General features: G+C 65.0%; 58 protein-coding genes, 1 tRNA gene and 1 pseudogene (1 of these 60 only partly in view). 30 read left to right on the forward strand and 30 right to left on the reverse strand.

All coding sequences use genetic code 11. The annotated features are described in order from the left end of the window. The 6 genes and pseudogenes from JHC99_RS00005 to JHC99_RS00030 all read right to left on the reverse strand — a co-directional run. Nucleotides 1-340: hypothetical protein (locus JHC99_RS00005; protein ID WP_292151415.1), on the reverse strand; the 340-nt coding region annotated here is incomplete at its 3' end. Between the two features lie 43 nt (nt 341-383). After that, nucleotides 384-986, reverse strand: a complete 603-nt coding sequence (locus JHC99_RS00010; protein ID WP_292151416.1) for an SOS response-associated peptidase family protein — start codon at nt 984-986, stop codon at nt 384-386. Between the two features lie 3 nt (nt 987-989). Beyond that, nucleotides 990-1,595, reverse strand: a complete 606-nt coding sequence (gene pth / locus JHC99_RS00015) for an aminoacyl-tRNA hydrolase (RefSeq protein ID WP_292151417.1) — start codon at nt 1,593-1,595, stop codon at nt 990-992. A gap of 164 nt (nt 1,596-1,759) precedes the next feature. Next, nucleotides 1,760-2,362: pseudogene (locus JHC99_RS00020) on the reverse strand (50S ribosomal protein L25/general stress protein Ctc); the annotation flags it as partial. 134 nt (nt 2,363-2,496) lie between these two features. Further along, nucleotides 2,497-3,537, reverse strand: coding sequence for a hypothetical protein (locus tag JHC99_RS00025; RefSeq protein ID WP_292151419.1), 1,041 nt, complete (start codon nt 3,535-3,537; stop codon nt 2,497-2,499). A 98-nt stretch (nt 3,538-3,635) separates the two neighbouring features. Continuing rightward, nucleotides 3,636-4,568: a ribose-phosphate pyrophosphokinase gene (locus JHC99_RS00030; RefSeq protein ID WP_292151420.1), complete on the reverse strand. Its 933-nt coding sequence runs from the start codon at nt 4,566-4,568 to the stop codon at nt 3,636-3,638. Between the two features lie 207 nt (nt 4,569-4,775). Between JHC99_RS00030 and JHC99_RS00035 the strand changes: the two genes are divergently transcribed. Next, nucleotides 4,776-5,657 (forward strand): outer membrane protein assembly factor BamD, encoded by an 882-nt coding sequence (locus JHC99_RS00035; RefSeq protein ID WP_271147135.1) that lies wholly within the window; start codon nt 4,776-4,778, stop codon nt 5,655-5,657. 78 nt (nt 5,658-5,735) lie between these two features. Continuing rightward, nucleotides 5,736-7,475, forward strand: coding sequence for a DNA repair protein RecN (gene recN, locus JHC99_RS00040; protein ID WP_292151421.1), 1,740 nt, complete (start codon nt 5,736-5,738; stop codon nt 7,473-7,475). Here the strand turns inward: recN and JHC99_RS00045 are convergent, their stop codons facing one another. Then, complete coding sequence (locus tag JHC99_RS00045; RefSeq protein WP_292151422.1) at nt 7,476-8,204, reverse strand: hypothetical protein; 729 nt, start codon at nt 8,202-8,204, stop codon at nt 7,476-7,478. 106 nt (nt 8,205-8,310) lie between these two features. On the opposite strand from JHC99_RS00045, the gene JHC99_RS00050 reads away from it, so the two are divergent. From JHC99_RS00050 to JHC99_RS00065, 4 genes are all read left to right on the forward strand, one after another. Next, on the forward strand, nt 8,311-9,894 hold the full coding sequence (locus JHC99_RS00050) for an ATP-binding protein (RefSeq protein WP_292151423.1): 1,584 nt from the start codon (nt 8,311-8,313) through the stop codon (nt 9,892-9,894). Then, entirely contained in the window at nt 9,891-10,316 is a 426-nt protein-coding gene (locus JHC99_RS00055; RefSeq protein ID WP_271147088.1) for a response regulator, read from the forward strand. Before JHC99_RS00050 ends, JHC99_RS00055 begins: the two co-directional genes overlap by 4 nt. Continuing rightward, nucleotides 10,313-11,353 (forward strand): response regulator, encoded by a 1,041-nt coding sequence (locus JHC99_RS00060; protein ID WP_292151424.1) that lies wholly within the window; start codon nt 10,313-10,315, stop codon nt 11,351-11,353. Before JHC99_RS00055 ends, JHC99_RS00060 begins: the two co-directional genes overlap by 4 nt. A gap of 99 nt (nt 11,354-11,452) precedes the next feature. Then, nucleotides 11,453-11,641, forward strand: coding sequence for a CsbD family protein (locus JHC99_RS00065; RefSeq protein WP_292151425.1), 189 nt, complete (start codon nt 11,453-11,455; stop codon nt 11,639-11,641). Nucleotides 11,642-11,702: 61 nt separating this feature from the next. Here the strand turns inward: JHC99_RS00065 and JHC99_RS00070 are convergent, their stop codons facing one another. From JHC99_RS00070 to JHC99_RS00095, 6 genes are all read right to left on the reverse strand, one after another. Continuing rightward, nucleotides 11,703-12,206: a hypothetical protein gene (locus JHC99_RS00070; RefSeq protein ID WP_292151426.1), complete on the reverse strand. Its 504-nt coding sequence runs from the start codon at nt 12,204-12,206 to the stop codon at nt 11,703-11,705. Between the two features lie 80 nt (nt 12,207-12,286). After that, the gene (locus JHC99_RS00075) at nt 12,287-13,117 is read right to left on the reverse strand and encodes a hypothetical protein (RefSeq protein ID WP_292151427.1); all 831 of its coding nucleotides are present in this window, start codon (nt 13,115-13,117) and stop codon (nt 12,287-12,289) included. Nucleotides 13,118-13,190: 73 nt separating this feature from the next. Beyond that, on the reverse strand, nt 13,191-14,369 hold the full coding sequence (locus tag JHC99_RS00080; protein WP_292151428.1) for a VWA domain-containing protein: 1,179 nt from the start codon (nt 14,367-14,369) through the stop codon (nt 13,191-13,193). After that, complete coding sequence (locus JHC99_RS00085; protein ID WP_292151429.1) at nt 14,369-14,659, reverse strand: HepT-like ribonuclease domain-containing protein; 291 nt, start codon at nt 14,657-14,659, stop codon at nt 14,369-14,371. The genes JHC99_RS00080 and JHC99_RS00085 overlap by 1 nt, the downstream gene beginning before the upstream one ends. A 40-nt stretch (nt 14,660-14,699) precedes the next feature. Further along, on the reverse strand, nt 14,700-14,987 hold the full coding sequence (locus JHC99_RS00090) for a nucleotidyltransferase family protein (protein WP_292151430.1): 288 nt from the start codon (nt 14,985-14,987) through the stop codon (nt 14,700-14,702). Nucleotides 14,988-15,001: 14 nt separating this feature from the next. Continuing rightward, nucleotides 15,002-15,547, reverse strand: a complete 546-nt coding sequence (locus JHC99_RS00095; RefSeq protein ID WP_292151431.1) for a GNAT family N-acetyltransferase — start codon at nt 15,545-15,547, stop codon at nt 15,002-15,004. A gap of 77 nt (nt 15,548-15,624) precedes the next feature. On the opposite strand from JHC99_RS00095, the gene JHC99_RS00100 reads away from it, so the two are divergent. The 9 genes from JHC99_RS00100 (at nt 15,625) to JHC99_RS00140 (ending at nt 24,886) form a co-directional block, all read left to right on the forward strand. Continuing rightward, entirely contained in the window at nt 15,625-16,542 is a 918-nt protein-coding gene (locus tag JHC99_RS00100) for a histone deacetylase family protein (protein WP_292151432.1), read from the forward strand. A 41-nt stretch (nt 16,543-16,583) separates the two neighbouring features. Beyond that, entirely contained in the window at nt 16,584-17,207 is a 624-nt protein-coding gene (locus JHC99_RS00105) for a histidine phosphatase family protein (protein ID WP_292151433.1), read from the forward strand. Between the two features lie 63 nt (nt 17,208-17,270). Next, on the forward strand, nt 17,271-17,519 hold the full coding sequence (locus tag JHC99_RS00110; protein WP_292151434.1) for an exodeoxyribonuclease VII small subunit: 249 nt from the start codon (nt 17,271-17,273) through the stop codon (nt 17,517-17,519). Continuing rightward, a complete protein-coding gene (locus JHC99_RS00115; RefSeq protein WP_292151435.1) occupies nt 17,519-17,884 on the forward strand; it encodes a tRNA-binding protein in 366 nt (121 codons plus the stop codon). The genes JHC99_RS00110 and JHC99_RS00115 overlap by 1 nt, the downstream gene beginning before the upstream one ends. Continuing rightward, a complete protein-coding gene (locus JHC99_RS00120; protein ID WP_292151436.1) occupies nt 17,881-18,804 on the forward strand; it encodes a polyprenyl synthetase family protein in 924 nt (307 codons plus the stop codon). Before JHC99_RS00115 ends, JHC99_RS00120 begins: the two co-directional genes overlap by 4 nt. A 61-nt stretch (nt 18,805-18,865) precedes the next feature. Next, nucleotides 18,866-20,776, forward strand: coding sequence for a 1-deoxy-D-xylulose-5-phosphate synthase (gene dxs / locus JHC99_RS00125; RefSeq protein WP_292151437.1), 1,911 nt, complete (start codon nt 18,866-18,868; stop codon nt 20,774-20,776). Nucleotides 20,777-21,945: 1,169 nt separating this feature from the next. Then, the gene (gene lon / locus JHC99_RS00130; protein ID WP_292151438.1) at nt 21,946-24,342 is read left to right on the forward strand and encodes an endopeptidase La; all 2,397 of its coding nucleotides are present in this window, start codon (nt 21,946-21,948) and stop codon (nt 24,340-24,342) included. A 156-nt stretch (nt 24,343-24,498) separates the two neighbouring features. Next, nucleotides 24,499-24,774, forward strand: coding sequence for an HU family DNA-binding protein (locus JHC99_RS00135; protein WP_292151439.1), 276 nt, complete (start codon nt 24,499-24,501; stop codon nt 24,772-24,774). Nucleotides 24,775-24,809: 35 nt separating this feature from the next. Then, nucleotides 24,810-24,886, forward strand: a tRNA-Val gene (locus JHC99_RS00140). Nucleotides 24,887-25,262: 376 nt separating this feature from the next. Here JHC99_RS00140 and JHC99_RS00145 read toward each other — a convergent pair. The 4 genes from JHC99_RS00145 to JHC99_RS00160 all read right to left on the reverse strand — a co-directional run bounded on the left by JHC99_RS00145 (nt 25,263) and on the right by JHC99_RS00160 (nt 29,625). After that, the gene (locus tag JHC99_RS00145; RefSeq protein ID WP_292151440.1) at nt 25,263-26,378 is read right to left on the reverse strand and encodes an NAD-dependent epimerase/dehydratase family protein; all 1,116 of its coding nucleotides are present in this window, start codon (nt 26,376-26,378) and stop codon (nt 25,263-25,265) included. 109 nt (nt 26,379-26,487) lie between these two features. Then, on the reverse strand, nt 26,488-27,990 hold the full coding sequence (locus JHC99_RS00150) for a CoA-acylating methylmalonate-semialdehyde dehydrogenase (RefSeq protein ID WP_292151441.1): 1,503 nt from the start codon (nt 27,988-27,990) through the stop codon (nt 26,488-26,490). A gap of 155 nt (nt 27,991-28,145) precedes the next feature. Continuing rightward, nucleotides 28,146-29,405, reverse strand: coding sequence for an MFS transporter (locus JHC99_RS00155; RefSeq protein ID WP_292151442.1), 1,260 nt, complete (start codon nt 29,403-29,405; stop codon nt 28,146-28,148). 40 nt (nt 29,406-29,445) lie between these two features. Continuing rightward, nucleotides 29,446-29,625 carry a hypothetical protein gene (locus JHC99_RS00160; protein WP_292151443.1) on the reverse strand — a complete coding sequence of 60 codons (180 nt, stop codon included), beginning with the start codon at nt 29,623-29,625 and terminating at the stop codon, nt 29,446-29,448. A gap of 370 nt (nt 29,626-29,995) precedes the next feature. Here JHC99_RS00160 and JHC99_RS00165 point away from each other — a divergent pair, with 370 nt between their 5' ends. From JHC99_RS00165 to JHC99_RS00175, 3 genes are all read left to right on the forward strand, one after another. Continuing rightward, complete coding sequence (locus tag JHC99_RS00165) at nt 29,996-30,313, forward strand: 2Fe-2S iron-sulfur cluster-binding protein (protein WP_292151444.1); 318 nt, start codon at nt 29,996-29,998, stop codon at nt 30,311-30,313. Nucleotides 30,314-30,325: 12 nt separating this feature from the next. Continuing rightward, a complete protein-coding gene (locus JHC99_RS00170) occupies nt 30,326-31,600 on the forward strand; it encodes an FAD-dependent oxidoreductase (protein WP_292151445.1) in 1,275 nt (424 codons plus the stop codon). Nucleotides 31,601-31,704: 104 nt separating this feature from the next. Continuing rightward, nucleotides 31,705-32,457: a TetR/AcrR family transcriptional regulator gene (locus tag JHC99_RS00175; RefSeq protein ID WP_292151446.1), complete on the forward strand. Its 753-nt coding sequence runs from the start codon at nt 31,705-31,707 to the stop codon at nt 32,455-32,457. A 36-nt stretch (nt 32,458-32,493) separates the two neighbouring features. On the opposite strand, the gene JHC99_RS00180 is transcribed toward JHC99_RS00175, so the two are convergent. Continuing rightward, complete coding sequence (locus JHC99_RS00180) at nt 32,494-33,297, reverse strand: enoyl-CoA hydratase/isomerase family protein (protein ID WP_292151447.1); 804 nt, start codon at nt 33,295-33,297, stop codon at nt 32,494-32,496. Further along, entirely contained in the window at nt 33,294-33,500 is a 207-nt protein-coding gene (locus JHC99_RS00185; RefSeq protein WP_292151448.1) for a ferredoxin, read from the reverse strand. Before JHC99_RS00185 ends, JHC99_RS00180 begins: the two co-directional genes overlap by 4 nt. Before the next feature lie 283 nt (nt 33,501-33,783). Here JHC99_RS00185 and JHC99_RS00190 point away from each other — a divergent pair, with 283 nt between their 5' ends. The 10 genes from JHC99_RS00190 to JHC99_RS00235 all read left to right on the forward strand — a co-directional run bounded on the left by JHC99_RS00190 (nt 33,784) and on the right by JHC99_RS00235 (nt 41,936). Further along, nucleotides 33,784-34,971 carry a cytochrome P450 gene (locus JHC99_RS00190; RefSeq protein ID WP_292151449.1) on the forward strand — a complete coding sequence of 396 codons (1,188 nt, stop codon included), beginning with the start codon at nt 33,784-33,786 and terminating at the stop codon, nt 34,969-34,971. A 2-nt stretch (nt 34,972-34,973) separates the two neighbouring features. After that, the gene (locus tag JHC99_RS18705) at nt 34,974-35,375 is read left to right on the forward strand and encodes an OB-fold domain-containing protein (protein ID WP_366927692.1); all 402 of its coding nucleotides are present in this window, start codon (nt 34,974-34,976) and stop codon (nt 35,373-35,375) included. Between the two features lie 2 nt (nt 35,376-35,377). After that, nucleotides 35,378-36,538 (forward strand): thiolase family protein, encoded by a 1,161-nt coding sequence (locus tag JHC99_RS00200; protein ID WP_292151450.1) that lies wholly within the window; start codon nt 35,378-35,380, stop codon nt 36,536-36,538. A gap of 1 nt (nt 36,539) precedes the next feature. Continuing rightward, a complete protein-coding gene (locus tag JHC99_RS00205) occupies nt 36,540-37,289 on the forward strand; it encodes a DUF2889 domain-containing protein (protein ID WP_292151451.1) in 750 nt (249 codons plus the stop codon). A gap of 229 nt (nt 37,290-37,518) precedes the next feature. Then, the gene (locus JHC99_RS00210) at nt 37,519-38,319 is read left to right on the forward strand and encodes a helix-turn-helix domain-containing protein (RefSeq protein WP_292151452.1); all 801 of its coding nucleotides are present in this window, start codon (nt 37,519-37,521) and stop codon (nt 38,317-38,319) included. A 78-nt stretch (nt 38,320-38,397) separates the two neighbouring features. Further along, nucleotides 38,398-39,108, forward strand: a complete 711-nt coding sequence (locus JHC99_RS00215) for a 2-oxo acid dehydrogenase subunit E2 (protein ID WP_292151453.1) — start codon at nt 38,398-38,400, stop codon at nt 39,106-39,108. A gap of 15 nt (nt 39,109-39,123) precedes the next feature. After that, complete coding sequence (locus tag JHC99_RS00220) at nt 39,124-39,942, forward strand: SDR family NAD(P)-dependent oxidoreductase (RefSeq protein WP_292151454.1); 819 nt, start codon at nt 39,124-39,126, stop codon at nt 39,940-39,942. 37 nt (nt 39,943-39,979) lie between these two features. Continuing rightward, nucleotides 39,980-40,822, forward strand: a complete 843-nt coding sequence (locus JHC99_RS00225) for an SDR family oxidoreductase (protein WP_292151455.1) — start codon at nt 39,980-39,982, stop codon at nt 40,820-40,822. Then, entirely contained in the window at nt 40,822-41,709 is an 888-nt protein-coding gene (locus JHC99_RS00230) for an SGNH/GDSL hydrolase family protein (RefSeq protein ID WP_292151456.1), read from the forward strand. Before JHC99_RS00225 ends, JHC99_RS00230 begins: the two co-directional genes overlap by 1 nt. Next, nucleotides 41,709-41,936, forward strand: a complete 228-nt coding sequence (locus JHC99_RS00235; RefSeq protein ID WP_292151457.1) for a hypothetical protein — start codon at nt 41,709-41,711, stop codon at nt 41,934-41,936. Before JHC99_RS00230 ends, JHC99_RS00235 begins: the two co-directional genes overlap by 1 nt. 35 nt (nt 41,937-41,971) lie before the next feature. On the opposite strand, the gene JHC99_RS00240 is transcribed toward JHC99_RS00235, so the two are convergent. The 8 genes from JHC99_RS00240 to JHC99_RS00275 all read right to left on the reverse strand — a co-directional run bounded on the left by JHC99_RS00240 (nt 41,972) and on the right by JHC99_RS00275 (nt 49,784). Continuing rightward, complete coding sequence (locus tag JHC99_RS00240) at nt 41,972-42,526, reverse strand: enoyl-CoA hydratase-related protein (RefSeq protein WP_292151458.1); 555 nt, start codon at nt 42,524-42,526, stop codon at nt 41,972-41,974. A 5-nt stretch (nt 42,527-42,531) separates the two neighbouring features. Further along, nucleotides 42,532-43,392, reverse strand: coding sequence for an enoyl-CoA hydratase (locus JHC99_RS00245; protein ID WP_292151459.1), 861 nt, complete (start codon nt 43,390-43,392; stop codon nt 42,532-42,534). Continuing rightward, nucleotides 43,389-45,041 carry an AMP-binding protein gene (locus JHC99_RS00250; RefSeq protein ID WP_292151460.1) on the reverse strand — a complete coding sequence of 551 codons (1,653 nt, stop codon included), beginning with the start codon at nt 45,039-45,041 and terminating at the stop codon, nt 43,389-43,391. The genes JHC99_RS00245 and JHC99_RS00250 overlap by 4 nt, the downstream gene beginning before the upstream one ends. Continuing rightward, entirely contained in the window at nt 45,038-45,730 is a 693-nt protein-coding gene (locus tag JHC99_RS00255; protein ID WP_292151461.1) for a hypothetical protein, read from the reverse strand. Before JHC99_RS00255 ends, JHC99_RS00250 begins: the two co-directional genes overlap by 4 nt. 11 nt (nt 45,731-45,741) lie before the next feature. Continuing rightward, a complete protein-coding gene (locus JHC99_RS00260) occupies nt 45,742-46,920 on the reverse strand; it encodes an acyl-CoA dehydrogenase family protein (RefSeq protein WP_292151462.1) in 1,179 nt (392 codons plus the stop codon). A gap of 3 nt (nt 46,921-46,923) precedes the next feature. Beyond that, entirely contained in the window at nt 46,924-47,889 is a 966-nt protein-coding gene (locus JHC99_RS00265) for an acyl-CoA dehydrogenase (protein ID WP_292151463.1), read from the reverse strand. Between the two features lie 159 nt (nt 47,890-48,048). Then, nucleotides 48,049-48,930 (reverse strand): SMP-30/gluconolactonase/LRE family protein, encoded by an 882-nt coding sequence (locus JHC99_RS00270; RefSeq protein ID WP_292151464.1) that lies wholly within the window; start codon nt 48,928-48,930, stop codon nt 48,049-48,051. After that, nucleotides 48,927-49,784 (reverse strand): NAD(P)-dependent oxidoreductase, encoded by an 858-nt coding sequence (locus JHC99_RS00275; RefSeq protein WP_366927693.1) that lies wholly within the window; start codon nt 49,782-49,784, stop codon nt 48,927-48,929. The genes JHC99_RS00270 and JHC99_RS00275 overlap by 4 nt, the downstream gene beginning before the upstream one ends. 83 nt (nt 49,785-49,867) lie before the next feature. On the opposite strand from JHC99_RS00275, the gene JHC99_RS00280 reads away from it, so the two are divergent. Continuing rightward, the gene (locus JHC99_RS00280; RefSeq protein WP_292151466.1) at nt 49,868-51,481 is read left to right on the forward strand and encodes a GMC family oxidoreductase N-terminal domain-containing protein; all 1,614 of its coding nucleotides are present in this window, start codon (nt 49,868-49,870) and stop codon (nt 51,479-51,481) included. A gap of 51 nt (nt 51,482-51,532) precedes the next feature. Then, nucleotides 51,533-53,197, forward strand: coding sequence for an MFS transporter (locus JHC99_RS00285; protein ID WP_292151467.1), 1,665 nt, complete (start codon nt 51,533-51,535; stop codon nt 53,195-53,197). 41 nt (nt 53,198-53,238) lie between these two features. Here JHC99_RS00285 and JHC99_RS00290 read toward each other — a convergent pair whose 3' ends face one another. The 3 genes from JHC99_RS00290 to JHC99_RS00300 form a co-directional block, all read right to left on the reverse strand. Further along, complete coding sequence (locus JHC99_RS00290; RefSeq protein ID WP_292151468.1) at nt 53,239-53,652, reverse strand: nuclear transport factor 2 family protein; 414 nt, start codon at nt 53,650-53,652, stop codon at nt 53,239-53,241. Next, nucleotides 53,616-54,848, reverse strand: a complete 1,233-nt coding sequence (locus JHC99_RS00295; protein WP_292151469.1) for a cytochrome P450 — start codon at nt 54,846-54,848, stop codon at nt 53,616-53,618. The genes JHC99_RS00290 and JHC99_RS00295 overlap by 37 nt, the downstream gene beginning before the upstream one ends. A 132-nt stretch (nt 54,849-54,980) precedes the next feature. Next, nucleotides 54,981-56,022, reverse strand: partial view of an MFS transporter gene (locus tag JHC99_RS00300; protein WP_292151470.1) — the 3' portion only. It continues 248 nt past the right edge of the window; only the last 1,042 of its 1,290 coding nucleotides appear in the window; its start codon lies off the right edge, out of view; it ends in the stop codon at nt 54,981-54,983.

The raw sequence follows: 56,022 nt of genomic DNA on the forward strand, positions 1-56,022 counted from the left end.
GGCGGGGCCGATCGTTGATGGCCACGAAGACCTGGGCCGGGCGGGTGATTCCCGCCGACAGGGGGGCCACGACAGGCGCGTCAGGCAGGGCGGCCGGCGTGACCAGCAGACAGGCGGCGCATTTGACCCCGGCCAGTCCCTTGGACCCACCGTGCTCGCCGTCCATGCCGACGGCGATGGTGTGTACGCCCTCCGCCGAGCAGAAGACGATGGGCTGGCCCGGGACCGCCGCCGCCAGGGCCGCGAAAGGCATCAGGCTGGCGAACGTGATCGCGAACGTCGCGGCCAGGAAGGCCAGCGAGCGCATGATCGACCAGTTGTCGGCCTGGGAGCGGGTCACGCGGCGGCCATAGCCGCGCCCGCCTGAAATGGGAAGCGTGACACTATGCCTTGGACGGCCGTGGCGCGGCCTCGACCTTGAGCGTCCCAGCCGGGGGCGGCACCAACAGTTCCGCCGCGGGCCGCCGTGCGAACAGCCAGTCAGCCCAGTCGGCCGGCGCGAGCGGCAGTACGCCGCGATCGTGATAGGGGGCGACATCCGGCCCCGGCTCTGCGGTCAACAGGGAGAAGGCGGTGCCGTCCGGCCCTGATCTCCAGACGGCGGCGAGCCCGAGCACCTCCTGGTTCGCGCCCGACAACAGCCAGCGCGTCTTGGGATATTTGTCGCCCGTGAACTCATAGAAGCCGGTCACCGGCACGATACAGCGGCCGCCGCCTGCGCGATTCTCGAACTCGCGCCCTTCGGAGCGAAAATTGATGATCGGCGGACGCTTCGGCGCGGGCGGTGGGAAGCCGAACCGCATCTCAGACAGGACCGTGGCGGTGTCATTGATCGCGCGGACGGCAACGGTCCCATCCGTAGGTCGAACCTCGTCCAGCGGCGCAATGTTGGGCAGGCCGTCCGAGAATTCGATCGGTGCGCCCGCCGCCTCGAAGATGCGAACCAGTTGGGTCACATTGGCCCTGGCCTGAAACGACGCGCACATGGCCTATTCGCCCCGCGCCTGTTGCCTCGGGCTGAACTTCGGGGCGGGAGCCAGGCGCAGCACCTCGCCCTGATAGCGTTCGTCCTCGCCCGCGACGGCGAAGGGCAGTGCGTCGGCGCAGGCGCGCAGAAGAGCCTCCAGCCACGGCTGCTCGGCCTTGTGGAAGTCACCCAGGACGTGGGGCATGACCAGGTTCGCCTCGCCCGGATGGCCGATCCCCATGCGGGCGCGTCGAAAGTCGGCCCCCAGGTGGCTGATGAGGGATCGCACCCCATTCTGACCTGCTGCCCCGCCGCCGGTCTTCATCCGGAAACGGCCGGGGGCCAGGTCGATCTCGTCGTGGAAGACGATGATGTCGCTGACCGGGATCTTGTAGAAACGCGCGGCCTCGCCGACCGCATTGCCGCTCTGGTTCATGAAGGTCTGGGGCTTCATCAGCAGCACCTTGACGCCCTCGACCTCGCCTTCGGCGATCACCGACTGGAACTTGGCCCGCTCGGTCCCGAACCGCCACCGGCGCGCGATCTCGTCCACGGCCATGAAGCCGATGTTGTGCCGGTTGTTCTGGTATTTGGCGCCCGGATTGCCCAGGCCGGCGATGATGATCATGCGTCAGGTCCGGATATGGAAACGGCCCACTCCAGCGAAGGAATGGGCCGTCCCGGAAATCGATACTCGTGGGGCGATCAGCCTTCCGACGTGTCGCCTTCGTCGGACTGTTCCGAGGCAGGAACTTCGTCCGCACCGGCTTCGGCGGCGGCGATGGCGTTCTCTTCGGCGATCGTCTCTTCGTCATGGGCAGCCGAGATGGCGGCCGACGAGGTCTTGATAGAGGCGATCACGAAGTCGCGGTCGGTGATGGTGGCGGTCACGCCTTCGGGCACCTTGATGTCAGAGAAGCGGATGGTGTCGCCCAGCTTGTGGCCGGCCAGGTCGACGACCAGGTCCTCGGGGATGTGGTCGGCGGCGACCGAGATCTCGACGGTGTGACGAACGATTTCCAGCGATCCGCCCTGACGGAAGGCACCGCACTTGTCTTCGTTGATGAAGTGAACGGGCACTTCGATCTTGATGGTCTGGTGCTCGTCGACGCGCATCAGGTCGAAGTGCAGGGGACGGTCCGTGACGGGATCGAACTGCACGTCCTTGGCGATGACCGGCTGGGTCTCTTCGCCGTACTTGAGCGTGATCAGGTGGCCCAGCAGCTTGCCGGTGTACAGGTTCTTGCGGAAGTCCTTCTCGTTGACCGAGATGGCGACGGGGGCCTTGCCGCCGCCGTACAGGATGCCCGGAACCGCGCCGGAGCGACGGGCTGCGCGCGCGCCGCCGGTGCCGGTGTTTTCGCGGACGTCCACGTTCAGAATGATCTCGGCCATCTGGCTCGCCTCAACAACAAAAACGCCTGCGCCAACTGATGGCTCGCGCGGCGGGGTCATCAACCCTCGAATTCAAGAGCGCGGGTCATTACACGCAAGACGGCCCACACGCAACCGCCTGACGACGATCGACGTCAGCTCGACGGTGCGGAGACGCTGATCACCGGCACGCGGGTCGCGCCGAAGGTGCAGGTGCCCAGGTCACGCACGATGTGGCGGCCGACGCAGAACATGTCCTCGTAGCTGGGGCGCGAGGCGGCCAGGCACTGGAACAGGTTCAGTTTGGACATCGACAGACAGAACTCGCTGCCGCTCTCCTGCATCAGGGCCTGGGTGTTCGGGCGGGCCTCGTCACCGGCGGCACCCAGCGCAGCCAGGGCGGCCATGGCCAGGGCGTTGGCGATCACAGGCGTATAGGGCGGCCGCGATGTGCCGCCCGGCACGCTCAAACCGGACCCGCTGTTGGCCGCGGCATACAGGCGTGCGGTGTCCTCGGCCGGCGGCATCATGCGCCGTCCCGAAATCTGCTTGATCGCTTCCAGGCGTTCCGCACGGTTCGGCAGCGGGGCGACGGCCCAGCTGCGACGGGAATCGCCCCGGGCCTGGATGGTATAGGCGTCCTGTTCGACGGCGTCGGCGATCGTGACCATGTCAGAGATGTCGCGGCCCAGGGTCGCGATGATCAGGCCGGCACCGGCCTCCGCGCCCGGCAGGGTGGCGGCATAGGCGGGGTTGTAGACGATGTTCTCGATCACCTGACGACGCTGGACGGGATCGACGCCGTACTGGCGCACGCCGGCGACGAACTCGGGCGATTGCAGCGCCACGATCGAGGCATAGGCAATCATGCCCTGCGACAGCTGGATGGGATCGTAGGCGGCACCCTTGCGCATCGCGGCCTGGATCGATTCGGCGTCGGGAAAGCCGCCCCGGATGGTGCCCACGTCGCGCAGGAAGCTGACGTAAATGGCCGCCGATTCGGCGACGCCCGCGTTCATCGAAATGGGTGGGGCCACCCGGACTGCGGCGGCGGCCGCCGCTGCGGCGGCCTGGGCCTCGGCCATCCGTTGTGCTTCGAGTTCGGCCTGTGAAGGGCCGGTGGTGCAACTGGCCAGGACGGCGGCTGCCGCGATGGCGGCCACGGCGAGGCTGCGGCGCATGAAGGCCAGGGTCATGGTCGAACTTCCCACGGAGACGCGATTGTACAAGGTCGGCGTCGACACTGCGTCGCCGTTTCGACCCTTATAAGGCCGCAAGCAGGGTTATCGCACTGTTAATCAAACAACTTGGAGACGGACTCCTCATTGGCGATTCGGCGGATGGCCTCGCCGATCAGGGGAGCTACGGGCACGGTGCGGATCTTGGGGCAGTTCAGGACTTCGTGAGGCCGATCGATCGAATCGGTGATCACCAGTTCCTTCAAAGGCCCGTCCGTAACCCGCTGGACCGCCGGTCCCGACAGCACGCCGTGGCTGATGTAGGCCGACACGCTCGTCGCCCCCGCCTCCATCAGGGCCTTGGCCGCATTCACCAGGGTGCCGCCGGAATCGACGATGTCGTCGAACAGGATGCATTCGCGGCCCGAGACGTCGCCGATGATGTTCATGACCTCGCTCTCGCCCGCCTTTGGGCGACGCTTGTCGACGATGGCGAGGTCGACGTTCAGCCGCTCGGCCAGGGAGCGCGCACGCACCACGCCGCCGACGTCGGGCGACACGATCATCAGACTGCCGCGCTGATAGTTCTCCTTGATGTCCTGGGCCAGGACCGGCGTCGCCACCAGGTTGTCGGTCGGGATGTCGAAGAAGCCCTGGATCTGGCCGGCGTGCAGATCCATGGTCAGCACGCGGTCGGCACCGGCGCGCGTGATCATGTTCGCGACCAGCTTGGCCGAGATCGGGGTGCGTCCGCCGGTCTTCCGGTCCTGACGCGCATAGCCGAAATAGGGCATGACCGCCGTGATCCGCCGCGCCGATGCCCGCACCAGGGCGTCGATGCAGATCAACAGCTCCATCAGGTTGTCGTTGGCCGGATAGGAGGTCGACTGAATCACGAAGACGTCCTCGCCCCGGACGTTCTCCTCGATGACGACAAAAACCTCGTTGTCGGCGAACCGCTTCACCTGGGCCTTGGTCAGCGGCATGTCGAGGTGGTCGGCGATGGCCTGGGACAACAGCCGGTTTGAGTTGCCGGATAGCAGCTTCATCGACCGGTCATCCTTTCGCCGTCATCGGACCGCCAATGACGACTGTTCAGTTCTCGCGCTCTTTACCAGCGCAACGGCCGGGGGCAAGCCACAGCTTCGAGGATTCGCCATCAGGCGCGCCTGCGATCGCATTGGCTTGGACCCGACCGCTGGTGTAGAGGTCGCGGATTCTTTGGGGCGGCGACCATGCGCGGCGTCCCTGTCGCCATGAGGTCCGCCTTGCCTGCTGCTCCGGTGTCCGTCCTGTCCTCGCGCACGACCCTGCGTCGGATCGCCGTCGCCACGGCGGTCATCGTCGCCGCCGCGTCCATCGCCGCCTGTGGCGCGCGCCCGCGTCCGCGCCTGGCCTATGAGGAGCGCCCCGTCGAGCTGCTCTACAACACCGGCTATGACCGGCTGCAGAGCCGCCGCTGGGCCGACGCCGTCGATTATTTCCAGGAGGTCGAGCGCCAGCATCCGTATTCGGAATGGTCGCGTCGCGCGATCCTGATGCAGATCTACGCCTACTACCAGAACGGCAACTACGTGGAATCGGTCGCCGCCGCCGACAGGTTCATCCAGCTGTTCCCGGGCAGTCCGTCGGCCGCCTACGCCTACTACATGCGGGCGACCTGTAATTTCGAGCGGATCGTCGATGTGGGTCGCGATCAGGCGTTCGCGGTCGCGGCGCTGGAAGGCCTGCGGGATGTGGCGCGGCGTTATCCGGGCTCGGCCTATGCCACGGACGCCTCGGTCAAGATCGACATGGTCAACGACCAGCTGGCCGGCAAGGAAATGAACATCGGCCGCTACTATCAGCGCGCCAACCAGCCGCTGGCCGCCATCGGTCGCTACAAGTCGGTGATCGACAGCGACGCCTTCCAGCGTACCTCCCATACCCCCGAGGCCCTGTACCGGCTGGTCGAGGTCTATCTGGGCCTGGGCCTCAAGGATGAGGCGACCCGCAACGCCGCCGTCCTGGGCTTCAACTATCCGGGCAGCCCCTGGTACGCCGAAGCCTATGCCCTGCTGAGCGAGAACGGTCAGCAGCCCGAGGCGGCCCCGACCGGACAACGCGAGAGCTGGCTGCGCCGGATCATCCCGGGCTGAGGTCCGAAGCCGCTCCGCCGTTCCCGATTGGTTCAGGGTCGCCTATAGACTGACCTTGATGTCGAATCGCACCCGCCCATGCTGACCGCTCTTTCCATCCGCGACGTGGTGCTGGTCGATGCGCTCGACCTCGAGGTCGAGGACGGCCTGACCGTGCTGACCGGTGAGACCGGGGCGGGCAAGTCGATCATCCTCGACGCGCTGGGCCTGGCGCTCGGTGGGCGAGGGGATGCCGGCCTCGTGCGGGCCGGTGCCAAACAGGCCGTGGCCACGGCCGTCTTCACCGCGCCCGATGACGCCGACCTGATCGCCCTGATCGCCGAACGCGGATTCGACGTGTCGCCGGGCGAGGATCTGATCCTGAGGCGCGTCCTGTCGGCCGACGGCCGCAGCCGGGCCTATGTCAATGACCAGACCGCCGGGGTCGCGGCCCTGCGCGAGATCGGTGCCCGGCTGGTCGAGGTTCATGGCCAACATGAAACTGTCGGCCTGCTGGACTGGAAGACCCATCGCGGGCTGCTCGACGCCTATGGCGGCACGGCCCCGCAGCTGTCGGCGGTGGCGCTCGCCGCCGACCGGCTGAAGGCGGCGGAAACCCGTCTGGCCGCCCTGCGTGCCGCCGCCGCCGACGCGGCGGCCCGATCCGAGGAAATCACCCTCAACCTGGCCGACCTCGACGCGCTGGACCCGCGCGAAGACGAAGAGACCGAACTGGCCGGCGAGCGCGCTATCCTGGGGGCGGCGGAAAAGGCCATGGCCGACCTTGCCGACGCCCGGACCCAGTTGGGCGGCGACAAACTGGTGCAGAAACTGTCGGCGGCCCTGCGCGCCGTCGAACACGCCCGACAGCGCGCGGCCCAGGCCCTGGCCGGGCCGGGTGACGGGGTGGCCGAAACACCGGCCGAGCCTGCCGTCGAGCACCTCGTCCTGACCCGCCTGTCCGCGGCTGCCGAGGCCATCGACAGGACCATCGTCGAGGCGCTGGAAGCTATCGCCGAGGTGGACGCAGCCGCCAACGCCTTCGATTTCGAGCCGGGTCGACTGGACAAGGCGGAGGAGCGGCTGTTCGCCCTGCGCGCCGCGGCCCGCAAGTTGAACACCACCGTCCACGCCCTGCCGGCGCTGCGGGTGTCCCTGCGCGAGCAGCTTCGCCTGATCGAGGACGGGGCCGAGGCCCTGACCGCCGCACAGCGCGAGACGACCGCCGCGCGCGAGGCCTATGACCTGGCGGCCACCTTCCTGACCTCGGCGCGCGAGGCGGCCGGGGAGCGGCTGACCCGCGCGGTCATGGCCGAACTGACCCCGCTCAAGCTGGACCGCGCCCGCTTCCGCGTCGCTTTCGAGCCGGTGGGCGAGGACCGGCGTGGACCACTCGGCGTGGAGACCGTGCGGTTCCAGATCGCCACCAATGCGGGCGACGGTTTCGGCCCGCTGGACGCCATCGCGTCGGGCGGGGAACTGGCGCGCTTCGCCCTGGCCATGAAGGCGGCCCTGGCGGGACGTGAGGACCAGCGCCAACCCGTCATGATCTTCGACGAGGTCGATCAGGGCGTCGGCGGTGCCGTCGCCGAGGCGGTCGGCCAGCGCCTGAAACGCCTGTCGTCCGGCGCCCAGGTCCTGGTCGTGACCCACAGCCCCCAGGTCGCCGCGCGGGGCCACACCCACTGGAAGGTCATGAAATCCGACGCTGACGGTGCGACCACGACCACGGTGGCCCCGCTAGACGACGCTCGCCGCCGCGAGGAAATCGCGCGGATGCTGTCGGGCGCGGTGATCACGGACGAGGCGCGTGCGGCGGCCAGCGTCCTGATCGGTTGATTATCGAACGCTGACCCGGCCGCCTGCTGACGCATTCCGCGCCGCATCGTTGGCCGGCCTCGCGATCAGGCCCGACTGGGTGATCCAGACCTCATAGCGCGCGCCGTCGGCCATCGGCATATAGGTGGCGCCTCCGTACAGGGTGTCGACCGCATCGACATACCGGCGATAGCGCTTCGCGCCGTACCAGACGGTAAAGTTCCAGGGCATCTCCACCCCCAGGATCTGGCCCTTGGCTGGATCGCCACCCGACAGGGCGTGGACGCTGCGGGCACCGGTGCGTTCTTGTTCGATGTTCTGATAGCGGCCCGACAGCCGGTCGAGGCGGTACTGGGTGTCCAGGCCCAAGACATTGGCCCACGGCTTCCACTTCAGCACCTGGGCCTCGATCCGCCAGTCGTCGCCGTTGACAGGGTACATCGCCGATCGCGCCTGGCCGCCCGCGGTCAGGGGCGGCTGGATCACCGTGACTTCGAAATACTGCGGGGCCAGTTGGCGCAGCTGGATCGTCGCCACCGGCCGTTCGTGGGTCAGCCGGGCATAGGTCTGGATGTTCTGGGCCAGCAGGACCGCCGCCGCCGCCGCCGCAAGCACCGCACCGCCGCCGATCAGTTTCAGCGGCCCTGTGACCCAATGTCCCCGGAAAAGCGAGACCAGGCCGTTCAGCACGAACAGCGCCGCAATAAAGGCGACCAGGGCCGGAGCGACCCACCAGTACGAAATCAACATCGCGGGCCTCCTTTCGCTTATGGCTTAGCTTGCACAATCAAACGCTTGGCCCGCGTTTCGGATGCGCAAGGCTGGACAGTGCGACCAGTGCCGCTAACCTTGGGCCATGACCCCAGACACCGCCAGCGACTTCTCCTCCGAGGGGCCGTCCTCGCTTGAGAGGATGGCGACCCCCGGCGGTCTTTCCAGCTTCCTGCGCTTCCTGCGCACGCGGTCGCTCGCGCGATCGGTCGTGGCGCTGCTGACCGGCGCGCTTCTCCTGCTGTTGATCGTTAACGGCAGCACCTTCCTGATGATCCAGCGGACAGCCGCCCTGAATCAGGAGGTCGATACGACCTGGCAGGTCCGGCGATCCGCCCGCAACCTGATCCTCAACGTCCAGGGGGCGGAGACGGCACAGCGCGGGTTCTTGCTGACCGGCCAGGCGGGATTCGCCGCCGCCTACGAAGAGGCGCGTTCGGCCAACCCAGCCTTGCTTGACACCTTTCGCGAGAAAACGGCGGGAGACCCGGTCGGCGTCGCCTCGGCGGAGGCCCTGACGCGTCTCAGCGCCGACAAGTTCGCCGAGATGTCCGCCACCCTTGCCATGGCCCGCCAGGGTCAGATCGGACAGGCGGTCAGCCGGGTTCGCACCGGCGAGGGCAAGCGGATGATGGAAGAACTGCAGGCCGAGGTGCTGCGGGTTGATGACTGGGTCAACGCCACACTTCAGGACCGCCGCGAACGCTCACAGCAGGCCGCGCTGACGACGGTTGTGGTCAACGCGATCGCCGGCGCGCTGATCCTGATCCTGGGTTTCATCATCTTTCTGCTGGTGCGGCGCTATCTTCAGGACATGGCCGCCGCCCGCGCCACGGTCGATGCGGTCAATGCGGGACTTGAATCGACCGTGCGCGACCGCACCGCCGCCCTGGTCCGGGCCAACGAAGAGGTCCAGCGCTTCGCCTATATCGTCAGCCACGACCTGCGTTCGCCCCTGGTCAACGTCATGGGCTACACGGCCGAACTGGAGCAGGCGGGCAAGACGATCGACGCCCAGATGACCAAGGTGCAGACCCTGGCGCCGGACCTTGTTGAAAGCGACGCCCTGACGGCGGTACGCGACGACATCCCCGAGGCGGTGGGCTTCATCCGCGCCTCGACCGAGAAGATGGACCGGCTGATCAACGCCATCCTGAAGCTGTCGCGCGAGGGGCGGCGCAACCTGATCCCCGAGACCATCGACATGGCCGCCATGGCCCAGAAGGCCGCCGACGCCATCCGTCACCAGACCGAGGCCGCTGACGCCGAGGTCGTGGTCGAACCCATGCCGACCTTCGAGAGCGACCGGTTGTCGATCGAGCAGATCGTCGGCAATCTGATCGACAACGCCGTCAAATATCTGGACCCCAAACGTCCCGGCCGGATCGTGGTGTCGGGCCACGACCGCGCCGGCGGCTGGGTCGAATACACGGTGTCCGACAACGGCCGTGGCATCTCAGAAAAGGACCACGAGCGGATATTCGAGCTGTTCCGCCGCGCGGGCCGTCAGGACCGGCCGGGCGAAGGCCTGGGGCTGGCCTTCGTGCGCAACAGTGTTCGCCGGCTGGGCGGGTCGATCGAGGTCGAGTCGGTTCTGGGCGAGGGCTCGACTTTTCGCCTGAAATTCCCCAAACGCCTCATCCTAGTGGATTCCGGAGACGCCTTGTGACTGCCCCCGTCAAGATCGTGATGGTCGAGGACGACCACGGCCATGCCAAGCTGATCGAAAAGAACATCCGGCGCGCCAACATCAATAACGAAATCATGCATTTCGACCACGGCCAGGCCGCGCTCGACTATCTGTTTTCGGAAGAAGTCCGGCTGAACGGGCCGATGCTGATCCTGCTGGACCTGAACCTGCCAGACATGCAGGGCACCGACATCCTGGCCGAGGTCAAGAAGGACGAACGACTGCGTCGCGCGCCCGTCGTCGTCCTGACCACCACCGACGACAAGACCGAGATCCAGCGCTGCTACGACCTGGGCTGCAACGTCTACATCACCAAGCCGGTCGACTATGAGAGTTTCGCGGGGGCGATCCGACAGCTGGGCCTGTTCCTGTCTGTCATGCAGGCACCTGAGATCGAATGACGGATACCAAACCGGCTGTCAGGCTGCTCTACATCGATGACGACGCCGGCCTGTCCCGTCTGGTCCAGAAGGAACTCGGCCGTCACGGCTATGAGGTCACCCTGGCCGCGGACGGCGATGCAGGGCTGGAAAAGCTGGAGCAGGGCGATTTCGACGTCTGCGCCCTGGACCACTATATGCCCGGTCGTGACGGCCTGGACGTCCTGCCCGACATCCTGGCCATGCCCGAGCCGCCGCCCGTCGTTTACGTGACGGGAGCCCAGGAAGGCCGGATCGCGGTCGCCGCGCTTCGCGCCGGGGCCGCCGACTATGTCATCAAGGACGTGTCGGAGGATTTCACCTCCCTGTTGCGGTCCGCGCTTGAGGACGCCCTGTTCCGCCGCCGCCTGCAACGCGAGAACGACGAGGCCCAGGAACAGGTCCGCCTCGCCCGTGACCGCGCCGAGGCCATGCTGCGCGAGGTCAACCACCGCGTCGGCAACTCGCTGCAACTGGTCTCGACCTTCATGTCTCTGCAACTGCGCCACCTCGTCGATGACGGCGCGCGCAATGCGGTCAAGGAGGCCCAGGCGCGGATCGAGGCCGTCGCCCACGTGCATCGCCGCCTCTACACCTCGGGTGACATGTCGACCGTGGCCATGGACGAGTATCTGGCCGGGCTGATCGACGAACTGTCCAAGTCCCTGGGGCCGGACGACAGTTCGCCGACACTGGCGCTGGAGGCCGAGCCGATGCGGGTCTCGACCGATCAGGCCGTGTCTCTGGGCGTCGTGGTCACCGAACTGGTCACAAACGCCGTGAAATACGCCTATGCCCCCGGTCAGGGCGGCGAGATCCGCGTCATCCTGAAGTCGGGCGGCGAGGGCAGGGCCTTGCTGACCGTCGAGGACGATGGTCCGGGCATGGGTGACGGTGTGCCCAAAGGCACCGGCCTGGGTGGCAAGATCATCGGGGCCATGGCGTCGGGCCTGCGCTCGGTCGTCGAGATCGATCCCGAGCACAAGGGCGTCCGCGCCCGCCTGGCCTTCGATCTCTAGACGGACGCAAGCTCTGCCGGAGGAACGTTCCCGGGCCTAACCCGTTGATCCTGCACGAGACGCCGCCACTCCGGCGACACCGTGAACCAGGAGATATTCATGCCCGATCATGACCGTATCGAAGGCGCCGCCAAGAACATCGGTGGCCAGATCAAGGAAGGCGTCGGCAAGCTGACCGGCGACGAGAAGCTGAAGGCAGAAGGCAAGATGGATCAGGTCGAGGGCAAGACCCAGAATGCCGTCGGCGGCGTCAAGGACACCCTCCGCGACGCCGACAAGCGCAACTAGACCGCTTCAATATCCCATTCGACGCCGCTCCCGATCGGGGGCGGCGTTGTCGTATCCGGCCTCAGTCTCCGCCGAGCCGGAACGACAGACCCTCTGTCGTCGTCGCACCCGTCGCCGGTCGGCATTCCCGGCCAAAGGCCACGACGCCGCTCGCGGTTCGCGTCGGTCGTTCCTCGCAGATTTCCGCGACGGGTGCGGCAGTGGTCGCCAGCGTCCGCTGAACGGGAGCGCAGGTGGTTTCGTAACTGCCCTTGCCGTCCGACACCTGACGACAGCCTTCGATCCCGTCGGGTGCCAGGCCGCCGGGCAGGCGATCACCGAGCGCACCCGCCAGGTCAGTCCGCACCCGCACCTGACAGGCCTCCATCGAGGCGTCCTTGCGGATCATCGGACTGCACTGCGACCGCTCCCAGCCATAGGGGTCGGCTCTCGCCCAATCGGGCAGGGTCGAAACAGGCTGTGCCGCCTGCGCCGGTGCCTCAGGGTCGGCCGCGACTGGCGTGTCCCAGGCGATGGTTCCCGCCGACTGTTGCAGCAGCAGGGCGGCTAGGGCGGCGATCAGCATGATGAACTCCCGAACGACCCGGTGACCCTGCCACGGAAAGTCCGGTCGTTGAAATCACGATCCCGGTGTGCGCCCTCCGATCAGCGCGGGCGCTCGCAGCGCGCCATCCAGGCCGTCGTGTTCTCTCCGCTCAACGGCCGACCACAGTCCGTTGCGGGCATCGCCCTGAGGTCGCGCAATCTCGCCTCCGTACTGTCCAGCAAGGCGTCGGCGTTGCCGGACGTGCAGACCGTCGATGTGCTCGATGTGGTCGTGCCGAACACGTCCGTCGGGGTGCGGGTCGAGACCTGGCGGCACGGGCCGGCGGGCGTGTCCGGTGTCCATGACGGCGCTCTGGCCACGGTGCGCGGCTCGGAACCGGCGACCGGTCCCGCTGCGGCGTCGGCGCGGGCCATGGCCAGGCGGTTGCGGGCGCGGCGTCGGCAGTCGGCCTCCGCCGTGTCGATCTGACCGGCGCATTGCTCGCCGATCCACTTGTCCGGATCGGTGAAGGCCGCCTGAGGCACTGTGGTGTCGGACGCCGGGGTTGATGTGGCCCGCAAGGTGCCGTCGGCATTGTAACCGGCGGCGGCATAGCCTTCGGCGCCCTGCGTCCGCGCTGACCAGTCGAAGCGCCCGGCGAGACGCTCGGACGGTTCGGGGGACGTCTGGTTGGTGTTGGTGTTCTCGAACCGGGCGTCCCGGACGATGGCCCAAGGGTTGGTGTCCTCCTCCGCCTCGGCGGCGGGGGCAGGCTGAGGGGTATCCGATACGAAAACCCGCGGCGGCCCTGGCGGACAGTTGGGGCTGCTGATCCGGCCCCGTCCGAAGCGGCAGGGATCTGCGGCCGGAGCGGGCGCGACTACAGCGGGCGCCGTCTGGACGATCCCGTCGGCAGACTGAACCAGCATCAGGATCAGGAATATCAGCATGGCGGTCGCCTCCCAGCCCGTGCGTCATAGCAGCGTGTGCCGCCCGTCCCGTCCTGACGCGACCTGACGTCCCTCAGCGTGTCAGGGTCCGCATCGCCCGGTCCAGCCCATCCAGCGTCAGGGGGAACATCCGTTCGTCCATGACCTCGCCGATCAGCTTCACCGAGGCCGTATAGCTCCAGTACCGCTCGGCCACCGGGTTCAGCCACACCGACCTGTCCCACTGAAGCCGCGCGCGCCTCAGCCAGACGGCACCGGCCTCCTCGTTCCAGTGCTCGACCGAGCCGCCGGGCATGGTGACCTCGTACGGGCTCATCGTCGCGTCGCCGACGAAGATCGCCCGCCAGTCGCCGTTGTAGCGGTTCAGCAGGTCCCAGGTCGGGATCTTTTCGGCGTGACGCCGCCGGTTGTCCTTCCACACGCCTTCGTACAGGCAGTTGTGGAAGTAATAGAATTCCAGGTTCTTGAACTCGGTCTTCGCGGCGGAAAACAACTCCTCGCAGAGCTTGATATGGCCGTCCATCGACCCGCCGACGTCGAGGAACAGCAAGACCTTGATCGTGTTGCGCCTCTCGGGTCGCATATGGATGTCGAGCCAGCCCTGGCGCGCCGTGCCGTCGATCGTGCCGTCGATGTCGAGCTCTTCGGCCGCCCCCTGACGCGCGAACCGGCGCAGACGACGCAAGGCGACCTTGATGTTGCGGGTGCCCAGCTCGACCGTGTCGTCCAGGTTCTTGTACTCCCGCTTCTCCCAGACCTTGACCGCCCGGCCCTGCTTGCCAGGTCCGCCGATGCGCACACCCTCGGGGTTATAGCCGCCGTGGCCGAAGGGGCTGGTCCCGCCGGTGCCGATCCATTTGGACCCGCCCTCGTGGCGTTCCTTCTGCTCCTCCAACCGCTGCTTCAGCGTCTCCATCAGCTTGTCGAAGCCGCCCATGGCCTCGATCTCGGCCTTTTCCTCGTCCGTCAGGAACTTGTCGGTGAGCAGCTTCAGCCAGTCCTCGGGGATGGCGGTGGTCAGGTCCTCGCCGATCCCGACGCTCTCGACCCCCTTGAACACCGTTCCGAACACCTGGTCGAACCGGTCGTAGTGTTTCTCGTCCTTTACCAGGACCGCCCGCGACAGATGATAGAAGTCCTCGATGCGCCCCCCGGCCACATCCTTGTCCATGGCCTCCATCAAATGGAGCCATTCCTTGGTCGACACAGGCACCTTGGCCTGACGCAGGGCGGTGAAGAAGGGGAGGAGCATCAGTCTTCCTCGATCCTGGACAGCGCCTCGGCCAACTCCGGTACATTGACCATTGCGATGCTCCACAAAAGCGAGGGACTGGCAGCGCCGTAGTCGTGGGCGAGTATGTGGCGCAAACCCGCCATGCCATCCCAGTTCAGAGAGGGAAGCTTTGCCTTTGCGTCGTCGGTCAATCGATTTGCGGCCTCTCCGATGACGATCAACCGCATGCAGACAGCGTCGCGCGTCAGCATATCTGAGCTAAAGCTTTCAGCCGAGTGGCCGACCACATAGGCGGTGATCCATGTCACGGACTCCCGCAACTCCGAGATCAGGATCGGGTCAGGTCGGTCAGATGGCAATGGCGTCTCGCATCGCAGTCCGCCGGATGTGAGGATTGTTGAGTCCATCGTCAGGACACATATCGACCTTGTGCCCCAGGCGTGATGCGACTTCCTTCTTCACGCTGAAAAAGTCCCATCCGATTGGCCCGGATAAATCCACCAGCAGATCTACATCGCTGTCCGGCCCGGCCTCGTCGCGAGCATAGCTGCCGAACAGGCGCACGTTGACGATGCCCTGCTCTTCCAGCCAGGGCTTCAGTTCGCGCAACTTGGTCAGCAGTTCGTCGCGGGTCATGGCCGCAGCATAGCCTATCCGCGTCGCAGGATGAACTCGTCGTCCATCCACGCCCCGACTGGGTACTGATACTCCCCGGCCTTCTCGAACCCGTAGGCGGCATACAGCCTCTGCGCCTTCGTGTTGCCGCTCCAGACGCCGATCCAGAGCGGGCCTTCGGTGTTGGCCTCCATCCAGTCCAGAGACGCCGTCAGCAGTTGCGTGCCGAGGCCCAGGCCTTGCGCCGACTTGCCGACATACAGCCTCCGTAGCTCCATGTTGGCAGGCGTCGCCTCGGGGTGGGGCAGGGTATTGGGCCCGGCGTTGGCGAAGGCCAGCAAGTCGCCGTTTCGCTCGGCGACCCACCAGGCTGCGCCGGGCTCGGCCAGCTTCCTGGCCGTGGCCTCGGGGCTGAAACTGGCGTCCAGGAAGGCGGCCAGGTCGTCGGCCGGGTAGGGGATCGCAAAGCCGTCTGCCGCGACGAAGGTATCGATGAAGGTCCGGCGGCCCAGGGCTCCGAGGGCCTCGGCGTCTTCGGGTCGGGCGGCGCGGATAAGGGCGATGTCGGCGGTCGAGGTCATGGCCGGGCGATTACACTGAAAAGCCGCGCATCGTCATCCGCGACAATCCGCATCGATGCCCCTAACGTACTTATGCCATGACGACCCTGTTCACCCATCCCGACATGCTCGAACACCGACCCGGGCTCGGTCATCCCGAGCGACCGGAACGGCTGCAGGCCGTGCTGGACGCCTTGGCGTCGGCCGGTCTCGACCGCGATCGCCGCGCGGCGACCGAGGCCAGCGTCGCCGACCTGGAGCGCGTTCATCCCGCCGACCATGTCGCCCGCCTGCTGGCGGCCTCGCCGGACAGCGGCTTCGCCCAGCTTGACGCCGACACCATCCTGTCGCCCGGCAGCGTCCGCGCCGCGCGTCTGGCCGTCGGGGCCGTGATCGACGCCGTCCGCGCCGTGGCGGAGGGCCAGACCGCCCGCGCCTTCGCCGCCGTCCGCCCGCCTGGCCACCATGCCGAGCCGGACCAGTCGATGGGGTTCTGTCTGTTCTCCAACGTCGCCGTCGCCGCCCGGGTGGCCCAGTCGCTCGGCATGGCCCGCGTCGCCGTGGTCGATTTCGACGTCCACCATGGCAACGGCACCCAGGCCGCCTTCGAAGCGGACGACAGCCTGTTCTTCGCCTCTATCCACCAGTCGCCGCTCTATCCCGGCACCGGCGCGGTGTCGGAGACCGGCGTGGGCAATGTCGTCAACGCGCCCGTCGTGCCCCATGCGGCCCGCGAGCACTGGCGCGGGGCCTTTGCGGGTACGCTGATGCCGGCGCTCGATGCGTTCGCGCCCGACTTGATCCTGATCTCGGCCGGATTCGACGCCCACCGCCGCGATCCCCTGGCGCATCAGTCGCTGGAGGCCGAGGACTTCGCCTGGGCGACCCGCGCCGTGCTTGAGGTCGCGCGCCAAAGGTGCGGCGGCAAGGTTGTGTCCTCCCTCGAGGGCGGTTACGACCTCGAAGGGCTCGGCCGTTCCGCGGTCGCCCATGTCAAAGCGTTGGGGGAGGATTGAGGACCACAAACGACATCGCTGTCGCCGCATCTCCTCGCGCCATGACCCTGCCCGCCGTCTCTCACGATCCCACGCCGCGCGCTCCCGTTTCGCCGGGCGCGATCATCCTGACCCGGCACGGCGAGCCGGCCCTGTCGCGCAAATGCCTGCTGACGTCGGACCAGTATCGCGACTGGTGGGCTCGTTACGAGATCGGCGGCCTGAGGGCCGGTCAGATTCCGCCGCCCGAACTTCTGACCACGGCCGCCGGTGCCGGCGTCATCGTCGCCTCGACCCGTCCGCGTGCCCAGGAGACCGCCCTCGCCATCGCCGCCGGGCGCGAGGTCATCTCCGACACCCTGTTCATCGAGGCACCCCTGCCGCCGCCGCACTTTCCGTCCTGGTTCAAACTGCCGCCGAAATACTGGGGCGCGGTGGCCCGATTCTGGTGGCACGCCTTCGACCACCACGACGGTCAGGAAACACGCGTCCAGGCCGAAGACCGCGCCGAACGCGCCGCCCGGGCCCTGATCGCGCGGGCCGAGACCGGCCAGGACGTGCTGGTCCTGGCCCACGGCTATTTCAACCACATGGTCGGGAAGCAGCTGAAGGCGGACGGCTGGTCCCTCGTGACCAACCAGGGCTTCCGCTACTGGTCCCAGCGTCGTTACGAGAAGCGCGGATGACATCACGCGGCGCGACGCTTTCCGCCGTTGAAGCCTCGCCCCCGGCCCTCTAGGGTCGCCCCGATGACCGACGCTGCTTCTCCCCCCGCCGATCTCAGCTTCGAGGATGCGCTTGCGCGTCTGGAAGGTATCGTCTCGCGCCTGGAGTCCGGCCAGGCCCCGCTGGAGGAATCCATCACCCTGTATGAAGAGGGCGCACGGTTGAAGGCCCTGTGCGAGGACCGGCTGAAGGCCGCCCAGCTCCGCGTCGAGAAGATCGTCGTCGGCGCCGACGGCCAGGCCAAAGGCGTCCAGCCCGCCGAGTTCGGCTGATGTCCGCCGCCGCCGGTCAGCCTGTGTCGGAGCGCATCGCCTTCGACGACTTCATGAAGGTCGATATCCGCATCGGCCAGGTGATCAGGGCCGAGACCTTCCCGGAGGCGCGAAAGCCCGCCTACAAGCTGACCATCGATTTCGGCGACCCGATCGGCGTCAAACGGTCCTCCGCCCAGATCACCCGCCACTACACCCTGGATCAGCTGACCGGCCGCAAGGTCGCGGCCGTCGTCAATTTCGCCCCTCGCCAGATCGGGCCCTTCATGTCGGAGGTGCTGACGCTGGGCTTCCCCGACGCGGACGGCGAGGTGGTCCTGGCCGGGGTCGATCGGGACGCCGTCGTCGGTGGGAGGCTGTTTTGACCGGCTCGCTCAAGCCCCATGCCGCCAACTCGCCTGAACAATCGGTGATCGATCGCGTCGCCGAGGTCGCCGACCTGGTGACGGTGGCGCTCGATCAACTGCTGCCCCGCGCCGATGGCCCCGAATCACGGCTGACCGAGGCCATGCGCTATGCGGCGCTCGGGCCCGGCAAACGGCTGCGGCCCTATTTTGCGATGGAGGCCGCCCGGCTGTTCGACATCGAGGAGCGCCCCGTGCTGCGCGCCGCCTGCGCCCTGGAATGCGTCCACGCCTATTCTCTCGTCCATGACGACCTGCCGGCCATGGACAACGACGACATGCGCCGTGGCCGCCCGACCCTGCATATCGCCTATGACGAAGCGACCGCCATCCTGGCCGGCGACGCGCTCCAGACCGCCGCCTTCGACATCATCCTGCACCCCGACACCCATGAGGACGCCGAGATCCGCTGCGAACTCGCCGCCCGCCTGTCGCTGGCCAGCGGCGCGCGCGGCATGGCCGGTGGCCAGATGATCGACCTGCTCGGCGTCCGCGACGACCTCGGCGGGGTGGCCCGGATGCAGCGGCTCAAGACCGGGGCCCTGTTCACCTATGCCTTTGAAATACCCCTCATCATCGCCCAGGCCCGTGACGCCCATGTCCAGGCCCTGACCAATTTCGCCCACGACATCGGCCTGGCCTATCAGATCGTCGACGACCTGCTGGATGTCGACGGCGACGAGGACATCCTGGGTAAGGCGGCGGGTGGCAAGGACGCGGCCCAGGGCAAGACCAATTTCGTCACCCTGCTGGGCGTGGATCAGGCGCGACATCGCGTCGCGCATCTGGCCGATCAGGCCCGTGGCCACCTTGATGTGTTCGGCCACGACGCCGAAAACCTGAAAGCCAGCGTGGACTTCGTGCTAAACCGGCGGTCGTAGGCGGAGCATTCCTCCGCCCTCCGAGTTCAAGCAAAGCCGCTCCCCAAGGTCCTCGCCGTCCATGCCCGAAACCCCGCTTCTCGACACCGTCACCGTCCCGGCCGACATGCGCGACTTCTCGATCGCCCAACTGCGTCAGCTGGCCGACGAACTGCGGGCCGAGACGATCGACGCGGTGTCGGTGACGGGCGGGCATCTGGGGGCCGGTCTCGGCGTCGTCGAACTGACCACGGCGCTGCACCACGTCTTCGAGACCCCGAAGGACATCCTGATCTGGGACGTCGGCCATCAGTGCTATCCGCACAAGATCCTGACAGGCCGTAGAGACCGCATCCGCACCCTGCGTCAGCCCGGCGGCCTGTCGGGCTTCACCAAGCGCAGCGAGAGCGAATACGACCCCTTCGGGGCCGCCCACGCCTCGACCTCGATCAGCGCCGCCCTGGGGTTCTGCGCCGCCCGGGACCAGAAGGGCGAGACCAACAAGGTCGTGGCCGTCATCGGCGACGGCTCGATGTCCGCCGGCATGGCCTATGAGGCGATGAACAACGCCGCCGAGACGACCGGCCAGCTGACCGTCATCCTGAACGACAACGACATGTCGATCGCCCCGCCGGTCGGGGGGATGAGCGCCTATCTGGCCAAACAGGTCTCGGGCGGCGCCTATCAGAACTTCCGTCAGTTCGGGAAGAAGGTCGCCGAGCATATGCCGCGACCGTTCCGTGAGGCGGCCCGCAAGGCCGAGGAGTACGCCCGGGGCATGGTCACCGGCGGCACCTTCTTCGAGGAACTGGGCTTCTATTACATCGGGCCGATCGACGGCCACGACATGGACAACCTGGTCCCGATCCTCAGGAACGCCGCCGCCATCACGGACCGACCCGTGGTCGTCCACGTCGTGACCCAGAAGGGCAAGGGCTACGCCCCGGCCGAAAGCAGCGCCGACAAGCTGCATGCCGTGGTCAAGTTCGACGTCGTCTCGGGCAAGCAGTCCAAGTCGGTCTCCAACGCCCCCAGCTATACCAAGGTGTTCGGCACCGAGCTGATCAAGCGGGCGCAGCGCGATGCCTCGATCGTCGCCATCACCGCCGCCATGCCGTCCGGAACCGGGCTGGACCTGTTCGGCCAGGCCTTCCCGGACCGAACCTATGACGTCGGCATCGCCGAACAGCACGCGGTGACCTTCGCCGCCGGTCTGGCGGCGGACGGGATGAAGCCGTTCTGCGCCATCTATTCGACCTTCCTCCAGCGCGGCTACGATCAGGTCGTCCACGATGTGGCGATCCAGAAACTGCCGGTGCGCTTCGCCATGGACCGGGCCGGTCTGGTGGGAGCGGACGGCGCGACCCATGCCGGGTCGTTCGACATCGGATATATGGGCGCGCTTCCCGGCATGGTGCTGATGGCTGCCGCCGACGAGGCCGATCTGGCCGCCATGATCGCCACCGCCTGCGAGATCGACGACCGCCCCTCGGCCTTCCGCTATCCGCGTGGCGACGGCGTCGGCGTCGAGATTCCCGAACTCTCGGCCCCGCTGGAGATCGGGCGCGGCCGGATCGTGCGCGAGGGAACGGCCGTCGCCATCCTGTCGCTGGGCACGCGCTTGCAGGAATCGCTGAAGGCCGCCGACCTGCTGGCCGCCCACGGCATCTCCGCCACCGTCGCCGACGCCCGCTTCGCCAAACCGCTGGACGCCGACCTGATCCTGCGCCTGGCCCGCGAGCATGAGGCCCTGATCACGGTGGAGGAGGGGGCCATGGGCGGCTTCGGCGCCTTCGTGCTTCAGCTTCTGGCCGAGAAGGGCGCACTGGATGCGGGGCTGAAAATCCGCACCCTGCACCTGCCCGACGTCTTCCAGGACCAGGACAACCCCGCCGCCATGTACGCCACCGCCGGCCTCAACGCCGACCAGATCGCCGCCGCCGCGCTCAAGGCCCTGGGCGTCGATGCGGCACGGGGTGCGGTCCGGGCCTGATTCTTCGCCTCGGGTGTGACGCACCTCTCCTCCCCGTCCGCCGCTTTGCGGATGGGGAGGTGGCGCGGCGCTCCTTCAGCGCCGTGACGGAGGGGGAGACGGGGTCTGACCGGTGAGGACTCTCTAAACGGTCGAGGTGCGTCCGGTAGCCCCCACTCCCGGCATCGTGTCGCCCCCTCCGTCAGCTCGCAAGAGGGCTCGCTGCCACCTCCCCATCGCTTCGCGACGGGGAGGAGACGGCTCGTCCAACGCCTCGAACTTGCGAACTTCGAGGCTCCAATACCTTGCACTGCAACGGATTGCAGGTTTCTCGACCCCTCGAACGCGCCCACCTATCCACCACCCCTATACTGCTGGCTGTCCCGTCGCGGGGAAGGGCGCAAGGCCTTGCGATCTTGTTGCGGCGGGGGTGTGTGGAGCGGGATCGGACCGGGGGATGCCGGCGCAGTTCTTTCGAGAGCTGCGTCGCCCCGGACCGTCAAAGGGTCTGGCGCAGAGAGTCGGATCGTTCAGGGGATGACGTCGCAAGGGCGTCACCTTCCCGCCGGGGGCGCGGTAGCGGCAAGGGGTTAACACCCCCGCTGGTTCGGGAGACCGAGCCGTACAGCTCCCGGATAACCATGCACGCGGAGCGTCTGTCTTTCGCCGAAACGGTATTTTCTATTCTTCTCCGGGTGAGAGCCCGGACGCTCCGCCGGCCCTTCCCATCGCTTCAGCGAGAGATCGCGTGAGGGCGAAGAGGCGTGTGTGGTCAGTTTTCTATCGCGTCATCCTCGGGCTTGTCCCGAGGATCCAGAAGCACCGTCAGCAGTCAGGACCCATGATGCCGATATCTCGCGTAGAGCGTGCCGCCAAACGGTGCCAGCGTGAGTCTGGATCCTTGGGACAAGCCTGAGGATGACGAAAGAGATGTCACCTATTGAGTCGGACCCTGCCACTGCTCACCAGCAGCACCCGCCCCTTGCAATCGACCGACCCCTTCGCTGAACCGCCAAATCATGCTTTCCACGGACCAATCCGCCGTCACGCTTGAACCTTGGTGCGATGCAACCACATACTCCCTCGAACGCCGTCACACTGGACGGGCCGTTTCTGGGGGGTCGCTGCATACCGCGGGGCCTTTCGCTGCGGCGGGCCGGAGATCTCCAATGGCCCGGGAGTGATTGATTATGACCGAGACCAAGACCCTGCCCGTGTTGCCTCTGAGGGACATCGTGGTTTTCCCGCACATGGTCGTGCCCCTGTTCGTCGGACGCGAGAAATCGGTCCGTGCGCTGGACGAGATCATGAAGGGCGAAAAGCAGATCCTGCTGGCGACCCAAAAGAACTCCGTCGATGACGACCCGACGCCGGACGCCATCTATCCGGTCGGGGTGCTGGCCACCGTCCTGCAACTGCTGAAACTGCCCGACGGCACCGTCAAGGTGCTGGTCGAGGGCAAGAGCCGCGCGCGCCTGACCCGCTTCACCGACCGCGAGGAGTATTTCGAGGCCGAGGCCGTCGCCATCGCCGACGAACCGGGCGAACCGGCCCAGTCCGAGGCCCTGCTGCGCGCCGTGGTCGAGCAGTTCGAGAACTATGTGAAGCTGAACAAGAAGGTGCCGCCCGAGGCGCTCAGCTCCATCCCCCAGATCACCGATCCGTCCAAGCTGGCCGATTCGGTCGCCGCTCACCTGTCGGTCAAGATCGCCGACAAACAGGGCCTGCTGGAAACCATCGACGTGCCCAAGCGGCTGGAGAAGGTCTACGGCCTGATGGAGGGCGAGATTTCCGTCCTCCAGGTCGAGAAGAAGATCCGCTCGCGCGTGAAGCGCCAGATGGAGAAGACCCAGCGCGAATATTACCTGAACGAGCAGATGAAGGCGATCCAGCGCGAGCTGGGTGAGACCGACGACGCGCGCGACGAGGTGATGGAGCTGGAGAAGCGCATCAGGAAGACGCGTCTGTCCAAGGAAGCCCGCACCAAGGCGGAGGCCGAGGTCAAGAAGCTGCGCAACATGTCGCCCATGTCGGCCGAGTCGACCGTGGTGCGGAACTACCTCGACTGGCTGCTGTCGATCCCGTGGGGCAAGGCCAAGCAGAAGGCGATCAATCTGGACGTCGCCGAGGCCATCCTCGAGGAGGATCACTATGGCCTTGAGAAGGTCAAGGAACGGATCATCGAGTATCTGGCCGTCCAGGCCCGCACCAACTCGCTGAAGGGCCCGATCCTGTGCCTCGTCGGCCCTCCCGGCGTCGGCAAGACCTCGCTGGCCAAGTCGATCGCCAAGGCGACAGGGCGTGAATACGTGCGCATGTCGCTGGGCGGGATGCGCGACGAGGCCGAGATCCGTGGTCACCGACGCACCTACATCGGCTCCATGCCCGGCAAGATCATCCAGTCGATGAAGAAGGTGAAGACGACCAACGCCTTCATCCTGCTGGACGAAATCGACAAGCTGGGTGCCGACTGGCGCGGCGATCCCTCGTCGGCGCTGCTCGAGGTGCTGGATCCGGCTCAGAACAACGCGTTTGGCGACCACTATCTGGAGGTCGACTACGACCTGTCCAACGTCATGTTCGTCACCACGGCAAACAGCCTGAACATGCCCCAGCCCCTGATGGACCGGATGGAGATCATCCGGGTCAGCGGCTATACCGAGGACGAAAAGGTCGAGATCGCCAAGCGTCACGTCCTGCCCAAGGTGACCAAGGACAACGGTCTGACCCCGGCCGAGTTCGTGGTGCCCGAGGACACCATCCGCGACCTGATCCGCTACTACACCCGCGAAGCCGGGGTGCGGTCGCTGGAACGCGCCCTGGGCGGTCTGGCCCGCAAGGCCGTGCGCGAGATGTCGAAGGAAAAGACGCTCTCGATCACGGTGGACGCCGAGAAGCTTGCCAAATACGCTGGAGTCCAGAAGTTTCGCTTCGGCGAGACCGACGAAGAGGATCAGGTCGGCATCGTCACCGGTCTGGCCTGGACCGAGTTCGGCGGCGAGATACTGACCATCGAGGCGATCAAGATGCCGGGCCGCGGTCGCATGACCGTGACCGGCAACCTGAAGGACGTGATGAAGGAATCCATCTCGGCCGCCGCCTCCTACGTCCGGGCGCGGTCGCTGACCTTCGGCGTCAAGCCGCCGGTGTTCGAGAAGACCGACATCCACGTCCACGTTCCGGACGGTGCCACGCCCAAGGACGGTCCGTCCGCCGGCGTGGCCATGACCGTGGCCATGGTCAGCGTGCTTTCGGGCGTGCCGATCCGCAAGGACATCGCCATGACCGGCGAGATCACCCTGCGCGGTCGCGTCACGGCCATCGGTGGGCTGAAGGAAAAGCTGCTCGCCGCCCTGCGCTCGGGCATCAAGACGGTGCTGATCCCTCAGGAAAACGAGAAGGATCTCGCCGACGTGCCCGACAATGTGAAGAACGCGCTGGAGATCGTGCCGATCTCGACCGCCGACGAAGCGTTGAAATGGGCCCTGGTCGGCGCACTGACGCCCGTAGAATGGGATGAGGTCGCCGAGCCCCTGACCCCGGCCCCGGCTCCGAACGCGCCGGACGGCACGGTCGTCAGTCACTGACGCTGTCCCGTTTCGGGGCATTAAGCACGAAAAGCGCGGTCCGGGCCCTCCCGGGCCGCGTTTCCCTTTTGACGCGAGCCCAAAGGCGCCCTTTAGTTTCATCCGGGGCAGGGATCGATGCGGCGTCGCGAGGCGTCGAGCACGAAGGGCATTTGCATGACCAAGACCGAGTTGATCGCGGCCATGGCCGCCGCCGCCGACATCAGCCGCGATCAGGCCAGGCTGGCGCTTGAGGCCTTCACCGACGGCGTCACGGATTCGCTGCGCCAGGGCCGCGATGTTCGGCTCGTGGGATTCGGGGCCTTCGTGGCCGTCGATCGCAAGGCCGGCGTCGCCCGCAACCCCCGCACCGGCGAGGCCGTCGCCCGTCCAGCGTCCCGAACGGCCAGGTTCCGCGTCGGCGAAGGTCTGAAAAGCGTCTTGAACGGCTGACCCGCACAGGGCACAAGGCCTGTTCCCGACGGTAAGGGCGGCTAGCTCAGCTGGTCAGAGCATCTCGTTTACACCGAGAGGGTCGGCGGTTCGAACCCGTCGCCGCCTACCATCGTTTACCTGCAAAATCAGATATTCAGAGCCGATTGGAGGTGCCAAAATGATCCGTTACCGGAGCGTTTTGGCCGGGGTGGGCATTAAGGGGGCAGTTTGTACGGATTTCGTTGTAACGCCCCGCGACGCGATGAGCAGCTTTCGCATGTTTTCATCGAGTCGACAGTTCGCGATGTCGGCTGTCGAGAAGGCCGACATCGCATCGGCGTGACGATCAGGCGGTGACGCGTTTTGTCAGCGGTTGTCGAAAAGTTGTCCCACGCCTAGACGTCATTGGCCCGTTTGGGCATTTCCTCCCAAGACTTTCGCCGCGCCCTCTGGGCGCGGCTTTTTTTGAGCGCGAAACAGCCAATCCTTTCCGCACATAGCGGCCTTTAGTTGGCCCCCAATGTCAGCGGCGGAAGCAGGCCCAGCTCGACCATTCGCTGCAGCCAATGCATCAGAGAGTGGCGGCTGTCCCTGAAGCCGTGGAATCCCGCCCGGCGAATCTTGATCGTGTCCAGGAGAACGGGGGAGGCCTTGTCGGCGAGGCGCTGCCCCAGCAACAGATCGACGTAGTGATGGGACTGGCCGAGAAGATCCGCCAACTCGGCGAACCTGAGATCATGTCGCTCGGCCAGGTCGCGCCAGGCGGACTGGACTTCGGGTTCAGCGAAGAAGGCCGACAGGGTTGACGGCGGTTCACCTTCGACCGGCAGTTTCAGGCGTTCCGCCAAGTATGGCCACGCGTGGGCCAGAACTAGAATGTCGCCGTTGGTGATGTTGAAGGTCTGGTCCGCCGCCGCCGGCTCGGTCGCGGCCCAGGCGAAGGCTTCCGCCAGTAGGTCCGTGTCCACCAGTTCCAACAGCGAAGCCGACTGGCCTGGAAAGGCGAACGGGCGACCAAGTTCCCGGCAGAGCGCCGCGTAGGCTCCGATCGGAGCCACGGGGTTCATTGCCGCGCCGGGCGCGGCGCCCAACAGGACCTGGGGCCGAAAGATCGTGAAAGCGAACCCGGCTTCGCGCGCCCGGAGTCGCAGGCGGTCTTCATGGAGCCAGTAAAAGTTGGGATGGTCATCGCGCGATTGGTCTTCCCGACATGGGACCTCGACGGGATGGTGGTGCGCGCCATAGGCCTTGGCACCCTGAAGCAGGCTGACGTGACCAAGCGAGCCGTGAACGCTCAGTGGATCGATCACATTGGCGAACATGGCACCGTTGGCCGCGATCAGCTCCCGGTCATACCATCCACCGCTCAACCCTGGGGCCTCGGCGACGGCTGCATAGATCAAATGGGTGACCGGGCGAAGGCCGCCGATGACCGCGCAGCATCTTTCGGGATCGGTCAGATCGAGCGGGAGATGCGAGAAGAAACCATCATCTGCGACGACGGGTGGGCGGCGCGAGATGGCCGTGACCTCCCAGCCGCCCAGACCCGTGAAATGCTCGACTGCGCCGGTGCCGATCACCCCGCTCGCGCCGACGATGAGGATATGGTTGCGCCTGGTCATCGGCGGTTTCCTCGGTGCCGGTTTTGATAGGCGGTCGCCTTATGACGACGAGCCACGGCGGTCGGAAACCGGCCGGACCTGGTGTCATCCGTTGTCGGCCTAGGCCTGATCACGCCATCGTCGGAATGACGAACGAGCTGTCTGCGTGCTCCAGCTCTGAGTCCGGCCAGCGGGCGGTGACAGTCTTCACCTTGGTCCAGAACTTCAGGCCTTCCATTCCGTGCTGATTGGTGTCGCCGAAGGCAGACCGCTTCCAGCCGCCGAAGGTGTGATAGGCGACGGGCACCGGGATCGGGACGTTTATCCCGACCATGCCGACGTTGACGCGGGCGGCGAAATCCCGCGCCGCGCGGCCGTTCTGGGTGAAGATGGCGACGCCGTTGCCGTACTGGTGCTTGGAGGGCAGGCTCAGCGCCTCCTCGAAGCTGGCGGCGCGGACGATCTGGAGGACGGGGCCGAAGATCTCCTCCTTGTAGGATTCCATCTCGGTCGTGACGTTGTCGAACAGGGACGGGCCGATGAAGAAGCCTTTCTCGTAGCCTTGCAGCGAGAAATCGCGGCCGTCCACGACCAGTTCGGCGCCCTCGCGCACGCCGGTCTCGATCCAGCCGGCGATCTTGTCGCGGTGGGTCTGGGTGACGACGGGGCCGTAGTGGGCCCCCGCGTCGGTCGAGACGCCGACCCGCATGGTGGGGATCTCTGCGACCATCCGCTCGCGCAGTTCATCAGCGGTCTTCTTGCCGACGGGAACGACGACCGGCAGGGCCATGCAGCGCTCGCCGGCCGAGCCGTAGGCGGCGCCCGACAGGTCCTTGATCACCTGATCCATGTCGGCGTCGGGCAGGACGATGCCGTGGTTCTTGGCCCCGCCCATGGCCTGGACCCGCTTCCCGTTGGCGGCACCCAGTTGATAGACATAGTGGGCGATGTCGGACGAACCGACGAAGCTGACGGCGTGGACCTGGGGGTGTTCCAGGATGGCGTCGACCGCCCCCTTGTCGCCGTGCACCACGTTCAGCACGCTCTTGGGTGCCCCCGCCTCCATCATCAGTTCAGCGAGACGCACCGGCACCGACGGATCACGCTCCGACGGCTTGAGGATGAAGGTGTTGCCGACCGCGATGGCGACGCCGAACATCCACATCGGGATCATGGCCGGGAAGTTGAACGGGGTGATGCCCGACACCACGCCCAGCGGCTGGCGCATCGAATAGACGTCGATGCCGGGGCCGGCGCCCCAGGTGTATTCGCCCTTCAGCGCATGCGGGATGCCACAGGCGAACTCGATGACCTCCAGCCCCCGCTGGATGTCGCCCTTGGAATCCGCGACCACCTTGCCGTGCTCGGACGACAGCAGTTCGGCCAGCTCCTGCATATTGGCCTCGACCAGCCGCTTGAACTCGAACATCACCCGCGCGCGGCGCTGGGGGTTGGTCGAGGACCAGCCTTCGAACGCGGCCTGGGCCGACTGAACGGCACGGTCCATCTCCGACACCGAGGCCAGCTGCACCCGCGCCTGGACCTCGCCCGTGTTGGGATTGAACACATCCGCGAACCGCCCCGAGGCCCCGATGAAGCTCGCGCCGTCGATGAAGTGGTTGATGTCGCGCATGGCGGCGGTCCTTGAGGATTGTTATGCCGTCGCTCTAACACTGAGAGGGAGGCGACAAATCTCCGAACAGGGGGCTGCCGTCGGATCGGAGCAGATATCACCACGGCGATCCGGCCTGCGCCGTGCTTATGAGCGGCGCAAGGAAGCTTAGGTTCTCAGTTTGCCGAGCTTCTCACCAGGTCGGCGTCCAGGGGCCTGAAGCGTCCCAAGGTCGCGACAAAGGCGGAAGCGATCAGGCAAAGCGGGACCGCAATCCACAACACCAGAGCATACGACCCCGTCCGGTCGAAGGCGTAGCTGATCAAGACGGGGGCCATCCCGACGGACAGCGCCATTGCACCCCCGATCGTGCCGAACAATGTGCCGAAGCTTTTCAGGCCAAAATGTCGACTGGTCAGATAGGCGAGGCAATCCAATTCTCCGCCGAGCGCCAGGCCCAAGGCGAGGATAGCGACGATCAGGATAACCGGCGAGCCTGGTACGCCGAGGAGAAGCAACAGGGCCGGGATCGGAATCAACGCGACCGACGCTGCGACCATGTTGGCATTGAACCGGTCGAGCAGAATGCCGACCGAGAGCCGACCGACCATCGAGGAAAGGCCAAGCAACGCCGCCAGACCTGCCGCGCTTGCCTTAGAGGCCCCAAGGGACATCATAATCGGCACCATATTGATCGCGATGCCACCACCGACGCCTGCGAGGATGAACCCGCTCACGGCCAGCTTGACGAACCTGAGCGACCGTAGACCCTCACGGACACCGACACCGGACAAGGCGACCGCGCTTGACTTGTCCTTTTCTGGACCGACGCGATCCCGGTCCTTGGCACTCGTGAAAAGGAGTATCAGCAACGGGATGATGACGAGGGCCCAAATTCCAGCCAAGCCGAGATAAGCCCCGCGCCAACCAAGGTTTGTCACCAGGACGCTGCTCAGAATCGGGGTCACGGCCGACCCCACTCCGATGCCGCAAAGCAGAACGGCCAAAGCAAGACCGCGACTTTTGAAGAACAAGCTGGAGACAGCAGCTGTCCAGATCGTGGGGCCGACACCCAGACTGGCGATGGCCAGCAGGCCACTGACGGCCCACCAGGTCCAGATTGACGACTGAACGGTCGAGAAAAGAGCCCATGCCGCACAGAAGGCGATCGCACCGGCTATGCCTATGCGGCGGGGCCCGAAGCGATCGACGGCAAGACCGATGAAGGGCGAGCAGACGACGGCGGCCAGCGACCCGATCGACAGCCCGGCCGAAATTTCAGTACGACTCCAGCCGAACGTCTCCTGCAGCGGGCCCATGAAGACGCCTGTGGAGTATACGTTCGCCGTTGACAGCGCCATGCCGCCGGCTGCCGCCAGCACGACGGACCAGCCGCGCCGCCATTCCTGTGTCGAGCTGGCCACCTGATTTGTCATTTGTGACCCGGAAGGCGGTCACCGTCGCCGAGTTCGAAACTCACCGGACGGCGACGACGCCGGTCCGATCTGTAATTTGCATCGGTGTCTGGCTGATGTTGGGAATCACGGTCGCGGAAATAAGGAACGCTACCGCGAGAATCCCTGCCATCGCGCTGCCGCCAATCAGGGCCTCGACGAAGCCACACAGAATTCGTCCTTCGGACCTTGCGTCCTGCATTCTCATCTCCCTCGTCGGGACATTGAGGTCCCAAATTCGTTAGGTGAATACTGGCACAATAATGCATGTCGTCAATGTCATTAATGGCCAATCCTTTGTGGTCGCCCGTGATTGAATGGCCGCGCCCGGCCCGCCCGCATTAGCGACGCCTTGGAGTTTGCATCCCTGATTAGGTGCCGACCACGCCGGGGTTTTCGTGCCGCGGCGCAGGATATCGCCCAGGCAATATGTCCTTGATTCCTTCGAGACGCGCCGGGCATTGGCCTTTACCAGGGGGATCAGCACTTCAATCGTGCGACACTCGCTCTTATAGGCCCTTTACGCGCGCTAGGACTGCGACGCCTCATCCGATTCTGAAGGAAGACACCGAATGCCGACGATCATCGTGACAACTCGGGAAGGTGAGGAGGTCAGCGTCGAGGCTGTCGTTGGCCGCTCAGTCATGGAAGCCATTAGGGACAAGGGAATCGACGAACTGATGGCCCTTTGCGGCGGGTGCTGCTCGTGCGCGACCTGTCATGTCATCGTCGATCCGGAGTACGTCGCCCAACTGTCGGCGATGAGTGAAGACGAGGACGACCTGCTGGACAGTTCTGAGCATCGTCAGCCGACCTCAAGGCTGTCCTGCCAGATCCGAATGAAGGATGAACTGACGGGACTGCGGGTCACGATCGCACCCGAGGATTGACGACATAGCGGCTTGAACGAGCGGATCTCCTGTGACCGAGGGGCGCAGCAATTGATGAAGACCTATGATGTGCTGATCGTCGGGGGAGGCCATGCCGGCGCTCAGGCGGCCGCTGCCCTGCGTCAGAGAAAATTCTCCGGGTCCGTTGCCATTGTCGGTGCCGAGCCCGAACTGCCCTACGAGCGCCCACCTCTATCAAAGGACTATCTCTCGGGGGAAAAGACATTCGACAGACTGTTGATCCGGCCGGAGGCCTTCTGGATCGAGCGTGAGATCACGATGCTCTTGGGGCAGGCGGTGGTCGCGGTGGATGCGGCTGCGCACACGGTGCAACTCGCGAATGGCGAAATGATCGGCTTTGGCGTGCTGATCTGGGCGGCCGGTGGGGAGCCGCGGCGTCTGGCTTGCAGTGGCCACGATCTCGACGGCGTCCATGGCGTCCGTACACGCGCCGACGTCGATCGGATGATGGAGGAACTCACCGCAGTCCATCGCGTCGTCGTCATCGGCGGCGGTTATATCGGACTTGAAGCCGCAGCGGTTCTCGCCAAGGCGGGCAAGGCCGTGACGGTGCTGGAGGCCCAGGAACGTGTGCTGGCCCGGGTCGCTGGCGAAGTTTTGTCACGGTTCTATGAGGCGGAACATCGCACTCACGAGGTGGAAGTCCGACTCGGCGTCACGGTGGAGTGCATCGAGGAGTTCGCGGGAAAGGCGAGGGGCGTCCGCCTTTCTGATGGCGAAATCCTGCCGGCCCAGATGGTCATTGTCGGCATCGGTATCGTTCCATCCGTGGAGCCCCTTCTCGCCGCCGGCGCCGAGGGGGGAAATGGCGTTGCGGTCGACGCCTTCTGTCGGACCAGCTTGGCGGACATCTACGCGATTGGCGATTGCGCCGCTCACGCCAACGCCTTTGCCGATGGGACGACCATTCGCGTAGAGTCAGTCCAGAACGCCAACGATCAGGCCGCGGTCGTGGCCAGGGCGATCACAGGCGACCCTGTCCCTTACCACGCCGTGCCCTGGTTCTGGTCCAACCAGTATGATCTAAGGTTGCAGACTGTCGGCCTCTCCGTAGGCCACGATCAGACCATCCTGCGCGGGTCCGTGGCCGATCGCAGCTTCTCGGTCATCTATCTGAAGCAGGGTCGCGTCATTGCGTTGGATTGCGTCAACGCCACCAAGGACTACGTCCAGGGCAAGGCGTTGGTCACTGCAGCCGTGTCTCCGTCAGTCACCGATCTCGCAGACCCGGCGATCCCGCTAAAGACCCTGGCACCGGTTGCCTAGCGTGAGAACAGCCAGGTCCGGGTGATCGGTTCTTTCGATCCGGCAAGATTTGTTCTAGCGAGGCTTCGAGCCCACGAACGAGCGACACCTCGAGCGACAACCAATTGACCAAACGCGCTGCCCCCTCCTTCTCTAATCCGGTCGTCGGATCGGCGTCCGTCGATGCCGCGTCTCCCGAACGGCTGGTCAATCAGGCAGGTCGACCAACGGCAGCCGAACTGGAGCGTCGCAAGGCCAAAGTCATGGAGGTCGCGACCGAACTCTTCGTGCATCACGGCTATGCTGCGACGTCTCTTGTCGATATCGCCAAGGGGGCCGGTGTCGCGACGCGGACGCTCTACCAACACTTCGGGGACAAGGAGGCGTTGTTTCGTGACGTGATCTTTGCGCGCGACACGGGCGCAGTTCTTCCGGCACCGGTCCTTGAGTCCGGCGAGACCCTGCAGTCCGCGTTGATGAAGACGGCGCGCTACATGCACACCTATTCCTTGCGGCCGCGGCCCATCGATCTGATGCGGCTCATGATCGCCGAGAGCAAACGGTTTCCAGAACTGATGCGAGGCGTCGGCACGGCGGCGTTCGCGCGGTTTCGTCGAAATATCGCCCGCATGTTCGAAAGCCTGGCGCGCGCTAAGCTGATTCCCGAAGGCGACTACGACCGTCTGTCTGAACTGTTTTCGGATCTGATCCTGGGCAGTGCGCCGATCATGACCTATGCGGAATGGATCACCGCCCGGACCAGCGAACCGGACATCGAGGAGCGGGTCAAACTGTTCATCCTGGGGGCGTTCGGGCCGGCTGTAGCTCGAAAGGCCGATGTGAAGAAGGCCAGGCTGCCCAAAGCCGACGCCCGATAAGGCCGAGAAGGCTACGGTCAGCGAGCCCGGGCCTTTTCAGCCGCTCGTCTTGGTCCCGATCGTCGCCACATGGGCGCGCATGCCCTCCAGATATGCGGGTGCCAGCATCAATGCACTGTTGGCGAGGCGCTCTACGCTGGCGGCCTGGGTCACGCCGAGTTCACGCGCAATCTCGATCGCAACTTTCGCAGCCCCCATCTGGTCCGGATTGTTGCCGACCAGGTGCCGGCAGAATGCCATGGCGGCGTCATCGAAGCCTTCGTCCGGGAAAACCTCATGCACCAGACCCATGACGAGGGCCTTCTGCGCATTGGCCGGCAAATTGGCCATGACGAGGTAGCGTGCCCAGTGTGCGCCCACGAGCCGTACCAGACGACTGATTCCATTGGTGGCGGGCAGCACGCCCATCTTGCCTTCGGGAAAGCTGTAACTGGCGGACGCGGCGGCCAGACGGAAGTCGCAGGATAGGGACAGCTCCAGCCCGCCTCCGACGCAAGGGCCCTGATGTGCGATTACGAAGGGCTTTTCGATCGCTTCCATCTCATCGTACATGCGGCGCATGCCGTTCAGGTGAAGGCGATGCATCTCGCGTATCTCCGTGCCCGACGTCGGCGGCGCTGAGACGCCGGCTTCGCGCAGGTCCGCCCCCGCCGAGAAATAGCGGCCCGTTGCACGAATGAGCATAACCCTCAGGGACGGCGAGTCGCGAAAGCGGTAGACGGCCGACTCGAGGATTTCGAGGGTCTGGCGGCTCAGCGCATTGAGCTTTTCGGGTCGGTTGAGCGTGGCGACAAGGACGCCATCCGCTTCGTCGACAAGAACATGCGGGGCGTCGGTCATGCGGTTTCTTCGTCCTCGATGACGAAAATGATGCGTTCCGGGCAGGCGCGGGCACCGCGACGGGCGAGATCCTCCTGGCCTGGCGGGACGTCAAAGCCTTCGGTTGCGATGTAACCTTCGTCGTCGAGGGGATACAGGGCTTCGGCGACCGCGTTGCACCGGGCGTTCCCCGTGCATTGGGCCTTCTCGATCCGGATTCTCATGGCAATGACCTGCGCGGATGTCGTGGGCCGGGTCGGCCCTGGAATGTACTCACCGTAGAGCCAAGAGCGGTCGCCGGATCAATCGATCCGCAGGAAAATCGCGCCGGCGATCGCTCTGGCGCGCGCAGGATCGTGGGGACGGTATCGGTCTAGCGCGCATTGCCTCTGCCCTCGGGTCGAATGAGGAATAGGGTCGCCAGATGCCTACCGCCTCCCCAGGAGCTAACGATTGACCGACCTCAGTCCTGCCGTTTCGAAGCCGACGCACGTCGCGGATGCGTCCGTGTACGATTTCGACATGTTCGTCGATCCGGCGTTGCTCCAGGATCCGCACGAACGCGTGCGCGAACTGCTGCGTGACGCACCACCTGTCTTCTGGACGCCGCGCAACGGCGGGCATTGGGTCGTCACAGGGTTTCGCGAGAACTACGATGCGTCGCGTGATTTCGAGACCTTCTCGAGCGAAATCTACCCCCGACCGATGATGGACGGGATGCGGGCCATGCTGGCGCAGCAGATCGGACATGTGCCGCTACCGACTCCGATCAACCTGGACCCGCCGGACCACACGAAGTTCCGTCGGCCGCTGCAACTTGCGTTTTCACCCAAGGCGATGCTTGCGCGTAAGGAAGAGGTTAGAAGTCTGGCCAATTCCTTGATCGACGCCGTGATCGAGCAGGGCCATTGCGACTTCGTCCCCGATATCGCCGAGCCCCTGCCTGTGCAGGTCTTTCTGAAAATGATGGGTCTGCCGCTCGAACGATCCGCAGAGTTCCGCGACCTGGTCCATGAATTCATGTCTCCGCCGGACACGGAGCTTGCCCCGATCTATCGGATGAGGAAGGTCGCCGACGCGATGAAGGGCGAGATCGAGTCCCGCCGGACCGATCCGAAAGATGACCTACTCAGCCTGCTGTGGACGTCGGAGTTTGACGGCGAGCCGATGACGTTCGAGCTGATGGAGGATTACGCCGTTCTTCTGTTCATCGCCGGCCTGGACACCGTCATTAACGGCATGGGGTTTGGCGTTCGCCACCTGGCGCAGAACCCGGCGTTCCAGGAAGAACTGCGCGCCAATCCCAAGCGGATCCCCGAAGCGGCCGAAGAGCTTCTCCGGCGCTACACCTTCACTGTCCCGACGCGCCGCATCGCCAAGGATGTCGAGTTCGCCGGCGTCGAGATGAAGGACGGGGATCGACTGATGCTGTTCTTGCCCGGGGCCGACCTCGATCAACGCGAGTTCGCCAAGCCCGAGGCGTTCGACATCGATCGCGAGAACAATGTTCATATCGCCTTCGGAGCCGGACCGCACCGTTGCCTGGGTTCGCACCTGGCGCGGATCGAGCTGCAAGTTCTCTATGAACAGATGCTGGCGCGGCTGCCGACTTTCCGACTGGACGACGCCAAGCCCACAGTGTTCCACGCCGGCAACATCATCGCCATCGACTCCCTGCCGCTGCGTTGGGACTGACGGTGGCAGGCTTTCGTTTGCTTCCCCGCCTGAATGCGGAGAACCGCTTTTTCTGGACCAGCGGATCGGATGGCCAGCTTCGCTTTCTGCAGTGCGAGGCCTGTGAGACGTTTGTGCACCCACCCCGCCCGATCTGCCCCAACTGCCAATCTGAAGCTGTTTCCCCCGCTACCGTGCCGGGGACAGGCGTGATCGACACCTATACGATCAATCACCAGAAGTGGCAGCCAATGCTCGAGGTGCCCTATGTGATCGCCCGTGTGGCGATTGATGGCGCTCCAGGTGTCTATCTGACCACCAACATCATCGATTGTCCGGTCGAGGCGGTCGACATCGGCGACGCCGTCAAGGTGGCTTTCGAGCAGCATGACGACGTCTGGCTGCCGCTGTTCGAGAAAGCCTGACGATGGCAAATCCAGAAGCCTATATCACCGGAACCGGTCAATCGGAGGTTGGGGTCCGCCTGGCCCGCCATCCCTTGCTTCTGACCATCGACGCCATCCGGGAAGCGCTGGACGACGCCGGACTGACCCTGGCGGACATCGACGGCATTTCGACCTATCCAGGCAAGGCCGCACAGCCTCCGGGGTATTCGCCGGTCGGGACCGAGGACGTCATTGAGTCCCTGCGTCTCAATGTGCGTTGGTACAACGGCGGCTTTGAGATCACCTCTCAGCTCGGCGCGGTGGTCGAGGCCGTCGGAGCCGTCATGAGCGGCCAGGCGCGCCACGTGCTGTGTTTCCGCACGGTCTACGAGGCTGCCGCCCTATCGCGACCGGACGAATATCCCCGGCCGGGCCCAGGACGAATCGACGGCATGATGGAATGGCTGTTACCGTTCAATGCCTATTCGGCTTCCAACTGGATCGCCCAGTATGCGATGCGGCATGTCAAGAAATACGGTCTCAAGCGCGAGCAACTTGCCCAGATCGCCATTACAGGACGCGCCCACGCGGCGCTGAATCCGCGCGCCCTCGTCCGTGAACCCCTGACGTTGGACGACTACATGTCCGCGAGGATGATCTCGGATCCACTATGCCTTTACGACTGCGACCGGTTCACCGACGCCTCGACCGTGCTTATCGTTTCAGCGGGCGACGCTCTGGGCGACGTCAAATGCACGGCCATCCGGATCGACGCCATGGCCTATTCGGTCGAGCGTCATAGCTGGGATCAGTCGGAATGGGTCGCGGCTTACCCGACCGGAGCGGAGCTTTGGAAGCGCACCGACTATCAGCCCAAGGACGTCGACGTGGCCCAGCTCTACGACGGTTTCAGCTTCAACGTTGTGACCTGGCTGGAGGGTCTGGGGTTTTGCAAGCGAGGTGAGGCCGGTGATTTCCTCGGCGACGGAAAGCGGATCGCTCTGGACGGAGAATTGCCGCTGAACACGTTTGGGGGTCAGATCGGCGCGGGACGTCTGCACGGTTTCGGCTTTGCGCATGAAGCAGTCGTGCAGCTCAGGGGGCAGGGCGGCGCGCGCCAGGTCAAGGGCGAGCCCAGGGTCGCGGTCGCGACGTCGGGCGGCGGGCCGATGGCGACCGCCCTCCTGCTGGTGCGCGACTGACGTGGCGGTTCCGGCCTTCAGACGCCGGATTCTGATCGAGCCCTCGCCGGGCCTGGTGACGGCTGAACTTGAGGATGACTGGCACAGGATGGTCGTCACCTTGACCCATCGCGAAGGGATCGTCGTCGATGTCGCAAGCGACATGAAGCGTTGGCCCTGGACGACCTGTCGGGGCGCGATTGCCCAGTTGAGCCAAACCTTGGAGGGGGCGGCGCTCGACCAGTTGGCCCGGCAGGGAGAGCGAACACACAACTGTACGCACCTTCATGATCTCGCCCTGTTTGCGGCTGCGCACGCGACGGAGACGTCTGCGATCGCCTACGATGTCACGGTGTCGGATCCGGTCGATGGGCGGCGTGTCGCAGAACTCGTGCGAAATGGGGCGTTGATGTTTTCCTGGAGGCAGGAGAATGATCTGTTTGTCGCGCCGTCCGATCTGGCAGGGCTCAGTCTCAGCAAACTCGGGGAGTGGATTTCGACGCTCGACGGTGACCGACGCGAGGGCGCCCGGATACTTCGATGGGCCGCCATCATGGCCTATGGCAGGGCGATGGATATCCCCGAGGGCCTTTCGGCGACGACCTTCCCCACCGGGGCTTGTTTCACTTTTCAGCCCGAGCAGGCTCAAGACGCAGTTCGGCGTCCTGACGTACCCAGGGATCTGAGCAGGGAGGGCGCGGTACCCTTGGCGGATCGCGCGCTGAGTTTTGACCTTCCGCCCGGCTACGACGGCATCATCACTCATCAATGAACTCGGCTGCCCGAAGTCTGACGCGGCTAGCCGAATATACGAACGACTCGAGAGCATTGCATTAGACTTGCGGGCCGGGAGGCACGCTTCGATCATTAGAACTATATAAGTGCGTGGATTCAATGCCATAAGAGAAAAACGGAGGCTGTCTCATTTTTTGTTGACGAGTCGCGGATGTCGGCGGATAGTCTGGGGAAAAGATAAGAACACAAACCCAGGGAGACGACGGATGGCCACGGGACTGGATTCCAATCGCACCAAGATCGCCAAGCGCGTGATCGAGGTTTTCGACTATTTCGGGACGACCAACAAAAGCGCGACGGTCATGGACATCGTGCGTCGCTATGGTCGGCCGCAGTCGAGCACGTCAGAACTGCTGGCCAGTCTGGTCGAGATGGGCCTTCTGTACAAAGACCCCATGACCCGCTCCTACCTGCCGACCCCACGTCTGGCGACATTGGGCGGTGCAGCCCAGCCCGAATTCATTCGCGATGGTCGCCTCTACACCTACATGGACCGTCTGGCCCAATCGACCCGTCAAACCGTGGCCCTGTTCGGCATGGTCGGAACGCACACCCAGGTTTTCCGCGTCTCAAACGGCGCCGACGATGGTGCTGTCGCGCTTGAGCAGGGTGACTCCGAGGTCCTGTACGCCAGCGCGGCCGGGTTGCTTCTTCTTTCGACGCTCGGCCAGGAGCAGACGAAGAAAACGCTCTGGCGCCTGAATTCCGAGGCTGCGCAGGATCAGAAATTTGTCCACGCCGAATACTGCGAGCGCGCTGCAACCTATCGTCAGCAGGGCCATGCCGTCGGCCAGGCAGGGTTTGTCTCCGGCGCTCAAGCGACGACCGCGCTCGTGCCGGTCTCGGCTGGCGAGCGTCCGCTTGCGCTGGGCGTGATCTATCCTGAGGGCTCGACAATCGGGACCGAGGCCCTGCTTGAGACTTTGCGTTATGGCGTCAGTCAATTCTCGCCCAACGCCATGCGTGACCTGTCCAACGACTTCGCGCCCTTCGCCCGCGCAGTCTGACCTTGGGCGACGGAGCGGCAGAGACGATCCCGCCGTGGTCCGGCCCATCGCGGCGGCGCGTGATCACACTGGAAAATCATGACTGACACCTCTGCCGAAGATTACTTTGCGTCCTTCGGGCCGGTTCGCATCGTCGACCGGACGCGAGTCCAGAAGTTCGTCGCCAAGACCATGACGACGAACTTCACAACCATTCCGCACGTTACCCACTGTGACGACGTGGATGTTACGGAACTCGAGGCCTATCGCAGAAGCCTGACGCCGGATCAGAAGGTTTCGCCCCTGGTCTTTCTGATCAAGGCGGTCGTGCATGCGCTCAAGGCGTTTCCACATTTCAACTCCTCCGTGGCGCCGGATGGTGGATCGCTGATCCTCAAGGACTACTTTCACATAGGCATCGCTGTCGATGGACCGCTGGGACTTCTTGTCCCGGTCTTGCGGGACTGCGACCAGAAGGATGTCGGGCAGCTTTCGGCTGAGCTGAAAGATGTTTCCTTGCTGGCGCGCACCAAGGGTCTGTCCATGGACAGGATGTCGGGCGGCTGCATATCGATCTCGTCTTTGGGCGGCATCGGCGGGACCTACTTCACGCCGATCATCAATGCGCCTGAGGTTGCGATTCTCGGTGCGACGGGCATCCAGACACGGCCGGTCTGGGACGGGCACGCGTTTGTGCCTCGCCAGATCCTTCCCCTGTCGTTGAGTTACGATCACCGGGTCATCAACGGGGCCGACGCCGCCCGGTTCGTGCGCCACATCGGAGCCTCCCTCGCCAAGGTCGGCGGTTAGGACATCGCCGCGACGATGGTCGATCGAGGGCACGGACCCGGTCTCGACAACCGTGGAAATCGGGCTAGTCAAACAACACCCTGGGGGACCGTGCGTATGGCAGGAAAGCTGACAGGCAGGCGGGTTCTGGTGACAGGCGCCGCCAGTGGGATGGGACGCGCCATCGCTGAACTCTTTGTTCAGGAAGGTGCCGCGGTGGCGGCCGTCGATCGTAACGTCAATGGCACCACCGCCGTCGCGAGCGAACTCGGCGTGGCGGGGTTCGGCTGCGACGTTACGGACAGGGCGCAGGTCAACGAGACCGTTCAGGCTGCAGCCGAACAACTCGGCGGCCTGGATGGTGTCGTCAACGCCGCCGGAATTCTCGACATCAAACCTTTCGAGCAGCTTCTCCCTGAAAGCTTTGACCGGATGATCGCGGTCAATCTGACAGGCCCCTACAATGTCGTTCACGCCGCACTGCCCTTTCTGCAGGCCAGCCCGTCCGCGACCATCGTCAACATCGCTTCGATCAGCGCCCTGATGCCGATGGCGGGCACGGCGGGCTATTCAGCGAGCAAGGCCGGACTTCTGATGCTGACGCGCTGCCTCGGGTTCGACCTCGGGCCAGACATTCGCGCCAATGCGATATGTCCTGGCGTCATTCAGACCGAAATGACGCGCTACCTCTGGGAGAACCCGGATCATACGGCCCGTGCCGCGGAGCGCGTGGCGCTGAAGCGGCTCGGCCTGACCGAGGACGTGGCGCGGGCCGCGCTGTTCTTCTCGTCGTCGGATTCCGGCTTCACGACCGGCGCGCATCTTCCGGTGGATGGCGGCTTCTCCTGGCAATGATCGCCACAAACTCAGACCAGGCTTTCAGGGAATAGACATGGCGCAGGCAGCACGACGCAAGGTTTTGGTTACAGGCGCCGCTGGCGGGATGGGGCGAGCCTGCGCTCGCCTGTTCGGTGCGACGCACGATCTCGTACTGACGGACGTCGTCGCGACGGCCCTCGACGGGTTTGCCGAAGAGCTGAAACGCGACGGTTACACGGTCGCTGCGAGTCTGGCCGGAGATCTGTCGGACGACGAGGTTCTGGCCGCTCTGGTCAGCGAGGTTTCGGGAGATGCGCCCTTCACCCTGCTGCACACCGCAGGGCTGTCGCCTGCGCTGGCCGATTGGCGCGCCATCATGAGCGTCAACCTGATCGCAACGGAGAAGCTGCTCAACGCGATCGAACCTGTGCTGGTACCCGGCTCGGTCGGCATCGTGATCGCCTCGGTCGCCGGTCACATGATGGCTGCAGTGCCAGAAATCGATGCACTGATGAAGGACCCGCTCGCCCCCGCCTTCCTGGACCTGATCCAGCCCTTCGTCGAACAGATGGGACCCATGGCCGGCGGGACGTCGGGTATCAGCTACACAATGAGCAAGCGGGCGACACTTGCGATCTGCGAGCGCCGGGCGGGGGCGTGGGGCCAACGAGGTGCCCGCATCGTCAGCATCTCGCCCGGCATGATCCTCACACCGATGGGTCGCCAGGAGATGGAAAAGACTGCTGGCGCTGCGCAGATGGCCGACATGGCGCCGGCGGGTCGCGCCGGGGTCGCCACGGATATCGCCGCCGCGGCCTGGTTCCTTGCGAGCGATCAGGCGAGCTACATCACCGGATGCGATCTGAAGGTCGACGGCGGTGCGACGGCCTTCGTCAAATCCATGATGGGTGGGTGATGAACATCCTGCGCTGGACGGTGATAGTGATCGGCAGCCTTGCCAGCTTGCTCATTCTCGTCGGGCTGGTCGCCGTCGGCGTGCTCTTCGTCGAGGCCAAGCAGAAGCCGCAAGGAAAGCCCCAGTACGTCGCGCTCGGCAGTTCGTTCGCCGCCGGCATTGGCCTGGGTAACAGGATCAAGGGTTCACCGATCGTCTGTCAGCGCAGCGACAGCGGCTATCCGGCCCAGCTTGCGCGATTGAGGAACCTCGAGCTGGTCGACATGACCTGTTCGGGGGCGACGGCGACCCACGTGCTTCAGGGCGGACAGGTATTTCTGGGGCCCCAGATCGATGCGGTCGGTCCTCAGACGGAACTCGTGACCCTGACGGCGGGAGGGAATGACATCAGCTATGTCGGGGATCTGGCTCTGGGTGCCGGCAGCCGCTCGAAATCCATTGCAGGCTGGTTCATGGGGCGGATCTGGTCAGGCCCGAAGGCGGAAGGGGACCGTGACTACGCCAAGGTCCACGATGACCTGGTCTCGACCTTTCGCGAGATACGGCGTCGCGCGCCGCGCGCCCGTATCGTCGTGCTGACCTATCCCCAGATTGTGCCACCCGGTGATGCCTGCCCCACGCTTCAGCTGCCCCAGACCGAGGTGGATGCAATGCGGGAGGTCGGAGACCGGTTGGCGGCGGTCACCAGACAGGCGGGCTCTGACGCCGGCGTCGACGTTATCGATATGCAGGCCCTTGGCGCCGCTCACCACGCCTGCAGCGCTGAGCCGTGGGTGAATGGCTGGGTGGACGCCAAGAACACGCCGTTCCATCCCACGCTCGAAGGCGCACGGGCGATGGCTCAGGCGGTAGGCGATCTTCTGGACGGGAAGGCGACCGCGTCGTGATGGCCGAGGCCTGCCCCTTCAGCTTCAACTTCGATGCGACGACGTTCCAGGCCGGAGACTGCGTCAGCTACCGCGTCACCGGATCGCTTTCCGGAATGCCATTCGTCGGGACGCTGGTCGAAGTCCACCCCGAGCATGTGCTTCTTCACGACGCGAGTGATCCGGGCGGGACCATGCGTGCGACCCGGGAAAGTCGACCTGTCGTCGCCGAGGAAGACATGGCCTAACGGTCCACCGGCCTGACAGTCCGGCCGCACGATACCTATCCTTCAGGCTGCTTCGGGACGGTTGCAAGTTTCGGGACGTTCGTCGGGTCCATGCCCCAGCCGAACAGGCGGAAGTTCTGCGTATGGCAGAGGTGGTGGAGCGAGAATGCGGCGTCGATGGCGTTGGCCTGGCCCTGGGTGTCCAGGGTCTTGTTGACCGCTTCCTTGGCCAGCTTCAGGGCGAAGCTGGGCTTGAGGGCGATCTTCCTGGCCATGTCGAGTGCGAAGTCAGGCAGGGCGTCGCGTTCGACGACGTGGTTCACCATGCCGAGCCGATGCGCCTCGTCGGCCGTCCAGGCGTCGGCGGTGAAGAGGAACTCCTTGGCTTTGCGCGCGCCTAGTTCCCACGGGTGGCCGAACCATTCCACGCCGGAGACGCCGAAATTGACGACAGGGTCCGAGAAAAGGGCATCGTTTGATGCGATGATGATGTCGCAGACCCAGGCGAAGATCAGGGCCCCGGGACCATGCGTGCGACCCGGGAAAGTCGACCTGTCGTCGCCGAGGAAGACATGGCCTAACGGTCCACCGGCCTGACAGTCCGGCCGCACGATACCTATCCTTCAGGCTGCTTCGGGACGGTTGCAAGTTTCGGGACGTTCGTCGGGTCCATGCCCCAGCCGAACAGGCGGAAGTTCTGCGTATGGCAGAGGTGGTGGAGCGAGAATGCGGCGTCGATGGCGTTGGCCTGGCCCTGGGTGTCCAGGGTCTTGTTGACCGCTTCCTTGGCCAGCTTCAGGGCGAAGCTGGGCTTGAGGGCGATCTTCCTGGCCATGTCGAGTGCGAAGTCAGGCAGGGCGTCGCGTTCGACGACGTGGTTCACCATGCCGAGCCGATGCGCCTCGTCGGCCGTCCAGGCGTCGGCGGTGAAGAGGAACTCCTTGGCTTTGCGCGCGCCTAGTTCCCACGGGTGGCCGAACCATTCCACGCCGGAGACGCCGAAATTGACGACAGGGTCCGAGAAAAGGGCATCGTTTGATGCGATGATGATGTCGCAGACCCAGGCGAAGATCAGGGCCCCGGCGATGCATTTGCCCTGGACCGCGCAAATCGTGGGCTTGGAGATATTGCGCCAGCGCCGGGCCGTCTCGAGGTAGCCTTCCTTTTCGGAGGCGTACCAGCCGTGGGTCCCGGGCTCGTTGAAGCCGCTCCAGCCGCTGATGCGCGGGCTGCGCTCCTGCATATCGGCCTGGTACATCTCGACCGTCTCGGCGATGTCGTGCCCGGCCGAGAAATGCTTGCCGTCGGCGGCCAGGATGATGACCTTGACGCTGTCGTCCGCGAGGGCGCGACCAAAGGCGGCGTCGATCTGGAAGATCATTGTCGGATTGATCGCGTTCATCTTGTCGGCGCGGGCCAGAACGATGCGGGCGACGCCGGGAGCCGGGTTTTCGTAGCGGATCAGGGCTTCGGTCATGTTTCGAGTTCCTTTGCGATCTCGGCTGCGCGCAGGCGCAGGACGTCCTTCTTGACCTTGCCGGACGGCACGCGCGGCAGGTCGTCCACGAGCACGAGATGCTCCGGAAACTTCTGTCGTGCGAGACCGGCGCCGGACAGGAATCGGCTGATGTCGGCCATGTCTAAGTTCCAGTCTTCCCTGGGGATCACGAAGGCACAGCCCTTTTCGCCTGTCTTGATGCTGGGCATGGCGACGATGGCGACCTCGGCGATGCCGGGATGGGTGTAGAGTAGGTCTTCGACCTCCTTGGGGCTGATGTTCTCGCCCGATCGGATGATGATGTCCTTCTTGCGCCCTGTGATGACGAGATAGTCGCCATGCATCCGGCGGCCGAGGTCGCCCATCCGGAAGAAGCCCTCGTCGTCGAACTGGCCTTCGTTATCGGCGGGATGCAGATAGCCGACGAAGAGGCCGGGGCCGCGCGCGAGGATTTCTCCTTCCTCGCCATCGGGCACCGGATCATTTCCGGCCGGATCGACGATGCGGATTTCGGTCGGATAGAGGATTTCGCCGTCGGTCTCGGCCCCCAGATCGGCCAGGCTCTTGTCCCGGATGCCGAGGGTGGCGCAGGTCATCTCAGTCGAGCCATAGACCCGGAACATCAGGCATCCGGGAAAGGCGTCGCTGGCCTCGCGGATCAGCCCCGGCGAGACCGTCGTGCCTCCGCAGAAGAACAGCCTCAGGGATTCAACGGCCTTGGGTCGTGACCTGGCCGTATCCAGCAGCTGTTGCAGGAAGGGCGTGGCACCGCCGGTCACTGTGCAGCGGTTGGTCTCGATGCATTTAAGGCCGTCATCGGCACCCCAGACGTCGAGCAGGACGCTTTGGCAACCCCTCACCCAAGGCATGTCGAAGGCCCAGAAGGCCCCGGTGATGTGGCTGATCGGGGAGGGCATGAAGACCACGTCGTCGGGACCAATGCCCCAGGCCTCGCCCATTGATCGCACGCGGTGATCGAACCCATGGTGGATGTGCAGCACGCCTTTGGGCTTGCCCGTCGTGCCCGAGGTGTACATCACCATCATGACGGACGCGGGATTAACGACGGGCAGGTCCGCCTCTGCGGCCGGAGCGTGGGACACGACCTCATCCCAGGTCAGGTCTCCGGTGCCGCGCACCACGATGACATCCTCCAGCGCGGGGAGGGGTTCGCGCAGCGCACCGAGCATCTGGCGGTGATCGTGCCTGCGGAACACGGCGGGGATGAAGATCAACTTCGCGCCGCAGTCCGCCAGAATGTATCCGAGCTCTGACTCGCGGTAGATCGGCGGAATGGGGTTTATGACGATCCCGGTCATCCGCGCGGCCAGAGCCAGAACGGCGGCCTCTGTCCAGTTGGGAAGCTGGAAGGCGACGACGTCACCGGGTCTCAGGCCCCGTGACATAAAGAAGCCGGCGACCCGCAGCGCCTGGTCCCAGGCTTGGCCACGCGTCAGGCGGTTGTCACCCTCGATCAGAAGGGTACGGGACGGTTCCTCGGCAACGGCAGCGCGCGCGGCGTCGATCAGGGTCGTCGATCGCCAGGCCCCTTCGCTCAGATAGCGGTCGGCCTGTGCTTGCGGCCAGCGAATGCTCCAGCCGCTGGGATCGATCTTCAGCAGGCTCATGGGTGGGTCAGCCGTTCTGCATCCTGTTTGGTCATACGCTTGTCGAGCGGACGGAAAACGATGGCCATCCAGCGATCGGGGTCGGCGTGGGGCAGGGCGGCTAGGGAGTCGCTCAGGCTGGTCAGGCCCTGCTGCTCGTCGTCCAGTTCGATGACGAGGCCGTGGGGGTATTTGCGGCAGTTGCCCCGGATCTGCTCGTCGGCGAGCGTCAGGTACTGTGCCGCGCGGACGCCCGGCAAATCGGCCAGTCGAGCCAGACCGCCATGCAGAAGGGATTCCGCAAAGGCCTCGGTCTGGCCCTCGGCCGCATTGTAGAGCCCGAAAACGATCGTGTGGAGCGAGGTCGAATCCGTCGTCGAGCGAGCCGCGCTGCGCACCTCCGCGCGACGCCACATGGTCGGAGGCTGGACCGTGTCCATATTGATGGCGGGACTGATCGGCATCTCGGCTGACCCCTTGACCTTGGCCAGTTCGGCCAACGTGAAGGCCGGATCGTCGAGTTCCCAGATCATCAGATAGTCGTGGACGCCGGAAGGCCACGGCCCGCCGGCCCGGCGAAACCGCTGGCCCGACAGGACGCCGGGTGTTTCGACGCCGTGGATCAGGTGGCTGCCGCCATACCATTCGTCGAACTCGGCCTCCATGCCGGGCGTGGGGTTCGACAGGACAAGCTGGAGGGCATTGGACATGGCAGGGCTCCCTATCGCGCTCGGGGCAGTTCGAGGAGACGATCCGCCGTGATCTCGCGCTGGATCTCGCTGGTGCCGCCCGAGATGGAGAAAACCCAGCTCCACAGATAATCATAGGTCCACGGGTGCTCGGTCCGGTCACCGTTGAACTCGAGGAAGGACCAGCCGAGGATCTCGCCGACCGTCTCGCTCAGCGCCTTGTGGGTGCCAGTGACGAGCAGCTTCATCAGCGAGCCCTTCGGGCCGGGATCGCCGGTGCGGTCGCTCTCAGTGATATGGGCCAGGGTCATGGCGCGTATGGCCAGAGAATCAGCTTTCAAGCTGGCCAGGCGCTGGGCGATGCCGTCATCTTCGATGGCGAAGCGGCCGTCCTCGAGGCGAGTCTTGCCGGCCAGGTCGATCGCCCGTCCGACTCGTTCATAGAGTTCGAGCTGATCACCGATGAAGCCCAGGCCGCGTTCGAAGGACAGGGTGGACAGGGCCGTCGACCAGCCCTTGTCGACCTCGCCGACGACGTTGGCCAGCGGGATGTGGACGTTGTCGTAGAAGACGGTGTTGACGTGTTCGTCCATCAGCATGGTGCGGATCGGCTTAATGTCGATGCCGGGCGCCTTCATGTCGCCGATCAGCCAGGTCAGCCCCTTGTGCCTTTCTGACGCGGGATCTGTGCGGATCAGCAGTTCCTGATAATCCGCGTACTTCGCGTCGGTCGTCCACATCTTGGCACCGTTAACAACGATCTCGTCATTGCCGACGTCGCCCCGCGTCTTGAGCGAGGCCAGGTCTGAGCCGGCATTGGGCTCCGAGAAGCCCTGACACCAGAGCGCCTCGCCCGAGAGGATCTTGGGCAGATGGAAGGCCTTCTGCGCGTCGGTGCCGCGCGCGATCAGGGTCGGCCCGGCGTGCATCAGGGCGATGTAGGTGGTGTTGATGTAGTGAGGCGCGCGGGCGCGGGCGAGTTCCTCGTACCAGATGACCTGCTGCAAGCCGGTGAGACCCAGGCCCCCGTATTCCTTTGGCCAGGCAACCCCCGCCCAGCCATGTTCATACATCTTGCGCTGCCAGGCGCGGTCGAAGCTGGCTGCTTCCGCGCCATGAGCCGGGCGTGGCTGTTTCGGCACGGCGTCCACGAGCCAGTCTCGCGCGCGTTCGCGGAATTCACGGTCGGCTTCGGAGTATTGAAGGTCCATGCTTTAAACCTCTGCCTGGGCGTGAAGCAGGTTGGCCAGCAAGGGACGTTTGGCGCCAAACAGCTTGGCCAACAGCAGGGCATGCTTAAGGTAAAGGTGGGCCGTGTGCTCTTCAGTCACGCCGATACCGCCATGAAGCTGGATATTGGTGTCGGCGTTGGCCACCGCAGCCTGGTTGGCGAGGTGTTTGGCCGCGTCGAGGTGCACGCCGGCATCCCCGCGTCCCTCCTTCAGGGCCGTTGCGGCGTACCAGAGTTGCGACCGGGCCGCTTCGACGCGCAGGGCCATGTCGGCACACGGATGGCGAACCGCCTGGTACGACCCAATTTTGCGCCCGAACGTCTCGCGGACCTTCGCGTAGGCGACGATCTGGTCCAGGGCCGCTTCGGCCAGGCCGATGAGCATCGCCGCCACGCCCAACTGGCCCATTCGCCAGACATGTTCGCCTGAGGCGGTGGCTACGGCGGTCGTCGGCAGGCTCGTGATCGATCGCATGGGGGTCGCTGGGTCCAGGGACGGCCGTTCGGCCGCTTCCGTCTCGCCCAGATGGAGAAGACGCGATCCGGTTGGAGAAACGTCCAGGGCATAGACCGCGTCAGGAGAGCCGAGGAGACGCAGGCCTTGACCGACCGCGAGCACGACACCGGTCCTGCCTGAAAGCAGATCGGCGCGTGCGGTATCGTCCATGTCCAGGAGCACGGCCAGACTTTGGGCGAGCACGTCAACGGGACCGCATTGACGTCCGACCTCCCGGAAGAACAGTGCGAACTCCACGGGCGAAAGACCGCTTCCGGACATCTCTTCCGACAGCGCCAGGGCGAACCAGCCCATCTCGCCGACCGTGAGCCGCAGGGCCGCGCTCGATTGGGGGGCGGCGCCGTGCAGGCGTGCAATCGGCATCGCCTCCGCGAGGAAGGTCGCAGCCGCATCCGCGATCTCGATTTCATGGCCGTCAGGCGCGAGGAACATACTGTGCTCCAGAACGCGCAAGGCGAAGTTCAGCCATAGACCCCTATTCCCTCGTAGCCTCCCTTCCTAAGGAGGCGTTCAAGATTAATGCAACAGCTGAGGTACATTAATCGAGGTTGGCAATGATCGGCGGCGAAATGCCCGCCCGAGCGATATCTGTCAGCCGGCGAAATATGCGTCTGGCACGCCTGCATAGCCTGGCCGCAATGCGAAGATGCCGCCGTTCGCCTGACGGCCCTCCTCGCCGATCCGAAGTTTGGTGGAGGTGACGTAGAGGGTCCTCATGTCGGGACCGCCGAACGCAGGCTTGGTCGGATTTGAGAAGGGCAGCGGGATCTCAAGATCCAGGGCTCCGTCCGGTGTGTAGCGTCGCAGGGCACCCGCGCCGACGACTGCCAGCCAGTAGCCGCCGTCCGTATCGACGGTCGCGCCGTCGATGAAGCCGAACCCGGGCTCCAGGGTCAGGAAGGTGCGGCGATTGGACAGCCCTCCCGTAGCGGGATCAAGGTCGAAGGCGTCGATCTCGCGCCTCGGCGACGGGTGGGCGTACAACGTGAGTCCATCCGGGCTGATCGCAAGGCCGTTGGCGACTGCAACGTCCGGGACGACTGGAACGAGGCGGTCGCCGTCGAGCCTGAAGTAACCAGCGTCGGAGGCCGATCGATCCGCTGGGTAGTGGTGATCGAAGCCGCCGGTCCACAGTCGGCCCTGCCGGTCGCACTGGCATTCATGCAGGCCGACATGAGGGGGCAGCGGCGATGCGACGCGCAGCGACAGGGCACCAGAGCCAGGCTCGAAGTCGTACAGGCCATCGCTCAGAGCGACGAGCAGGCCGCCGGAAGACTTGAAGACAAAGCCACCGATCCGTTTTGGCATCGGCCAGATGTCATGTGCGCCCGTGTCCGGCGACCAGCGATGGATTTCGGCGGGCTGCTCGCAGTTTACCCACCACAGGGCCTGTTCGCCGACCGACCAGACCGGGGTCTCGCCCAGGTGGTTATCGGCGTCGAATGCGCGCACGACCTCGACGGATTTGATCATTTCACGAACTCCGAGGTCGCGCCGTCGAGGGCGCCGAGCGGCAAGCCTCGCGCGCCATCCCGGGCGATGGCGACGTCTTTTTCGAGATAATGTCGGATGGCATCGAGCGTGGCTTCGGGCTGGCCGCCCCGCCCAAGAAGCCGCAACGCCATGCTGCCTGCGCTTCCTCGACCCAGGGTCTCGACGGCGGTGCCGAGGTCCAGGCCCTGGCGATCCACGAGACGCAGGGCATCCCGGGCGATGGCGATATTGGCCGCGAACATAAGATTGTTGATGACCTTGAGAGTCATGCCTGCACCGACGGGCCCGAGATGGGCGATGTGGTCGCCATAGCTTGTCAGAACGGATCGCGAGCGTTCAAGAGCCTCAGCATCTCCGCCGACCATCAGCGTAAGCTGACCGGTGGCGGCCTCATCGGGCCCTCCGCTGAACCCGGCGTCAAGTACGGCGATGTCGCCACGCAGCGCGGCGACCTCCTGCGCAAAGTCAGGACTCACGGTGCTGTGCAAAACCAGGACGGAGCCGGTCGGAAGGGCCGACAGCACACCGCCGTCAATGACGACCTCGCGGACCTGGACTTCCGAGAACAGGGTGACGCAGGCCACTTCGGCATAGGCGGCCGTCTCGAACAGATTGTCTGTGACCGGAATGCCGGCGCTCACAATCTCAGCCAATTCGGCCGGGCGTCTTGCATAGCCCCTGACACTATGGCCGGCCTTTGCCGCAGCGAGCGCCATCGGCCTGCCCATCGCTCCCAGCCCGATCCACGCGACCCGCATATGTTCAACCCTGCTCTGCCTGCGTCTAGCTAGTCGGTTTGGTCGGAGGCGCGAGGCGGCGGTCGTCGATATCATCGCCACGATGTTCTGTGACGGACTTCTCGCGCGCGATGCTCGGGGTGGTACAGCGAAAGTCCAATTGACCGCGGAGGCAGCCGGTGACGGATCGGTACGACTATATCATCGTCGGGGCCGGATCGGCAGGTTGTGCCCTGGCAAATCGACTGTCCGAAGACGCGTCCAACACAGTGCTTCTGATCGAGAGCGGGCCTGTCGACAAGAACGCCATGATCCATATGCCCCGCGGGCTGGGATTGATCCTGAATCCCGGCAGCAAGGTGATCTGGGAGTATCAGGTCCAGACGGGCGGCAACGGACCGACCGAACGATGGTACCGGGGCCGGACGCTGGGCGGATCGAGTTCGGTCAACGGCATGGTCTATATGCGTGGCGCTCCGAGCGATTACGACGGCTGGGCTGCAGCGGGATGTGACGGCTGGGGCTGGAAAGACATCGGGCCCAAATTCGTCGAGCTCGAGGATCACGACCTGGGGAAGGGGCCCTGGCGGGGGACAGGCGGCCCGCTGCGCATCACGACCCATCCCAAGGGAGAGCCGCTGTTCGAGGCGATTATCGAGGCCGGAACCCAGATGGGCGTGCCTCGCGTCGTCGATGTGAACGATGTCGAAGCGGTCCGGGCCGGCGGCATAGGCTATCAGCCCACAACCCGGTTCGGCGGCCAACGATTTAGTGCGGCGCGGGCTTTCCTCGAGCCGGCGCGAAAGCGTTCGAACCTGACGGTGGCCACCGAGACGGATGTTCTCCGCGTTCTTTTCGAAGGTGACCGGGCTGTGGCTGTCCAGGTTCGCGATTCCGCAGGGGAACGGCGCGTGGATGCCACCAGCGAGATCATCCTCGCCGCCGGCGCGTTCCAGACACCCAAACTACTGCAACTCTCGGGAATCGGTCCTGCTGAGCTCCTCAAGTCGGTTGGTATCGAAGTCGTGGTCGATTCTCCTGACGTCGGAGCCAATCTGCGGGAACATCGCCACGTCGATCTGCGCCTGAGAGTGAAAAGTGGCAGCCAGAATCCGCAATTGGGCGGTCTGGCCGCCGTCTGGTCGATGCTCAAATATCTGTTCCTGAAGAAGGGACCGATGACCCATGCGGCGCACGAGGTCGGCGGCTTTGCGAAGTCGGACCCGACACTGGACCATTCCGACCTTCAGTTCGGATTGATGACGGTCTCCGCAGGCAGCAACGGCAAGGATGAGGACATCGCCCTCGATCCTTATCCCGGCATCACCCTCCTGGCCTATTTTACCAGGCCGCAAAGTCAGGGCGAGGTGCGGATCCAGTCGGCCGATCCGGATGCGCCATTGTCGGTCAATATGCGCCACCTCAGCGCGGAGATCGATCGAAAGACCTTTGTCGCCGCCTTTCACTGGCTTCGACGCATGGCCGCTCAGCCGGCACTGAAGGACTGGGTCATCGACGAGATATATCCAGCGGGCCTGGTCAAGACCGACGACGACATCCTCGCCAACGCCATGGCCCTGGGGGGAACCTGTTTCCACAGCGCAGGTACGGCGCGGATGGGCGCCGATCCGCGCTCGGTGGTCGATCCTCAGTTGCGCGTGCGCGGTGTCCAGGGGTTGCGGGTCGCCGACACCTCCATCATGCCGACGTTGATATCCGGAAATACCAATGGGCCCGCCATGGTGATCGGTCTGCGAGCGGCGGACTTCATCCTCGCGGATCGAAACGCCTAGGGCCCTGACCCTTCCGGCAAGACAAGCCGTCTACTTTGCCGAAAGCCGTTCATGACCGAAGCGGACAAATCACAAAGCCTTCTGGCCCCCTTGGGCGTGCCGGTCTTTCGACGCATCTGGCTCGCCAGCCTGCTGTCGAATTTCGGCATCCTGATCCAGGGGGTCGGGGCCGCCTGGAGCATGAGCCGGCTGACGGATGACGTCACCATGGTGGCCCTGGTCCAGACTGCCCTGATGTTTCCCCTCATGCTGATCGCCCTGCCGGCAGGCGCGATCTCGGATATGTTCGATCGGCGCATCGTCTGCATCGTCGCCCTGATTGTAGCATTGGTCGGAGCGGTCGGTCTTTGCGTCGTCACGGCTATGGGCCTTCTGACGCCGCTAACACTGCTCGCCTTCTGCTTCGTTGTCGGTTCCGGGATGGCCTTGTTCGGGCCCGCCTGGCAGGCGTCCGTCAGCGAGCAGGTTCCCCCCGAAGCCCTTCCGTCGGCCGTGGCTCTGGCCGGGATGAGTTACAATGTGGCGCGCAGTTTCGGGCCCGCGATCGGGGGCGTGATCGTCGCCTCGGTCGGGGCCATCGGCGCCTTTGCGGTCAATGCGGTTTTCTATCTGCCGATGCTGGCCGTGCTGCTTGTGTGGAAACGGCGACAGGAACCGCCTCGCCTGGGGCCGGAAACCTTCTGGCGCGCCATGGTGTCGGGCATCCGATTCATTCGCTACTCGCCCTCCCACCGCATCTTCATCCTTCGCACGGTGGTGTTCGGGCTCGTCGGGGGCGTCATTCCAGCTCTGATGCCGCTGATCGCGAGCGAACTTCTGAGCGGAGGCGCCCCGGTCTATGGCGTTCTTTTGGGAGCGTTTGGTCTCGGCGCTCTGCTTGGCGCTGTCCTGTTGCCGTGGATACGCGCCCGCTTCTCCACCGAAATCTGGAGTCGGCTTGTCGCCATGATCGTCGGCGCCATGGTCATCTGCATTGCCTTCAGTCGCAGTGAAGCGGTCACCCTGGCGGCTCTATTGATCGCCGGCGCGGCCTGGACGAGCATCCTGACGCTGTTCACGATCTCGATCCAGGTTGGCGCGCCCCGCTGGGTGGCCGGAAGGGCGCTGTCCATCTTTCAGGCGACGATCGCAGGGGGGGTGGCCCTGGGCGCCTGGGGATGGGGTGAATTGGCAGATCGGGTCGGGGTCAAGGAAACCCTCGCGGTCGCAGGGGCGCTGATGATCGCATCGACCCTGGTCGGGCTTGTTCTACGGCTACCGGAGATGGCGACCGCCGGGGCCAACGAACCTGCGAACCGAGAGGACCAAACCGTACTGCTGGATCTGACGCTGCGGAGTGGACCCATTGTCATCATGGTCGACTACGACGTACCCCAAGCTAACGCGCGATCCTTCTACGAAGCGATGCAGCGCGTCCGGCGATCGCGCCAGGCGTCCGGAGCCTATGGATGGTCGCTGTCGCGTGACATCGCAGATCCCACCTTATGGACGGAACGCTTTCACAGCCCGACCTGGAACGACTACCTGCACCTGAGTCAGCGGGTCGTTGGGGCCGGAGTCGATCTGCTGGACCAGAGCCGAAGCCTGCTCGACCCTACGTCTACGCCGCGTGTACGGCGAATGCTGGAGCGGCCCGCCGGGTCGGTGCGATGGAAAGATGAAACGCCTGACCGCGGCGTCGATATCGGTCCTTCAGGCAGCGCCGGCGCTCCCTGAACCAAGGCGTAGAGGAGCTCACAGCAAGGTCGTGAACGCGGTCAGGTGGCCAGAGGCGTCGATTGAAACGCGACGACGCGCCATCGGCCTTGGTCGTTTGTCCATGCCGACATGACCCTGTTGTCCAGTCGTTTCCGGACCCCTTCGACACTGACGACAGACGTCATTCGTCCCGTGAGGAGGGCTGCGTTCGCGGCAAGCGGAATCACACGATCCTCGCTCCAGTCGATCGAGACATAGGTGATCCGCCCCGTCGACATCTTGGCCAGATAGGCGGCCTTGTCATCCACCGCGCCCGTGGCGTGACTGAAATGGAGGCGACCGTCGAGGATGGTGTCCAGCGCCTGGCTGTCGTTCGCAAGCATCGCCTCGCATCGCGCACGTTCTGCAGCCAGTACCGCTTGTTCGATGTCTGTGCTCATTTGACGGTGACGTAAAGCTCGTTCCAGCCCCATTGGAAGCTGGACGGATGCCGCACGGCCTTGTCCATGTCGAATTCAAACTCCGGCACACGCCGCAGGAAGGCGTCGACCATGGTGCGGATCTCCATCCTGGCCAGGTGAACGCCGATGCAGAAATGCATTCCGGCACCGAACGACAGGACGCGGGGAACCGGACGGTCCCATCGGAAGTCATCCGGTTGGTCGAACTCGCGTTCGTCTCGGAGGCCGGACGCGATCATCGCAAACACACGCTGTCCCGGGCGGATGCTCTGGCCTGCGACAGTGACCGGCGTGTTGCAAGTCCGCATGAACCACTGGGCGGGTGCGCAGTAGCGCAGCATCTCCTCGACGACCTTGGGCACGTTGGTTTCGAGGTCTGCACGGACGGCGGCCATCTGTTCCGGACGCGCATGGAGTTCCATCAGGCCGTGGGCGGTGATCTTGGGCACCGTTTCAATGCCGCCGATGAAGGCGCAGACCAATTGCACGGCGACTTCGCGCGGCGTCAGCGCCCGACCCTCGAAACGCCAGTTGATCATGCCGTCGACCATGGGAACGCTGCCGTCGGCCCCGGCGGCGAAACGCGCCTCGACATAGGGAAGATAAAAATCGATCGCCTGGGCAGCGACTGCGGCCGAGTCAAAGCCGCCCTTTTCCGGGTCCGTCCGAGTACCGGAGTTGATGATGGCGAGCGCTTCGCCCGCCAGTTCCAGCGGCATTCCCATCAGGTTGCAAAGGACGCTGGCCGAGACGATGCCGCCATAGTCGCGGCTGAGATTGAAGGTTTTTTGCGGGAGCAGCAGGTCCAGCTGTTCGTTGGCGAGATCACGGACGAAATCGGTCAGTCCTGCGACGTGCCGTGGCATCATCGGGCGGACATGGGCGCGACGGACCTCGCCATGGACGGGTAGACCCATTCGCATGGAGATCGGAAAAGGATCCGTGACAGGAGGCGGCAAGGCTGCGGCGTTGTGGGCGGACAGTACGGCTGGCGTCGGCAGGGAACCCTCGCTCTGGAGGAAGCTGTTGTCGACGTGGCTGAGAAGCTCGAGGACGTCCTCGAAACGCGAGAAGAAGAAGCCGTCGTACTTTTCCATATAGAGCACCGGATGGTCGCGGCGCAGAGTCTTGTAGAAGGGCAGGGGGTCGTTCATCACCGCCGGCGAGAAAGGGTCGTAGTCGGCTGCGCTAAACGCTTCGGCGCCCATGGCGTCATTCTCCTGGGGGATCGTCAGAGCGACCTCTCGTGCCGCGCAATCGAAGGGCTAGAGCGCCGCTCCGAGGCCTGTCAAACCTCCGCCCCGCGATACCGGTCAGGCGATGCCGCCTGGCTTTGCGACCTAGGTCGCGGCAGCGGGTTTCGGCGTCCGGGCGCGATAAGGCTTGAGCGATGCAAACAGGGCGGCGGCCACCAGGCACATGGGGAAGGCGGCCAGAAGCACCGGGCGGTAGGTTCCCGCGTGATCGTAGACGAGGCTGACTACCCACGGACCTGCGCCACCCGCCAGGGTGATCAGGGCACCGATGACGCCGAACAGCAGACCAAAGCGATCCAGGTCGAAGTATCTGGACGTCAGGTAGGCCACCAGGTCCAGTTCGGCACCCAGGGTCAGGCCCAGCAGGATGACGCCCGCAAAGGCCATCGGCATTGACCCGGGAAAGGCTAGCAGAAGAAGACTGGCACCCATGGGAAGGCATACGCTGACCGCCGCCAGGACGCGGCCATCGAACCGATCCAGCAGATGGCCGACGACCAGACGGCCCGCGATTGAAGCGATGCCGAGAGAGGCCGCGATCTCGGCGGCATGAGATCGGTCGATGCCGTTCCAGGTCAGGACCGGCACCAGATTGACGACCAGAGGCACCACGACCGATGCGATCAGAAAGCCGCCCAGGGCGATCTGGATAAAGCTGCGAGACCACAGCACGGACAGGCCTCCGGAGGGGGGCTTCACCCGTTCAATCTTTCCAGACTTCGCCGCCTGCCGGTTTCGATCAATCTGGCTCGTGAAGAAGAACAGGATCATCGGGATGGCGATCAAGCCCCAGAACGCAGCGAGCCCCACGAAGGCGCCCCGCCATCCAAATTGTTCGATCAGCTGATAGGTGAGGACCGGGGTGATCAGCGATGCGAGGCTGCTGCCACACAGGGTTATCGCGAACGCCAGTCCACGACTGGCGTTGAAGAAGCCGGATACGCCTGCCGTCCAGACGGTCGGCTGCACAAAGGCGTTGATGGCCGCCAGCAGCACCCAGAACGCCCACCAGGATCTGATGTCGGACGTGATCTGTGACAGGAGGGCCGTCAGGATGGTGATGACGACAGCGCCCATCAGGCCAACCCGGCGAGGCCCGAAACGGTCGATCGCCAACCCGATCATC

The sequence above is a fragment of the Brevundimonas sp. genome (genome assembly GCF_016463485.1).
In the GTDB taxonomy this organism is placed as follows: Bacteria; Pseudomonadota; Alphaproteobacteria; order Caulobacterales; family Caulobacteraceae; genus Brevundimonas.

Bases quoted from the DNA above. Each gene is read 5' to 3' on its own strand.
- JHC99_RS00285 (WP_292151467.1), top strand. From the start codon at position 51,533: ATGACCGAAGCGGACAAATCACAAAGCCTTCTGGCCCCCTTGGGCGTG.
- JHC99_RS00295 (WP_292151469.1), bottom strand. From the start codon at position 54,848: ATGGGCGCCGAAGCGTTTAGCGCAGCCGACTACGACCCTTTCTCGCCG.
- JHC99_RS00045 (WP_292151422.1), bottom strand. From the start codon at position 8,204: ATGTTGATTTCGTACTGGTGGGTCGCTCCGGCCCTGGTCGCCTTTATT.
- JHC99_RS00060 (WP_292151424.1), top strand. From the start codon at position 10,313: ATGACGGATACCAAACCGGCTGTCAGGCTGCTCTACATCGATGACGAC.
- JHC99_RS00095 (WP_292151431.1), bottom strand. From the start codon at position 15,547: ATGACCTCGACCGCCGACATCGCCCTTATCCGCGCCGCCCGACCCGAA.
- JHC99_RS00115 (WP_292151435.1), top strand. From the start codon at position 17,519: ATGTCCGCCGCCGCCGGTCAGCCTGTGTCGGAGCGCATCGCCTTCGAC.
- JHC99_RS00150 (WP_292151441.1), bottom strand. From the start codon at position 27,990: ATGCGCGACATCAACCACTTCATCGACGGCGCGAGCTTCATCGGGGCC.
- JHC99_RS00035 (WP_271147135.1), top strand. From the start codon at position 4,776: ATGAGGTCCGCCTTGCCTGCTGCTCCGGTGTCCGTCCTGTCCTCGCGC.
- JHC99_RS00260 (WP_292151462.1), bottom strand. From the start codon at position 46,920: ATGGACCTTCAATACTCCGAAGCCGACCGTGAATTCCGCGAACGCGCG.
- JHC99_RS00210 (WP_292151452.1), top strand. From the start codon at position 37,519: ATGGCCACGGGACTGGATTCCAATCGCACCAAGATCGCCAAGCGCGTG.
- JHC99_RS00245 (WP_292151459.1), bottom strand. From the start codon at position 43,392: ATGACCGAAGCCCTGATCCGCTACGAAAACCCGGCTCCCGGCGTCGCC.
- JHC99_RS00135 (WP_292151439.1), top strand. From the start codon at position 24,499: ATGACCAAGACCGAGTTGATCGCGGCCATGGCCGCCGCCGCCGACATC.
- JHC99_RS00220 (WP_292151454.1), top strand. From the start codon at position 39,124: ATGGTCGATCGAGGGCACGGACCCGGTCTCGACAACCGTGGAAATCGG.
- JHC99_RS00080 (WP_292151428.1), bottom strand. From the start codon at position 14,369: ATGCTCCTCCCCTTCTTCACCGCCCTGCGTCAGGCCAAGGTGCCTGTG.
- JHC99_RS00270 (WP_292151464.1), bottom strand. From the start codon at position 48,930: ATGATCAAATCCGTCGAGGTCGTGCGCGCATTCGACGCCGATAACCAC.
- pth (WP_292151417.1), bottom strand. From the start codon at position 1,595: ATGATCATCATCGCCGGCCTGGGCAATCCGGGCGCCAAATACCAGAAC.
- JHC99_RS00180 (WP_292151447.1), bottom strand. From the start codon at position 33,297: ATGACCGACGCCCCGCATGTTCTTGTCGACGAAGCGGATGGCGTCCTT.
- JHC99_RS00105 (WP_292151433.1), top strand. From the start codon at position 16,584: ATGACCCTGCCCGCCGTCTCTCACGATCCCACGCCGCGCGCTCCCGTT.
- JHC99_RS00160 (WP_292151443.1), bottom strand. From the start codon at position 29,625: ATGCAGGACGCAAGGTCCGAAGGACGAATTCTGTGTGGCTTCGTCGAG.
- recN (WP_292151421.1), top strand. From the start codon at position 5,736: ATGCTGACCGCTCTTTCCATCCGCGACGTGGTGCTGGTCGATGCGCTC.
- JHC99_RS00165 (WP_292151444.1), top strand. From the start codon at position 29,996: ATGCCGACGATCATCGTGACAACTCGGGAAGGTGAGGAGGTCAGCGTC.
- JHC99_RS00265 (WP_292151463.1), bottom strand. From the start codon at position 47,889: ATGTTCCTCGCGCCTGACGGCCATGAAATCGAGATCGCGGATGCGGCT.
- dxs (WP_292151437.1), top strand. From the start codon at position 18,866: ATGCCCGAAACCCCGCTTCTCGACACCGTCACCGTCCCGGCCGACATG.
- JHC99_RS00250 (WP_292151460.1), bottom strand. From the start codon at position 45,041: ATGAGCCTGCTGAAGATCGATCCCAGCGGCTGGAGCATTCGCTGGCCG.
- JHC99_RS00155 (WP_292151442.1), bottom strand. From the start codon at position 29,405: ATGACAAATCAGGTGGCCAGCTCGACACAGGAATGGCGGCGCGGCTGG.
- JHC99_RS00200 (WP_292151450.1), top strand. From the start codon at position 35,378: ATGGCAAATCCAGAAGCCTATATCACCGGAACCGGTCAATCGGAGGTT.
- JHC99_RS00230 (WP_292151456.1), top strand. From the start codon at position 40,822: ATGAACATCCTGCGCTGGACGGTGATAGTGATCGGCAGCCTTGCCAGC.
- JHC99_RS00275 (WP_366927693.1), bottom strand. From the start codon at position 49,784: ATGATATCGACGACCGCCGCCTCGCGCCTCCGACCAAACCGACTAGCT.
- JHC99_RS00255 (WP_292151461.1), bottom strand. From the start codon at position 45,730: ATGTCCAATGCCCTCCAGCTTGTCCTGTCGAACCCCACGCCCGGCATG.
- JHC99_RS00215 (WP_292151453.1), top strand. From the start codon at position 38,398: ATGACTGACACCTCTGCCGAAGATTACTTTGCGTCCTTCGGGCCGGTT.
- JHC99_RS00110 (WP_292151434.1), top strand. From the start codon at position 17,271: ATGACCGACGCTGCTTCTCCCCCCGCCGATCTCAGCTTCGAGGATGCG.
- JHC99_RS00070 (WP_292151426.1), bottom strand. From the start codon at position 12,206: ATGCTGATCGCCGCCCTAGCCGCCCTGCTGCTGCAACAGTCGGCGGGA.
- JHC99_RS00025 (WP_292151419.1), bottom strand. From the start codon at position 3,537: ATGACCCTGGCCTTCATGCGCCGCAGCCTCGCCGTGGCCGCCATCGCG.
- JHC99_RS00235 (WP_292151457.1), top strand. From the start codon at position 41,709: ATGGCCGAGGCCTGCCCCTTCAGCTTCAACTTCGATGCGACGACGTTC.
- JHC99_RS00290 (WP_292151468.1), bottom strand. From the start codon at position 53,652: ATGGGGCTGGAACGAGCTTTACGTCACCGTCAAATGAGCACAGACATC.
- JHC99_RS00090 (WP_292151430.1), bottom strand. From the start codon at position 14,987: ATGACCCGCGACGAACTGCTGACCAAGTTGCGCGAACTGAAGCCCTGG.
- JHC99_RS00050 (WP_292151423.1), top strand. From the start codon at position 8,311: ATGACCCCAGACACCGCCAGCGACTTCTCCTCCGAGGGGCCGTCCTCG.
- JHC99_RS00030 (WP_292151420.1), bottom strand. From the start codon at position 4,568: ATGAAGCTGCTATCCGGCAACTCAAACCGGCTGTTGTCCCAGGCCATC.
- JHC99_RS00100 (WP_292151432.1), top strand. From the start codon at position 15,625: ATGACGACCCTGTTCACCCATCCCGACATGCTCGAACACCGACCCGGG.
- JHC99_RS00075 (WP_292151427.1), bottom strand. From the start codon at position 13,117: ATGCTGATATTCCTGATCCTGATGCTGGTTCAGTCTGCCGACGGGATC.
- JHC99_RS00225 (WP_292151455.1), top strand. From the start codon at position 39,980: ATGGCGCAGGCAGCACGACGCAAGGTTTTGGTTACAGGCGCCGCTGGC.
- JHC99_RS00185 (WP_292151448.1), bottom strand. From the start codon at position 33,500: ATGAGAATCCGGATCGAGAAGGCCCAATGCACGGGGAACGCCCGGTGC.
- lon (WP_292151438.1), top strand. From the start codon at position 21,946: ATGACCGAGACCAAGACCCTGCCCGTGTTGCCTCTGAGGGACATCGTG.
- JHC99_RS00010 (WP_292151416.1), bottom strand. From the start codon at position 986: ATGTGCGCGTCGTTTCAGGCCAGGGCCAATGTGACCCAACTGGTTCGC.
- JHC99_RS00145 (WP_292151440.1), bottom strand. From the start codon at position 26,378: ATGACCAGGCGCAACCATATCCTCATCGTCGGCGCGAGCGGGGTGATC.
- JHC99_RS00065 (WP_292151425.1), top strand. From the start codon at position 11,453: ATGCCCGATCATGACCGTATCGAAGGCGCCGCCAAGAACATCGGTGGC.